This window comes from Paramagnetospirillum marisnigri, from assembly GCF_001650715.1.
GTDB lineage: Bacteria > Pseudomonadota > Alphaproteobacteria > Rhodospirillales > Magnetospirillaceae > Phaeospirillum > Phaeospirillum marisnigri.
On record NZ_LWQT01000098.1, the window covers coordinates 171,519 to 216,483 of the forward strand.

Consider the following 44,965-nt stretch of genomic DNA (forward strand, 5'->3'; position numbering starts at 1 on the left):
TGGGCCATATCGGCGGCGACGACTTCTTCGTCGGCCTCAAGGGCGCCAGCGAGGCCGAGGCGGCCACCGCCATTGGCGACCTGATCCGCCAGTTCACCTCGGACGCCGAAAGCTTCTATGACGCCGAAGCCCGCCAGCGGCGCTGCATCACCGCCCAGGACCGCGAGGGCCATGTGAAGTCGTTTCCGCTGCTGTCGGCCAGCGCGGTGTTGCTGGTGCTGCCGCCCGGCAATCGCGAGGTCAGCGCCGACGACATCTCGTCTGCCATCGCATCGCGCAAGAAGGAAGCCAAATCCGCTCCCGACAAATTGGCGGTGGTGGTGCTGGCTTCGGACGCCTCTGTCACTTCAAAATAACCGAACATTAACACCGCCGAGCCGGGTCGAGCGCTATTGTGCACTGCGGCATATGGCCGAGAGAGCGCAGGAAGGGCTTCGCAATGCTAATCCGCGGCATTTTCGCTTTGGCGGCTGGTGCCCTGGCGCTGGCGGGACTGAAAACCGGAGCGCTGGCCGCCGACGCGCCCGCGCCACCGCTTCGCTTCGCCCTGATCGCCACCGAGGCCAGCAGCGAGGTTCAGGCCAAGTGGACGCCGGTGCTCGACGCGCTGGCCTGCCATCTCGGCCGGAGCGTGGTCGCCGAGGTTTCCGCCGACTATGCCGGGGCCATCTGGGCTCTGCGCAACGGCCGCGCCCAACTGGCCTGGCTGGGCAACAAGGCGGCTCTGGAAGCGGTGGACCACGCGGGCGCCGAGGTCTTCGCCCAGCATGTCTATCCATCCGGCCTCGGCGGCTATTACAGCACCCTGATCGTGCGGACCTCGTCGTCGCTGGCCAGTGCCGACGATTTGATAGCCCAGGCGACCGGGCTGACCCTGGCCATGGGCGATCCCAATTCCACCTCGGGAACCCTGGTACCCGGCCACTACCTGTTTGCCAGTCGCAGCATCGAGCCCCGCCGGGTATTCAAGCGGGTCATCCAGGGCAGCCACGAGGACAATGTCCATTCGCTGCTGGAAGGCCGCGCCGATGCCGCCACCGTCGCCAGCGTCCATCTCGACGGACTGCTGCGCCGTCGACCCGAATTGGCCAACGCCTTCCGGGTCATCTGGCGCTCGCCCTTGATTCCCGCCGATCCACTGCTGTGGGGATCCTCCCTTCCCGCCGAGGCCAAGGCCCAGGTCAAGGCATTCTTCCTGGATTACGGCCGCCCCGCCGTCCACAAGTCGGTGGACGTCATGGCCGCCGAGCAGGCCGCGCTGAAACGCCTGGACCTGTCCGGCTTCATCGCTTCGGACAATGGCCAACTGGCCATGGTCAAGGACCTGGAACAGGCCCGCCGCCGCATGGCCGAAGTCAAGCATTCCAGCACAACCGGAAAGGAAGGCGCGCCATGAGCATGATTCTTCGCCGCCTGCCCAGCCTCGGCATCGGAAGTAAGCTGCTGCTGGTGGTCCTGCCCTGCATGCTGCTGGGGGCGGTGATCATGTTCCTGGCCTTCGAGCGCTTCAGCACCCGCGAGCGGCTGTCGGCGCTGGAAGCCCGCCTGGACGCCTTCGCCGTCACCCAGGCGGCATCGCTGACCAAACCGCTGTGGGAATTCGACGAGACCACGGTGCACCGGCTGTTCGCCGCCTATGGCGAGGTTCCCGAACTGATGGTCGCCGCCGTGTTCGACGCCGATGGCCATCTGGTCGCCTCGGCGGGCGGCCGCGATTCCGATGGGCACCAGCAGGTGCTCAAACGGGCGGTTCCGCTGGTGCAGCAGGCCGTTGGCGGCGCCTATTCCATCGGTCGGCTGGAGGTCAGCTTCCATGACGGCCGGATTCGGCGCGAACTGGCGTCTCAGCGCTCGGCCGGGCTGCTGGTGCTGTCCTTGTCCTTCGTGCTGCTGGGGGGGATGACCTTGCTCAGCGTGCGCCGTCTGGTGGCTGAACCATTAAGGCGCCTGCGGGATTCGCTCCGCCACAATGCCAATGTCATGACCCGCGACCCCCTGGTCTGGCAAGGTGGCGACGAGGTCGGCGAAGTGGTGGGCGCCTATAACCGCCTGCTGGACGAAATCAGCCAGCGGACCGAGGACATCCACCGCATGGCCTATCACGACAGCCTGACCGGCCTGCCCAACCGTCGCCTGCTGGAAGACCGCATCGGCCACGCCATCGCCGTGGCCGAGCGTCAGAACCGCTCCATCGCCGTGCTGTTCGCCGATATCGACAACTTCAAGGTGATCAACGACACCCTGGGGCATAAGCAGGGCGACACCCTGCTGCGCATGGCCGCCGAGCGCATGAGCGCCATCATCCGCTCCATGGACACCATCGCCCGCTGGGGCGGCGACGAGTTCGTCATCGTGGTCGAAGGACTGGAATCGGCGGGCGAGGCCGCCAATGTGGCCGAGAAGCTGATCGAGGAGATCGGGGTTCCCATCCATCTCGACAGCAATCTGCTGCGCATTGGCGTCTCCATCGGCATCAGCCTCTATCCCCAGGACGGCACCGACGCCACCACCCTGATCAAGAATGCCGACATGGCCCTGTTCGAGGCCAAGGGACGCGGCCGCAACACCTTCCACTTCTTCGACCAGGCCATGAATTCCCGCGCCATCCGCCGCCTCGACATCGAGATGGCGCTGCGTCACGCCATCTCCGCCGGCCAATTGGAGCTGCATTATCAGCCCAAGATCGCCTCGGCCAACGGTGCCATCACCGGAGTGGAAGCCCTGGTCCGCTGGCGTCGCCCCGGCGAGGGGCTGATCCAGCCCGACGAATTCATTCCCCTGGCCGAGGAAAGCGACCTGATCGTGGCGGTGGGGGAATGGGTGCTGCACCAGGCCTGCGCCCAGATCAAGGCCTGGCGCGCCAAGGGCTTCGGCGACGTTCCCGTGGCCATCAATCTGTCACCGCGTCACTTCCGCCGCGACAAGGACCTGGACGGCATCATCGCCACGGTGGAGGCCGCCGGGATTCCACCCCACCTGATCGAGATCGAGGTCACCGAAACCACATTGATGCACGACCCGGAAAAGGCCATTGCCCTGTTGCAGCGGCTGCGCGACCGGGGCTTCGGCATCGCCATCGACGATTTCGGGTCGGGCTACTCCAACCTGTCCTATCTGCGCCGCCTGCCCATCACCACCTTGAAGATCGACCGCGCCTTCGTGATGGATATCGAGCACAACCAGGACAATATCGAGATCATCCGCGCCATCATCGCCATGGCCAACGCCCTGAGCCTGGGGCTGGTGGCCGAGGGCGTCGAGAACGAGCGCCAGTTCGCCTTCCTGCGCAATTCCGATTGCGCCGTGGTGCAGGGCTACTACTTCTCGCGTCCCCTGCCCCCGGCCGAGCTGGAATCCCTGTTGCAACGCCCCCGTTCGCCCCATCCGGCCCTGGATATCATGGGGCTCACCACACTTCAGGTGGCGGCCAACGCCTGATCCAGGTCACGGATGATGTCGTCGGCGGTTTCGATCCCCACCGACAGGCGGACCACATCCGGCCCCGCCCCGGCGGCCAGACGCTGTTCGTCCGAAAGCTGGCGATGGGTGGTCGAGGCCGGATGCAGGATCAGCGAGCGGGTATCGCCCACATTGGCGAGATGGGAGATCAGCCGCACCGATTCCACCACCTTGATGCCCGCGTCATAGCCGCCCTTGACCCCGAAGGTGAAGACCGACCCCGCCCCCTTCGGCAGGTATTTGGCGGCTAGGTCGCGATAGGGGCTGGATTTCAGCCCGGCATAGGACACCCAGGCCACCTTGGGATGGGCTTCGAGGAATTCGGCCACCTTGGCGGCATTGGCCACATGGCGTTCCATCCTGAGCGCCAGGGTCTCCATGCCGGTGATGGTCAGGAAGGCGTTCATGGGGGCCATGGACGGGCCGAAATCGCGCAGCGCCACCGCCCTGGCCTTGGTGGTGAAGCCGAAATCGCCGAAGGTCTCGTAGAAGGTCAGGCCATGATAGGCCGGTTCCGGCTTGGTCATGGAGGGGAACTTGTCGTTCTGGGCCCAGTCGAACTTGCCCGATTCCACCACCACACCGCCTAAGGAATTGCCGTGTCCGGCCAGGAACTTGGTGGTGGAATGGCAGATGATATCGGCGCCCCATTCGAAGGGGCGGCACAGATAGGGCGTCGCCAGGGTGTTGTCCACCACCAGGGGAATGCCCGCCTCGTGGGCCACGGCGGCCACCGCTTCCAGGTCGACCACGATGCCGCCGGGATTGGCCAGGCTTTCCACGAAGATGGCCTTGCATTTGGGCGTCAGCGCCTTCCGGAAATTGCCCGGGTCCCTGGGGTCGACGAAATGGCAGGTCCAGCCCAGCTTGCGGAAGGACAGGCCGAACTGGGTGAGCGATCCGCCATAGAGGTTGCGCGACGCAAGGAACTCGTCGCCCGGCTCCAGCAGGGTGAAGAAGGTCAGGAACTGCCCGGCATGGCCCGAGGCCGCCGCCACCGCCGCCCGGCCGCCCTCCAGGGTCGCCACCCGTTCCTCCAGCACCGACACGGTGGGATTGGTCAGGCGGGAATAGATATTGCCGAAAGTGTGCAGGTTGAACAGCGACGCCGCCTGCTCGGCATCCTCGAACACATAGGATGAGGTCTGGTAGATAGGGGTGATGCGCGCCCCGGTGGCCGGGTCGGGCGCCGCCCCGGCATGGACCGCCATGGTCTCGAAGCCATAGGTCAGGTTGCGGGGCGGCAGGGCGCGCTCCTTGCGCTCGGCCCGGCGCGGCGCCTCGGGCGCCTGGTTCTGCACCAGCCCGGTATTGACGCCACTCCAGCCCAACTCGCCCCCCAGCCGGCCGTATTCGATCTTGGGGCAGCGGTCCATCACCACTTCCAGACCGGCGGCCTCGGCCTTGGCGGCGGCCTCGTCGTTGCGCACCCCCAACTGCATCCACAGCACCTTGGCACCGACGGCGATGGCCTCGTCGGCCACCGGCCCCACCTGATCGGAGCGGCGGAACACCTCGACCATGTCCACCGGCTCACCGATCTCGGCCAGGCTGGCCTTGACCGCCTCGCCCAGGATTTCCTGCCCGGCGATGGAGGGATTGACCGGAATCACCCGATAGCCCTTGGTCTGCAGATACTTCATGACGAAATAGCTGGGGCGGTTCCAATTGGCGCTGGCCCCCACCAGGGCGATGGTGCGCACGCTGGCGAGAATGCGCCGCAGCTTGGCGTCGCTGTAGGACAGGGGGGCACGGTCGGTCATGGAGGAACCTCGGCTGAATGGGGGTGCGCAGTCTAGCAGGGGGCGCGAGACCACGCATCCCCGGCCAATACAACATGTGCACATTGTTGTTTATCTCGTGACTGCCGCCATGCACGCAATGCAATTGTGAAATATCGGAGACAGGGCGCAGATTGCGGGCTCCCGCCCTCGGAACAATGAGGCCCCGACCGTGTCCGAACTTTATCCGGTTCCCGCCGATTTCGCCGCCCGCGCCCATGTGGACGCCGCCGCCTATGACCGCCTGTATCCGGCCTCGGTGGCCGATCCCCAGGCTTATTGGCGCGAGCAGGCGGCCTTCCTCGACTGGATGCGGCCCTTCACCCAGGTCAGCGATACCCGCTTCGACCCCGAGGACCTGCGCATCCGCTGGTTCGCCGATGGGACCTTGAACGCCTCGGTCAACTGCGTCGACCGCCATTTGCCCGCCAAGGCGGACATTCCCGCCATCCTGTGGGAGGGCGACCGCCCCGGCGACAGCCGCACCGTCACCTGGGGCGAGCTTTCGGACAAGGTCAACCGCCTGGCCAATGTCCTGAGCGGCCTGGGCATTGCCAAGGGCGACGTGGTCACCATCTATCTGCCGGTGATCCCGGAAGCCTTCATCGCCATGATGGCCTGCGTGCGCATCGGCGCGGTGCATTCGGTGGTCTTCTCGGGCTTTTCCGCCGAATCCCTGGCCAGCCGCATCGAGGATGCCGGGGCCAAGCTGCTGATCACCGCCGACGAGGGCTATCGCGGCGGCCGCACGGTGCCGCTGAAACGCAATGCCGACGAGGCGGTGGCCGGGCAGCCCAGCATCCGCCATGTGGTGGTGGTGCGACGCTCGGACGGCGCCGTCCCCTTCACCCCCGGCCGCGACGTCTGGTACCACGAGGCCCTGGCCGCCGCCGCGCCGTGGTGCGAGCCGGTGGAAATGGGGGCCGAGGACCCGCTGTTCATCCTCTATACCTCGGGGTCCACCGGCAAGCCCAAGGGGCTGGTCCATACCACCGGCGGCTATCTGGTGCATGCCGGGACCTCGTGGCGGACCATTTTCGACTGGCATGAGGGCGACATTTTCTGGTGCACCGCCGATGTGGGCTGGGTCACCGCCCATAGCTACAAGATCTACGGCCCGCTGCTGAACGGCGCCACCAGCGTCATGTTCGAGGGCGTGCCCAGTTGGCCGGATTCCTCGCGCTGGTGGTCCATCATCGAACGTCACCGGGTCAACATTTTCTATACCGCCCCCACCGCACTGCGCTCGCTGATGCGCGAAGGCGACGGACCGGTGCGCCGACACGACCTGTCCACCCTGCGGGTGCTGGGATCGGTGGGCGAGCCCATCAATCCCGAAGCCTGGCGCTGGTACCATACGGTGATCGGCGGCGGCCGCTGCCCCATCGTCGACACCTATTGGCAGACCGAGACCGGGGCGGTGCTGCTGACCCCCATTCCCGGCGCCGTAGCCAACAAGCCCGGCCGGGCGGGCAAGCCCTATTTCGGCATCACGCCGCGGGTGGTCGATGCCCAGGGCGGGGTGATCGACGGTCCCGGCGAGGGCAATATGTGCTTCGAGGGCTCGTGGCCCGGCCAGGCCCGCACCATCCTGGGCGACCATGACCGCTTCATCAGCACCTATTTCGCCCCCTTCCCCGGCCTGTTCTTCACCGGCGACGGCGTGCTGCGCGACGAGGACGGCTATTACTGCATCACCGGCCGGGTCGACGACGTCATCAATGTCTCGGGCCACCGGCTGGGCACGGTGGAGCTGGAAAGCGCCATCTCCTCCCATCCGGCGGTGGCGGAATCGGCGGTGGTGGGCTATCCCCACGAGGTCAAGGGCCAGGGCGTCTTCGCCTATGTCACCCTGAAGGACGGCATTCCCGCCACCGAGGATTTGCGCCGGGAAATCAAGGACAGCGTCCGCGCCCGCATCGGCGCCATCGCCAGCCCCGACATCATCCAATGGGCCCCGGCCCTGCCCAAGAACCGGGCGGGCAAGATCCTGCGCCGCATCCTGACCAAGGTGGCCGCCGACGATTTCCAGAATTTTGGCGACACCTCGACCCTGGCCGATCCCGGCGTGGTGGACGACATCGTCCAGCGCCGCAAAGCCGACAAAGGCATTTATCTATAGACTTTGTGTTGTATAACGTATATCAACATGGAAACGCTGTATTAACAGGAGAGCCGATGATGTGGAGTGCCAAGCAGGTTGCCCGGACGGTGATGGCGGGCCTGATCGCCCTGGGTGCGGCGGGCAAGGCCCAGGCCGCCGACAAGGTCGAGGAACTGACCCTGGACTACGCCTATTACAATCCGGTCAGCCTGGTGCTGAAGAACAAGGGTTGGCTTGAGGAAGAGCTGAAGAAGGACGGCATCAAGGTCAAGTGGGTGCTGTCGCTGGGCTCGAACAAGGCGCTGGAATTCCTCAACGCCAAGAGCCTGGATTTCGGCTCGTCGGCCGGTGCCGCCGCCCTGCTCGCCCGCATCAACGGCAATCCGGTGAAGTCGGTCTATGTCTACTCCAAGCCGGAATGGACCGCCCTGGTCGCCGCCAAGGGCAGCCCGATCCAGAAGGTCTCCGACCTGAAGGGCAAGCGCATCGCCGCCACCCGCGGCACCGATCCGCACATCTTCCTGCTGCGCACCCTGGCCGAGAACGGCCTGACCGAGAAGGACCTGAAGGTGGTGCTGCTGCAGCACCAGGACGGCAAGCTGGCCCTGTTGAAGGGCGACGTGGACGCCTGGGCCGGTCTCGACCCGCTGATGGCCCAGGCCGAGGTCGACGACGGCGCCAAGCTGTTCTACCGCAACGCCGAGATCAACACCTGGGGCGTGCTCAACACCCGCGAGGACTTCGCCAGCGCTCATCCCGAGCTGGTGGCCAAGGTGATCGGCGCCTATGAGAAGGCTCGCGCCCACGCCATCGCCAATCCCGACGAGTTGAAGAAGATCATCGCCGAATCGGCCAAGCTGACCGAGGCGGTGGCCGCCCGCCAGCTGGAGCGCACCGACCTGTCCACCGCCGCCATCGGCCCACGCCAGCAAAAGACCATCGAGGCCGCCGGCATCGCCCTGCAGAAGGAAGGTGTCATCGCCGCCGACGTGAATGTTCCCTCGGTGGCCGCCGCCCTGGTAGACTCCTCCTTCGTGACCAAGCTGGGCGTGAAGTAAGGACATCTTCGTGAGTGATCTTCAGGAAAACGCCCCCGTCGCCTCTGGCGGCGGGGGTTTCGCCTCCCTCGGACGCGGTGGACTGGGGCTGATTCTCCCCATTGGCCTCGCCCTGGGCTGGGAAGTGGCGGTGGCGCTGCACTGGGCCGATGGCCGCCTGCTGCCGACGCCGTCCAAGGTCTTCGCCACCCTGTGGGCTTTGGGCGTCGATGGCACCCTGCCCGGCCATCTGTGGGCCACCCTGCACCGGGTGGCGCTGGGCTTCTTGTTCGGCGTGACGGCGGGGACCCTACTGGGCGCGGTGTCGGGCTACTGGACCCTGGCGCGCCGCCTGCTGGACCCTACCTTGCAAGCGCTGCGCAACATCCCCTCCATCGCCTGGGTGCCCATGTTTATCCTGTGGTTCGGCATCTTCGAGACCTCGAAGGTGATCCTGATCGCGGTGGGCGTGTTCTTCCCCATCTATCTCGCCCTGACCAGCGCCATCCTGGGCGTCGACCGCAAGCTGGTGGAGGTGGGACGCATCTTCCGTTTCTCCCACCGCGAGATGATCACCCGCATCCTGCTGCCCGCCACCCTGCCCTCCTATATCGTCTCGCTGCGCGCCGGTCTCGGCCTCGGCTGGATGTTCGTGGTCGCCGCCGAATTCATGGGCGCCGAGGAGGGCCTGGGCTTCCTGCTGGTGGACGGCCAGCAGACCGGGCGGCCCGCCACCATCCTGGCCTCCATCACCGCCTTCGCCATCCTGGGCAAGACCACGGATTGGCTGCTGGCGCTGTTGTCCGCCCGCGCCCTGCGCTGGCAGGACAGCTTCAAGCCCGCGGAGTAGGCCCATGCTCGACCTCGTTTCCCTGTCCAAGCGCTATCCCAACGGCCTGCTGGCCCTGGAAGGCCTCAGCCTGTCGGTGGCGCCGGGCGAGATTCTCGCCATCGTCGGCGGCTCGGGCTGCGGCAAGAGCACCCTGTTGCGCCTGATCTCCGGTCTCGACGCCCCGACTTCGGGCCGCGCCAGCCTGGACGGCACGCCGCTGACCGCGCCGCGTCCAGAAATCGGCATGGTGTTCCAGGAACCCCGGCTGATGCCATGGCTGAGCATCGACGACAATGTGGGCTTCGGCATCCGCCACCTGCCCGCCTCCGAGCAGAAGAGCCGCATCAATGAGGCCCTGGCACGGGTGGGCCTTGCTTCCCATGCCGGTCATTGGCCACGCGAGCTGTCGGGGGGACAAGCCCAGCGGGTCGCCCTGGCCCGCGCCCTGGTGGGACGGCCGCAGGTTTTGCTGCTTGACGAGCCCTTCAGTGCCCTGGATGCCCTGACCCGTGCCGATCTCCAGGACCATCTGCTGGAGTTGTGGCATTACGACCGCCCCACCATGATCCTGGTGACCCACGACATCGAGGAGGCGCTGGTGCTGGCCGACCGCATCGTGGTGATGCAGCCCAATCCCGGCCGAATCCGGGTCGAGGTGACGCCCCATCTGGCGCGGCCGCGCGACCGCCTCGACCACGAATTCCAGGAATGGAAGTACAAGTTGCTGGCGGAACTGGACCATGCGTCACGGCCGCCGGGGGGCGAGGAACTCTCCCCCGCCGCCGCCATTTAACGTCTGCCCGAGTCGAGTTGAATCCCCCTTTACATCGTCATGCCCGGACGTGACCCGGGCATCCACGGACCCCCGGGTCAAGCCCGGGGGTGACGGGAACGGAGAACGGAGACCACCATGAACGCCGATGACCTGCGCGCCCTGCAAGCCCCCATCAAGGACAAGTACAAAGTCGACCCCGCTACGGCGGTAATCACCCTGAAGGCCAAGGGTGAACTGGACGGGGAAGGTATCGCCTGCAAGGTCGATACTGGCCGCGCCCTGGTGGAGGCCGGTCTGCACCCCGCCACCGGCGGCAGCGGCATGCAGGCCTGTTCCGGCGACATGCTGCTGGAAGCGCTGGTGGCCTGTGCCGGGGTGACCCTGAAGGCGGTGGCCACCGCCATCGGCTTCGAGTTGAAGGGCGGCAGCGTCTCGGCCGAGGGCGACCTGGACTTCCGCGGCACCCTGGGGGTGGCCAAGGACGCCCCGGTGGGATTCGGCCAGATCCGCCTGCGCTTCGACCTCGACACCACCGAGCCGCAGGAGCGCATCGACCAGCTGACCAAGCTGACCGAACGCTATTGCGTGGTGTTCCAGACCCTGGCCAAGCCGCCGCAGCTGACCCTGGCCGTCGCCGCCCATGGCTGAGGTGCCACCCCGGCGGCCCGAGACCCTGGCCGCCACCGCCCTAGGGCATGAGGACGCGGCGACGGGAGCCCTGATCCCGCCGCTGCATCCCAGCACCACCTTTCGCCGCGACGCCGATCTGGGCTATGGGCGCGGGCGGGTCTATGCCCGGGCCGACAACCCTACCTTCGACGCCGCCGCCGAGTTGCTGAGCGCCCTGGAGGGCGGCGAGCAGACCCTGCTGTTCGCCTCGGGCATGGCGGCGGCTACCGCCGTCTTCCTGTCCCTGTCCCCCGGCGACCATGTGGTGGTGCCCCGGGTGATGTATTGGGGGCTGCGGTCCTGGCTGCTCGGCTTCGCCAGCCGCTGGGGCCTGGAGGTGGAAGGCGTCGACGCCGAGGACCTGGACGCCGTCCGCGCCGCCCTGAAGCCCAGCCGCACCCGGCTGGTCTGGCTGGAAAGCCCCGCCAATCCCCTGTGGGGGATCAGCGACATCGCCGCCATCGCCGAACTGGCGCACCGGGCGGGGGCAAGGCTGGCGGTGGATTCCACCGTGGCAACGCCGGTGCTGACCCGGCCGCTGGAACTGGGCGCCGATCTGGTGATGCATTCCGCCACCAAATACCTCAACGGCCATTCCGACGTGGTGGCGGGCACCCTGACCACCCGCAGCAAGGACGAGGACTGGGACCGCATCAAGGCGGTGCAGAGCCAGAACGGCGCCATTCTCGGCACTTTCGAAGCCTGGCTGCTGCAACGCGGCCTGCGCACCCTGTTTCCCCGGGTTCAATGGCAGTGCCGTAGCACCCTCGACCTCGCCCAGCGGCTCGCCGCCCATCCCCGGGTCGCCGAGGTGCTCTATCCCGGCCTGCCCGACTTCCCCGGCCACGCCCTGGCGGCCCGCCAGATGACCGGCGGCTTCGGCGGCATGCTGTCCATCCGGGTCAAGGGCGGCGAGGCCGCCGCCGTGGCCGTGGCCGCCAGGGTCGGGCTGTGGAAGCCCGCTACCTCGCTGGGCGGGGTGGAAAGCCTGATCGAACACCGCGCCAGCATCGAGGGGCCGACCTCGCCGGTTCCCACCGATCTGCTGCGTCTGTCGGTGGGGCTGGAAGCCGTCGACGACCTATGGGCCGACCTGGATCAAGCACTGGACTCAAGCCGCTAAAAAACTCCCGTCACGCTCTGGCGGCCGCGGGGCTTGCACTTCCCATATCCTCAAGATCGAGAGCCATGCGGACCAGTGCCGACAGGCTTTCCGCCGCCATCTTGTCCATGACCCGGGCGCGGTGGATTTCCACGGTCCGGACGCTGATTGCCAACTGCGCCGCCGCGGCCTTGTTGGACAGGCCCAACACCACCAGATCCATGACCTCGCGCTCTCGCGGGGTCAACTGCTCGGCCCGCGCCTTGACACCTTCGCGGCGACGGCGGTCGAGATAGGCCTTGGCCCCCTTGTCCAGGGCAAGCGAGACGGCGTTCAGCAGGACCGTATCCTCGAACGGCTTTTCGATGAAATCGGCGGCGCCCTCCTTCAGGGCCTGCACCGCCATGGCCACATGGGCATGGCCGGTGATGACCACCAGGGGAATCGACAGGCCTTGCTGATTGAAATAGCGCAACAAATCCAGGCCGCTCATCCCCGGCATGCGCACATCGGCGACGACGCATCCCGGCCGGGACAGATCGGTCGTGGCCAGGAAGCTCTCGGCATCAGCATGGGCCCGGCTGACCATACCCGCCGAGTCCAGCAGCATGACCAATGAGTCCCGAACACCCTGGTCATCGTCGATGACATGAATTACAGCCCCATCCATCCCCATACCCGCCTGAAACTAATCCTCTGCCCGGGGCAAGGTGAAACGGAACACGCAACCGCCACGCCCGCGCTCGGCCAACCACAGCCGACCTCCGTGCGCCTCTATGATAGTACGACTTATGGACAGGCCCAAGCCCATGCCAGAGGTCTTGGTCGTATTAAATGGTTGGTATAGGCGGGCCGCAAGTTCATCGCTCATTCCAGGGCCGCTATCCGACACCGAGACCTCCACCGCCCCGTCCTCGCCGCCGCGAAGGGTAATGACGATCTGACGGCGTCGGCCCGCCCTCTCCGCCAAGGCATCGACGGCGTTGCTGATCAGGTTGACCAGCACCTGCTGAATCTGGATCGCATCCACCATCACCATCGTGCCGACAAGGTGGTTCACCACCTCCATCCGCACCGCCAGGCGGTCGCAATCGATCCGGGTCAGTTCGATGGCCTCGGCCACCAGATCGGTGATGGCGTGGGGGTGGCGGTCAAGTTCGCCGCGCCCGATGAAATCGCGCAGGCTTTGGATGATCTTGCCCGCCCGCTCGGCCTGGGCGGCGACGCCATCAAGGGCTTGGCGGACTTTCTGGGGGTCGCAGTCAGGCTGGGTCATCAGGCGTTGCGTCGCGCGGGTATAGTTCATGACCGCCGCCAGGGGTTGGTTGATCTCATGCGCCATGGCCGCCGCCATCTCCCCCGCCGTCGACAGGCGGGCATAGCTGGCCTGCCGGTCGAGGTGATCGCGCAAGGTCGCCTCTGCCCGACGGCGCCCCGTCACCGCCGCTCCCAGGAACAAGGTCGACACGGTCAAGGACAGCATGCGGAACTGGTAGGCGGTGATGGCCTGGACATTGGACACCACGGCGACAAAGGCGAAGGCGATCCCGATCTGCATCACCATGTTGATCAGCACCGCCCCCGTCAGGCCGAAGCGCGAGGCAACCCAGATGGCCGGCAGGAACAGCAGGAAAAATAGCTGCAGCCCCCCTTCCGACATCCGCTGGATGTTGAGCACGAGAATCGCGCCAACGAGCAGCGTCTGTACGGCAATTTCCAGCAACATCGCCCGGGGAGGCAGCCGGATGCCATCGCGCAGCACCAGGATGGCGCTGGTCACCACCATGACGCCGACCATGTCGCCAATCCAGGATGCCGCCATGACCGGCATAAGCTTCGCGACGGTGATTTCGCCCAGCGCCAGAAGCTCTTCCAATTGCAGCAGCGAATGAACCAGGGCGGCTAAGGCCGCCACCATCACCACGGTGAACAGGTCGCGGAATGTGGACAGATCGGTTCTGATTCTGCGGCGCAGGAACTGGGCCGCCCCGCCCCAAACCACCATCATGACGGCTGTTTCCAGCAGCAATTCCCATAAAGGGATTGTGGTGGGACAGAACAGGTGGGTGCCGACGACTTCGCCGATCAGCACCATCGGCGCAAACCGCCACCCCCCCATCAGCAGGGCGGCGAAACCGATGCCGGTGGACGGGTCCCACGGCACCATGCCGTGGGGTTCCATGGTCTGGAAATGCTCGACATATTCCAGGGCGAGATACATGACGAGCAGGACCAGGGCGCTCCGCAGGGTCGGCGGCGATCTCATCCGCGTTTCTGCGACAGCAGTTGCGCCAGTTCCACGGCGGTCCGCACCCCCATCTTTTCGAAGACGTGGGAGCGGTGCACCTCCACCGTGCGCATGGTGATGCCCAGGTCATCGGCGATCACCTTGTTGAGCTTGCCCGCCAGGACCAGATCCATCACCTGACGTTCGCGCAAGGTGAGCGCCGCCAGCCTGGAGGCCAGCGATGCGGCGTCGGCTTCGCTTTCGCGTTGCTTGGCGACCCAGGTCAAGGCGTCGATCACCCGATCCACCAGATCATTGTCGTTGAACGGCTTCTCGACGAAGTCGCGCGCCCCCTTCTTCAGGGCCCCCACCGCCATGGGCACATCGCCATGGCCGGTCAGGAAGATCACCTGCAGGCGCGAGCCGCGCTCCAGCAGATGCTCGAACAGCTCCAGCCCGGTCATGCCCTCCATGCGGATGTCCAGCACCATGCAGCCGCGCCGGTCCTCGGTCCAATCCGCCAGGAAGGCTTCGGCGGAGTCGAAGGTTTCCGCCTGGATTCCCCGCGACTGGAACAGCCAGCCCAGCGCGTCGCGGATGGCCTCGTCGTCATCGACGATATAAACCGCGCCCTCGGTCATGACAGCTTCTCCGGCAATGTGAACTGGAAGATGGCTCCGCCATCGGGATTGGGCTCGAACCACAGGCGCCCGCGATGGGATTCGATGATGGAGCGACAGATGTTCAGTCCCATGCCCATGCCTTCCGACTTGGTGGTGAAGAATGGGGTGAACAGGCTTTCCGCCACCTCGGGGGCGATACCGCCCCCCTGATCGGCAACCCTGACCACGGCCAGGCCATCGGCGCTTTCCACCGTCACGTCCAATATCCGTTCGGCTGCCGGTGTCTGTCCCATGGCTTCCATGGCATTGCGCGCCAGATTGAGCACCACCTGCTCGATCAGAATACGGTCCGCCTCCACCTGGGGGTCACGCGGATCCAGCTCCAGATCGACCCGGATGGCCCGCTTGCGGGCCTCGGCCTCGAGAAAGCCCATGGCTCCCTCCACCACCCGGTTCAGCGCGCAGGGCGCCACCAGGGGGTCGCTCTTGCGCACGAAATCATGGATGCGCCGGATGATGTGGCCGGCACGCTGGGCCTGGACCCCCAGCTTGGTCAGCGGCGCCGTCAGTTCCTCGACCTTGGCGTCGCCCGCCGCCAACCGGTTGAGGCAGCCGGTGGCGTAGCTGGCGATGGCCGATAGCGGCTGGTTCAACTCGTGGGCCAGGGTCGAGGCCATCTCGCCCATGGTGATCAGGCGCGAGGTCCGTTGCAGTTTCTCCTGGTGCTGGCGGGCGAGCTCCTCGGCCTTCTTGCGCTCGGTTACATCCAGCACCGAGGCCATCCAGCCGGTATGGCGACCATCGGACTCGATCAGCGGCGCCTCGTAGACCAGGGCGTGGAAGCGCTCGCCATTCTTGCGCCGGAACACGATCTCGAACCCGTCCGGCGGCGCGTCGCCCCGCAATACCGCTCGATGCAGGGCATAGGTCTTTTCCATGTCCTCGGGGAGCCAGTAGGGCATGGGCGGCATCGAGCCCACCAGTTCGTCGGCGCTCCAGCCCACCATGTGACAGAAGGCGGGATTGACATAGGTGATGCGGCCGTCCAGGTCGCGTGCCCGCATGCCCACCGCGACCCGACCCGGAAATTCCCACTTCATTCCAACCCCCTCTTGACCGGCGTTTGTATTTCGGTATTATCGTACCGAATTATTCATTTAACAAGGTACCGCCCGCCCAGGGGAGTCGTCAAGTGTCGGCGCCCCCTACACCTTCGGAACGGCACCTAGAGATCGGGAGGTTCGCGAGTTCCATGAGCACCACTATCCGCGATATCACGAGTGCCGACATCGAGCGGGTGATCGAGCTTGATCGTCGCCTGACGGGGGCACCCCGCCGCAATTACCACGAGAAGCGTATGGCCGCCGCCACGGCGGAGCCCACCAGCTTCGTTTCCATCGCCGCCGCCGACGGCCCGGTGCTGAAGGGCTATGTCCTGGCCCATATCCTGGACGGCGAATTCGGCGGCACCGGCCCGGTGGGCGTGGTCGAGACCATTGGTGTCGACCCCGACCAGCGCGGCAACGGCCTGGGGCGCAAGCTGATGGCGGCGGTCGAGGCCGCCATGAAGCAGCGCGGCATCCGCGAACTGGTCACCCAGGCCGACTGGACCGAACACGGCATCACCCGCTTCTTCCAGTCCGCCGGGTTCGAACTGGCCCCCCGTATCGTCCTGGAGCGCGGCACGGACGACGTCTCGGATTTCGAGGCCCCGCTGGCCCAGCAGGTGCGCGACAGCGACGAGGTCGACCTGTCCGACCCCTCGGGCGACGACTTCTCCGCATTGTCGCGTGACCGGGTGCCGGTGCGCTCGCTGACCGAGGCCGACTATCCCTATATCGTGTCCATCGACCGCAAGGTCATGCGCCGCGACCGCTCGGGCTACTACAAGCGCAAGATTTCCGAGGTCACCAAGGAATCCGGCGTCCGCGTCTCCCTGGTGGCCGAGCTGGACGGCATGTTCGCGGGCTTCGTCATGGCCCGGACCGAATACGGCGAATTCGGCCGCGCCCAGGCCACCGCCATCCTGGACACCATCGGCGTCGACCCGGCCTATTCCGGCCATAATGTCGGCCGCGCCCTGTTGAGCCAATTGCTGACCAACCTGTCGTCCCTGGGCGTCGAGAAGGTCCAGACGCAGGTCAGCTGGAACAGCTTCGACCTGCTGCGCTTCATGGCGCGGTGTGGCTTCGTCCCCTCGCAGCGCCTGTCGTTCTGGCGCCGCCTGGACTAAGGGCCCCTCCGCAGGTCGTCTCCCCCCCCCTTTCACCGACCCGCGCCAAGGGGCCGGAAGCCGACATGGCTTCCGGCCCCTCTTTCATGATTAATGCATCTTTTCGATCTAGCCCTTGAGGCCTACATTGAGTTCATGGCCTGGGGTTCATCCGCCAGTCACCTGACTGGCGCCCCACCATGGAGGGGTATACCATGAAGATGTTCGCTGCCGTTCTTGCCGCCGGAATGCTGGCCCTGGCGTCCACCGCCGCCTTCGCCGGCGCCGACGACACCAAGTGGGTCGCCAAGTGCATCAGCGACAATTCCGATGCCAAGGTGTCGGTCGAGATCGTCGCCAAGTACTGCACCTGCATGAACAACAAGATGGACGACAACGAAACCAAGACCATTACCCAGTGGGAAAAGACCCACCCGGCCGAGATGAAGGCCTGTGAAAAGGAAGCGGGCTGGAAGTAACAGCCTCGCCGTCCGGATTGGACAGCCCGGGGGGACGCGCCACAGGGGGCGGTCCCCCCGCTTCATGTCCGGACCATATGGAACTCCATCCCGCCATATCTTTTTGGTATGATCAGGCATGGATATCCGACAACTGCGCTATTTCCTCGGCATCGTCGAACACGGATCGCTGACCCGGGCCGCCGAGGCGTTGCGGGTGGCGCAACCGGCGTTGAGCCTGCACCTCAAACGCCTGGAAGAGGAAATCGGCTGCCCGCTGGTCCATCGCACCGCCCGGGGCGTGGTCCCCACCGAAAGCGGCCAGCGTCTGGCGCTGCGCGCCGCCATGCTGGTGGATCAGGTCTCGGGCCTGCGCGATGAGATCCGGGGATTGGAGGCCGCGCCCTCCGGCCCAACGGTGATCGGCATTCCCACCTCGCTCGGCCCCATGCTGACGGCCCCCTTGGTGATGGATGTGCGCCGCCGCTATCCGGCCATCCGGCTGCGGGTGGTGGAAGGCTTGTCGGGCCACATGCTGGAATGGGTGTCGTCGGGCAAGGTGGACATGGCGCTGGTGTTCGGGGCCGAGCCGCCCCCCGGACTCGCCACCCGCTTCGTCGCCCGCGAGCGGCTGGGGCTGGTGGCCCCAAAGGGCGACGAAACCGCCGCCGGGCGCGACCGCATCGAGCTGGCGGCCGCCCTGGAACTGCCCCTGATCCTTCCCGGCCATCCCCACGGCCTCCGGGTCGAGGTGGAGCGCGCCGCCGCCTCGATGGGAACCTCTGCGCATGTGGTGGTGGAGGTGGACGCCCTGGAACAGATCAAGGCGCTGGTGGCCAAGGGCGCCGGTTATACCGTGCTGTCAGAACGCTATGCCCGCAGCGGCCCGGAAGCCTCGGGGCTGGTCTGCATCCCCATCGTGGCGCCCGAGATCGAGCGGACCATCTCGCTGGCCCATTCCGCCGACCGGCCGCTGTCCATCGCCGCCAGGGCGGTGCACGCCATCGCCCTGGAACAGTTGGGACGGCTGACCCATGATGGCCGCTGGATGTGATACAGAATTCAACAATCCCGGTATCGCACAGATATGCATTGGTGCGCCGGGAATGCGCATTCCGCTTCCGATTCGGTCCGCACCGATGGTAGGGTCTAGCCCTTCCGCCGAGACCGGGGGCGATACCACCCGGACCGCGGAACTGGTCCAAGGATGAGAGGGTAGGAGCTTTCCATGTCCGCTGCCGTCAAGGCGAAGCCGCAGTCACGTCTTCTGTTGTCCGGTAACGACGCCATCGCCCGGGGTGTCTGGGAGGCTGGCGCCAAGGTCGCCGCCGCCTATCCCGGCACGCCGTCCACCGAAATCCTGGAAAGCCTGTCCCAGTATCCCGATCTCTATGCCGAATGGTCGGTCAACGAGAAGGTGGCCCTGGAAGTGGCCATCGGCGGCTCCATGTCGGGAGCCCGCTCGTTCTGCGCCATGAAGCATGTGGGCCTCAACGTCGCCTCCGACGCCTTCATGACCATCACGGTCGCGGGCGTGGTCGGCGGCCTGGTCATCGCCGTGGCCGACGATGTCGGCATGAGTTCGTCCCAGAATGAACAGGACTCCCGCTTCTGGGGCCGCTTCGGCCATGTGCCGCTGCTGGAGCCCGCCGACTCGCAGGAAGCCTACGAGATGGCCAAATACGCCTTCGAACTGTCGGAGGCCTATAACACCCCCGTCATCCTGCGCCTGACCACCCGCGTCTGCCATGTCAAGGCGGTGGTGCAGGTGGGCGAGCGCGCCGCCCACGACATCACCGGCTTCAAGTCCGACGCCCGGCGCTGGGTCATGACCCCGGCCAATGCCAAGGGTCGCCTGCCCGACCAGATCGCCCGCGAGGGCAAGCTGCAGGCCCTGGCGGAAGTCTCCCCGCTCAACGTGCTGGAGCCCGGCTCCGACCGTCGGGTCGGCTTCGTCACCTCGGGTCCCGCCTATATGCATGTGCGGGAAAGCTTCCCCGACGCGCCGGTGCTGAAGCTGGGCTTTTCCTATCCGGTGCCCATGGCCCTGGTGGAGAAGCTGGCGGCCCAGGTCGACCACCTGGTGGTGGCCGAGGAAACCGAGCCGCTGCTGGAACACGACATCAAGGCCGCCGGGCTGCTGACGATCCACGGCAAGGACCTGCTGCCCCGCCTGGGCGAGCTGACCCCCAACGTGCTGATCCCAGCCATCAAGACCTTCCTGGGCGAGCCCATTCCGCCGACCTCGACCTATCCGAAATTCGACCCCTTCCCCCGGCCGCCGACCATGTGCGCCGCCTGTCCCCATATGGGCGTCTACTACTCGCTGGCCCGCATGCGCAAGAAGGTGCAGATTTCCGGCGATATCGGCTGCTACACCCTGGGCGCCGGGCATCCGTGGAACGCGCTGGACACTACCATTTCCATGGGCGCCTCCATGGGCATCGCGCTCGGCATGGACAAGGCGCGCTCGGAAGAGACCAAGGACAAGGCGGTGGTGGCCGTCATCGGCGATTCCACCTTCCTGCACATGGGCATGCAGGGCATGCTCGACATCGTCTATAACCGCGGCAATGTCACCACCCTGATCCTGGACAACCGCACCACCGGCATGACCGGCGGCCAGAACCACGCCGGAACCGGCAAGGGCCTCAAGGGCGACGACGCGCCGCGCGTCGATTTCGTCAAGCTGGTGGAAGCCCTGGGCGTCGCGCCCGAGCGCATCCGCAAGATCGACCCCTATCAGCTGCCGGTGGTGTTCAAGACCATCAAGCAGGAGATCGAGACCCCCGGCCCGTCGGTGATCATCACCGACCGGCCCTGCGTCCTGTCCGAGTTCTATCACAAGATCGAGCCCTACCGGGTGGTGGACGAGGACTGCACCGGCTGCGGCAACTGCATCAATGTGGGCTGTCCCGCCATCACCGTGAAGCGCTCGGAAAGCAAGCTGCGACCCGACGGCAAGACCAACGAGCTGAAATTCACCACCATCGACACCGCCATGTGCACCGGTTGCCACATGTGCGTCGAATCCTGCGGACCCAAGGCCATCGTACTGGCCAAGCCCGTCGCGGTGGCCGAGTGAAGACTGAATTGAGCGAGCGGAGCGAGCGCGGCGCCATTGCGGCGCCCGGAGCGAAGCGGAGGAGCCAAGGGTGCGCGAGCACCCGCCCGGCGATTGAGGGACAAACGAAATGAACGATGTCATCACCAACATCCTGGTCTGCGGTACCGGTGGCCAAGGCGTCATGACCGCCGCCGAGATCCTGGCCCAGACCGCCATCACCAAGGGCTTCGACTGCAAGAAGTCGGAAGTGGCAGGCATGGCCCAGCGTGGCGGCGTCGTCACCAGCCATGTCCGCTTCGGCAAGCGCGTCTGGTCGCCGGTCATCACGCCGGGCACCGCCGATATCCTGGTGGCGTTCGAGGTGGCGGAAGGCTCGCGCTGGGCCGACATGCTGCGGCCCGGCGGCATCGCCATGGTCAATACCATCCGGCTGGTGCCGCCGGTGGTGTCCATGGGACTGTTCAAGTATCCCGACGATCCGGTGGCCCAGATGCGGGCGGCGGGCGTGACGGTCTACGACTTCGATGCCGGCGCCATCGCCCGCGAATTGGGCGACCTCAAGCTGGTCAACACCATCATGCTGGGCGCCATCGCCGACTTCCTGCCCTTCCCCGCCACCGAGCTGGAGGAACAGATCGTCGGCCGCTTCCGCGAAAGGAAGCCCGCCATGGTCGAGGTCAACCAAAAGGCCTTCGAGGCCGGGCGCGCCGCCGCCCGTGCCCGCGCCAGCGCCGACCAGCAACTGGCGGCCAATTCATAAGGTCTTCACCCCTTTGGCTTTCTCGCCGGTTCTGCTAGATTTCAATGAACCGGCGAGATCGCCAGCCCGTGGGAGAGCCCCAATGCCGTCTACCGCTGCCATCGACCTTGGTGCCCTGAAGATTCTGATCATCGACGATCAGGAATTCGTGCGCACCATCGTCAAGAAGATGCTGCAGCAGGTGGGAGTCGGCCTGATCGTCGAGGCCCATGACGGCAATTCCGGCCTGGAAGCGGCCGAGCGCGACCTTCCCGACGTGGTCATTTGCGACGTGCAGATGCGTCCGGTGGACGGTTTCGGCTTCGTCAAGGCACTGCGGGCCAAGCCGTTCGGCACCGCCATGCCGGTGATCATGCTGACCGCCCATACCGATGCCACCACGGTGGAGCGGGCCAAGGAACTGAACGTCAACGCCTTCCTGGCCAAGCCGGTGCTGCCGCCCGCCCTGAAGGAAAAGATCATCGCCGTGGTCGGCAAGGGCAAGACCGGCTGATCAGCGCTGCGGCACGCCCCAGCGCCGGGCGGGCATCTTCAATCCGGACACCCAGCCTTCCACTTTCTGACGCAGCTTCGGCAAATTGCGCACATCGTTGAGGCGGCGGCGCAGGAAGGCCCAACTGTCCTCGCATCCCTCGGACGGATCGTCCAGCCAGTACAGCAAGGTGGCGGAATAGACCGCCCCCAGGCTCATGCGCTTGGTATACCACGAAAAATCGTGCGAGGAATCCCCCACCGCCCGCCAGATGGCGTCGACGCTGGCCCAGGTCAGCCGCCCCGCCACAGCGATATTGGAGGGCAGAGACAGCAGCGAGGCCGCCCGGCGCATGGCCTCGCGGTGCTCGCTCCAGGGTTCCAGGCGCAGCCGCACCGCCCGATACACCTTCTCACCCAGGCCGAGGCCCTCCAAGCCCGAGGCCGCCATGGCCTCCGCCATGCGGCGATCGGCCAGATCGGTCAGATGAGCCACCGCATCCACGGCGCCACAGGGAAACAGCCGGGCGGGCAGGGTCGGATCGAGGTCAAGGTCCCGCGCCGCCGCCGCCAGCGAGGCCTCCGACCAGCCGTCGAAAGCGGCGTGGGGCAACATGGCCTCGACCATGGCATCCTTCAGGCGCACCATCTCCATTCCTACTCTCCTCCGTCGAAATCCGGATCGCTGAGCGCCTTGCGGGTTTCCTCGACAAAGCCGAAGGTCCCCAGATCGGGCATGCGCATGGGGTAGAGAACCCCATCCAGATGATCGCATTCATGCTGAAGCACCCGGGCATGAAACCCTTCGGCCTCCCTTTCCAACGGCTGCCCCTGCCGGTCGAGGCCCCAATAGCGCAACCGGGTGAAGCGGGGCACCGCCCCGGTCATCCCAGGCAGCGACAAACAGCCTTCGTAGTCGGTTTGCACCGTGTCGTCGAGCGGTTCCAGTTCGGGATTGATCAGAACAGTCAGCGGCACGGCCGCGCCGCCATTGCGAAGGGCGGGCACGAAAAACACCACGATCCGCAGCGATGCGAAAACTTGCGGCGCCGCCAGTCCGACCCCGCCCGCATCGGCCATGGTTTCAATCATGTCGTCGATAAGACGCTGGATTTCCGGTGACAGCGGTTCTTCCACCGGGGCCGCCTTGCCTTGCAGCACCGGGCTGCCCATGCGGGCAATCTTCAAAATGGACATTCGACCTCTTTGCCCTTCCCAACCGCACCGCCCTGTGCTATCAACCCACCTCCCGAACGGCAGGTCTGCCGTGCGAAGGGGGTCTTTTCAGCGTAGAGGAGCGGTGGCGCAACGTGCAAGTTCTCGTTCGTGACAACAATGTCGATCAGGCCCTGAAGGCGCTCAAGAAGAAGATGCAGCGTGAGGGGGTTTTCCGCGAGATGAAGCTTCGCCGTAATTACGAGAAGCCGTCCGAGCGCCGTGCCCGTGAGAAGGCCGAGGCGGTGCGTCGCGCCCGCAAGCTCGAGCGCAAGCGCCTCGAGCGCGAAGGCTTCTAAGCACAGGCTCCTTCGGCCGGCAGCATCGCGTCGGCCGTCCCTGCCCTGCTCGCCCTTACGCCTGGCGTCATGACTTCGGTCATGGCGCTTTTTGGCTTTGCATCTGGACCGCCCCCCTTGTCGGTTGCCAGTCCCGGACTGCAACAAGACTGAGACATCTTATTCACCAAAGCTTCAAGCGGACTCATCCGCCGACCCCGCCATAATCCGCCGCCGATTGGCTTGGCTCATGAACGCCTGTGCCGGACCTCCGGCAGGCGGCAACGGTGGTGCGTGGATATGACGGAATTTGCCGAAGCGGCTTACGCGACACCTCTCTGGCGCAAGGTTGATTGGTCTTCCTGGCGCAATGGAGTCTGGGCGCGCCGGGCCGCCAGCAGATGGCGGGCGCTGGCGGCGGAGCCGCTGGCATGGTGGCAGACCGGTGACGTGCCCTGGTTCCGCGACATCAGCATTCAGGCCCGCTTCTCCCTCTTGATCGGCGTGGTGCTAGCCGCCGGGGTGCTGGTTGGAACCGCCTATGGCCTCGGCGAGCGCAGCATCTCCCGCGCCCTCAATGATCAGATGGAATACCAGTCGCTGCTGGAACTTTCGTCCGGCATCCGGGCGGGCGCGCTGACCATGCAGACCGATGCGAACGGCCTGACCGCCGAGCGCAAGGCCCGTTTCGCCGAGGAATTCGATACCCAGTACTACCTTGTCACCGCCGCCCTGGCCGCCATCAAGGCCTCGCCCGTGGCCGCCGAGCACCACGACGAGATCGCCGCCCTGGACCACGCCCTGGCCGAGGTGAACGCCCAGTTCGGCAAGGTTGTGGCGCTGACCACCACCTTGGGCCTGACGGAGAGCGACGGATTGCGGGGCAAGCTGCGCGCCTCGGTCAAGGCCATCGAGGATGAATTGGCGCTCTGGCCCAATACCGACGACCTCAAGGCCCGCATGCTGCGCCTGCGCGAGGCCGAAAAGAACTTCATGATCTATCAGGATGCCTCGTATCTGGGAAAAAGCCGGGGTCTGGCCAGCCAGTTCGAATTCGCCATCGACGCCGCCGCCATCGCCAACTCCACCAAGGACGACTTCCGCGCCATGGCGACAGCCTATAGCGCGGACATGGCCGCCTATGGCGCCGCCCATCTGGAGCAGGAGACCGAGATCGCCAAATTGCGCAGCCTGTTCGAGGCCCTGCAGCCGCGCATCCAGGATTTCTCCACCATGGCCCATGTGGGCGTGGCCGAGGCCAATGAGCGTCAGGGCCAAACCCGGTCCCAGGTCGGTCTGGTCATCGCCGTGATCGGCAGCCTTGCCCTGCTGGCCGTGATCCTGGTGGGGCTGATTTCGGCCCGATCCATCGGGCGGCCGGTGCTGCTGATGGAAGAAGCCATGAGCCGCCTGGCCGATGGCGACAATCTGGCGGATATTCCCGGGGTCCATCGCGCCGACGAGGTCGGCATCATGGCCAAGGCGGTGCGGGTGTTCCGTGACAACGCCCTGGCCATGGAAGAATTGCGGGTGCGCCAGGAAGCCGAGCAGGCCGCCAAGGAATTGCGGGGGCAAAAGCTCGACGCCCTGATCGCCGCTTTCGATTCCGACGTCTCCGCCGTGATCGGGACCGTGGCGGGCTCGGCCGCCGATGCCGAGACCTCGGCCCGCGAGATGGACAGCTTCGCCAGCCAGACCGTGGAGCAGATGGAGGCTGTGGACCACTCGTCCGGTGCCGCCACCGCCAGTGTCCAGGCCATGGCCGCTGCCGCCGAACAGCTGGCCTATTCCATCGACGAGATTTCCGCCCGGGTCAACGAGGCCTCGAAGGTGGCGGTGGAGGCGTCCAAGACCGCCAGCCGCACCGACGACATCGTCCGATCGCTGTTCGAGGCGTCCAAGCGCATCGGCGCGGTTGTGACCTTCATCCAGACCATCGCCTCGCAGACCCGCCTGCTGGCGCTGAACGCCACCATCGAAGCCGCTCGGGCAGGCGAGCACGGCCATGGTTTCGCCGTGGTGGCGGGCGAAGTCAAGCAACTGGCGGACAAGACCAGCAGCGCCACCAATGAAATCGCCGGCCAGATCGCCGCGGTCCAGGCGGCAGGCGAGTCGGCGGTGGGCGCCATCCGCGAGATCGCCGCCTCGGTGGAAAAAGTCAACGAAATCTCTGGCACCATCGCCGCCGCCGTCGAGGAACAGGGCGCCGCCACCCGCGAGATTTCCCGCGCCGCCCAGGATGCCGCCCAGGGAACCACCATGGTGGCCTCGTCCATCAACTGGGTGGTCAAGGAGGCGGCGCAGATGCGCAGCTCGGCCAGCACCATGCTGGAAGGCTCGGTGCGCATGACGGGGCAGTCGGAAATCCTGCGCGCCATGGTCGATAACTTCCTGCTGGGAGTCCAGGACGGCGCCCCCAGCTTGAAATGGGGCGAAGCCTGGCTGACCGGCCATCCGGTCATCGACGAGGACCACCGGCTGCTGGTCGAGACCGTCAACGAACTGAGCGAGGCCATGATCGCGGGCAAGGGGCGCGATATCCTGGGTGCCATCCTGGACCGGCTCGCCGACTACACCACCCGTCATTTCGCGCGAGAGGAAGCCATCTGGGAGCAGGGCGGTCTCGACTCACTGGAGGAACATCGCCGCTTCCATCGAGACCTCCTGGCCAAGGTCAAAAGCTTTGCCGAGGATTTCCGCCTCGGCAAGGCCACGCTCAGCATGGACATGATGACCTTCCTGCGCGACTGGCTGATGAAGCATGTGTTCAAGACCGACAAGCAGGCCGTCGCCACCATCGCCCCCGCCACCCGTTGAAAATGTAACACTTCTGGGGATTGTCGCCCCCCCGGAGCTGCGGTATATTTCAGTTCAGTGACGCACACGCACGTGCCGATGGCCCATCCGAGGTTATGCAACGACGATCGCGTCCTTTTTGGAGGAGCCGGCCACCGTGGGCCGGTACCCGAAAGGGAGGTGGACATGTTGGTGACCCGTGTTCTGGGCACTTTCCCCGACGCCGCATCCATGACCAGCACTAGGCCGTAAGCCGCGGTCGCGCAGCCGATTCCGGTTGCCTGCTGCCGTATCGCTTACGCGACATCCCCTCCCATGCGAGGGGATGTGGACGGAGGATTCTCCGTGATCATGGGGAGGAAGAAATGGAAAACTGGGCCCGCCTGATGACCGCCGATCGTGAATTGTCCCAAGCCTTCGATCTGCTGGACCGCGCCCGCGAGATCACCTTGCGCACACCCGCCGCCATCGTTACCCGCGAAGGCCTGGTGGCCGCCGCCCGCGATGCCGTGACCCGGGTCAACGGCCTGCTGAAGCACGATTAGCGCGTGATCCGCCTCGTCATGTCATCCCGAGCGGCAGCGAGGTATCTCATCCTGGAACGGCTATTCCGGCTTGGAACCAGCGGTCCAGAGAGAGATCCCTCCGCCCGATGGTCGTCGGGATGACGGATCATCTCATGCGCCGACCGGTATCATCGTCCCCCGCGACGCCAAGACCGCCGTCCGCAGGCTTAGGAAAACCATAACATTCATCCGGCTTTGAACAGCCTATACTCCCCTTGCGTACAGCCTCAGGGGAGCCGAAGCCATGGCCATTCCCAATAAGGTCTTCAACGTCCTCTTCATTTGCGACGACGACACCGTCCGTGCCCCCATCGCCGCCTCGCTGCTCAATGCCCGGCCGTCCGGAGGCTTTCGCGCCTTCAGCGCCGGCATCGCGCCCAGCACGGCGGTTCCCGCCGCCACCCTGGATGCGCTGCGGGCCGCCGGAGCCCCGGCCGAGGGGCTGACCCCGGTCCCGTTGGACGATTTCCGTCCGGCGGGCGCCCCTCACATGGACTTCGTCTTCACCCTGACGGAACCCCACGAGGCCTGCAGCATCGGCGCCCCCCTGCCCGGCGCGCCGGTGGTGGTCCCCTGGCCGATTCCGCGCCCGGACCTGGATACCGGCTCACTGGCCGAGCGCAGTTCCCGCATCGCCGAGGTGGTGCGCATGATCCGCCGCCGGGTCGACCTGTTCTCGGAACTGCCGCTGGACCGGCTCGATGCCCTGACCCTGCGCCTTCAAGCCGAAGGCGTTCATCAGCGGGCTACCGACGAATCGTGACGCCTGGATGATTCTTTTGTTTCAGTCGGCCGTGGCGAGTGCCCCGCGACAGTCGCGGCGGTATAATCCCGCGTCGCGATACCACGCCCGTTCGTTGATCCGTTCCGTCGCACCGAAAAGTCCCTTTCCATGCCCCCGGCCATCGACAGCAGCACCGACTTCTCCGGTATCCGGGTGGCCCTCCAGGCCATCGTCAACGTCCATTCCGGCCTGTGCTTCGGACACGAGGCCCTGCTGCGCGGTTGGGAAGCCTATGGCGCCGAGTCCATCGAGGATTTGCTGGGGGCCTGCCATGCCGCCGGGCGGCTGGCCGATCTGGAAATCACCGTCCGCACCCGCATCGCCGATCTGGCCCGCTGTTATCCCGCGGTGGCTCAATCCGCCCTGTTCGTCAACCTGGATGCCCGCGCCGTCGGGCAACTGGACCAGGTCATGGAGGCGACTCGGCAGTTGCTGCAACCCCTTTTCCCCCATGTGGTGACCGAGATTTCCGCCCTGCCTCAGGGCGAGGCGCCGACGGTCTATTCCGCCAAGACCATGCGGCGCCAGGGCGGCATGCTGGCCATTGACCGCTTCGGAGCCGCCGCCGCCTCGCTCAGCCTGCTGTCGGGCTGCGATCCGGACTTCATCAAGATCGACCGTTCGCTGATCGCCGGTATCGATACCGAGGCCCGCAAGCGGGTGGTGCTGGCCCAGGTGATCGGCATGGCCCACACCCTGGGTATCGAGGTCATCGCCGTGGGGGTCGAAAGCGGCCGCGATCTCACCGTCTGCCGCGAATTGGGCCTGGACCTGATCCAAGGCTATTTCATCAGCCCGCCCCAGGAAGCCCCCGACCGCCTGGGGGGAAGCTATGAGCATGTGGATGCCCTGGCCCGCGAGGACCGCCGCCAACGCCAGATCGACCAGAAATGGGTGATCCAGCAGATGGATCAGGTCCCCGCCATCCTGGTGGACGCGCCGCTGCGCGACATGTTCGACCGCTTCGCCCGTTCGCCGGACAATGCCTATGTGCCGGTGGTGGACGCCACCGGCCGCCCGCTGGGCATCGTGCGCGAAAGCGACATGAAGAATTACGCCTATTCCGCCTATGGCAAGGATCTGATCGCCAACAAGGCCCTGGGCCGCCGCCTGCGCGAATTCGTGGTGCGCTGCCCCATCGCCGACATCACCACGCCGCTCGACCGCATGCTGTCCATTTTCGCCGCCGCCGAGAAGGCCGACGGCATCCTGCTGTCCGAGCACATGGTCTATCGCGGCTTCCTGACCGCCCGCTCGCTGATCCGCGCCATGCACGAAAAGACCCTGGCGCGGGCCCGTGATGAAAACCCCCTGAGCAAACTGCCCGGCAACGTGGTCATCACCGAATACGTCAACGACTGCATCGCCGATGGCGAGGGCGCGGTGTTGGCCTATATCGACTTCGACAACTTCAAGCCATTCAACGACACCTACGGCTTCCGCCAGGGCGACCGCGCCATCTTGCTGTTCGCCGAGTTGTGCCGCAAGGCGGCCGACCCCCAGACCTGGTTCCTGGGCCATATCGGCGGCGACGACTTCTTCGTCGGCCTCAAGGGCGCCAGCGAGGCCGAGGCGGCCACCGCCATTGGCGACCTGATCCGCCAGTTCACCTCGGACGCCGAAAGCTTCTATGACGCCGAAGCCCGCCAGCGGCGCTGCATCACCGCCCAGGACCGCGAGGGCCATGTGAAGTCGTTTCCGCTGCTGTCGGCCAGCGCGGTGTTGCTGGTGCTGCCGCCCGGCAATCGCGAGGTCAGCGCCGACGACATCTCGTCTGCCATCGCATCGCGCAAGAAGGAAGCCAAATCCGCTCCCGACAAATTGGCGGTGGTGGTGCTGGCTTCGGACGCCTCTGTCACTTCAAAATAACCGAACATTAACACCGCCGAGCCGGGTCGAGCGCTATTGTGCACTGCGGCATATGGCCGAGAGAGCGCAGGAAGGGCTTCGCAATGCTAATCCGCGGCATTTTCGCTTTGGCGGCTGGTGCCCTGGCGCTGGCGGGACTGAAAACCGGAGCGCTGGCCGCCGACGCGCCCGCGCCACCGCTTCGCTTCGCCCTGATCGCCACCGAGGCCAGCAGCGAGGTTCAGGCCAAGTGGACGCCGGTGCTCGACGCGCTGGCCTGCCATCTCGGCCGGAGCGTGGTCGCCGAGGTTTCCGCCGACTATGCCGGGGCCATCTGGGCTCTGCGCAACGGCCGCGCCCAACTGGCCTGGCTGGGCAACAAGGCGGCTCTGGAAGCGGTGGACCACGCGGGCGCCGAGGTCTTCGCCCAGCATGTCTATCCATCCGGCCTCGGCGGCTATTACAGCACCCTGATCGTGCGGACCTCGTCGTCGCTGGCCAGTGCCGACGATTTGATAGCCCAGGCGACCGGGCTGACCCTGGCCATGGGCGATCCCAATTCCACCTCGGGAACCCTGGTACCCGGCCACTACCTGTTTGCCAGTCGCAGCATCGAGCCCCGCCGGGTATTCAAGCGGGTCATCCAGGGCAGCCACGAGGACAATGTCCATTCGCTGCTGGAAGGCCGCGCCGATGCCGCCACCGTCGCCAGCGTCCATCTCGACGGACTGCTGCGCCGTCGACCCGAATTGGCCAACGCCTTCCGGGTCATCTGGCGCTCGCCCTTGATTCCCGCCGATCCACTGCTGTGGGGATCCTCCCTTCCCGCCGAGGCCAAGGCCCAGGTCAAGGCATTCTTCCTGGATTACGGCCGCCCCGCCGTCCACAAGTCGGTGGACGTCATGGCCGCCGAGCAGGCCGCGCTGAAACGCCTGGACCTGTCCGGCTTCATCGCTTCGGACAATGGCCAACTGGCCATGGTCAAGGACCTGGAACAGGCCCGCCGCCGCATGGCCGAAGTCAAGCATTCCAGCACAACCGGAAAGGAAGGCGCGCCATGAGCATGATTCTTCGCCGCCTGCCCAGCCTCGGCATCGGAAGTAAGCTGCTGCTGGTGGTCCTGCCCTGCATGCTGCTGGGGGCGGTGATCATGTTCCTGGCCTTCGAGCGCTTCAGCACCCGCGAGCGGCTGTCGGCGCTGGAAGCCCGCCTGGACGCCTTCGCCGTCACCCAGGCGGCATCGCTGACCAAACCGCTGTGGGAATTCGACGAGACCACGGTGCACCGGCTGTTCGCCGCCTATGGCGAGGTTCCCGAACTGATGGTCGCCGCCGTGTTCGACGCCGATGGCCATCTGGTCGCCTCGGCGGGCGGCCGCGATTCCGATGGGCACCAGCAGGTGCTCAAACGGGCGGTTCCGCTGGTGCAGCAGGCCGTTGGCGGCGCCTATTCCATCGGTCGGCTGGAGGTCAGCTTCCATGACGGCCGGATTCGGCGCGAACTGGCGTCTCAGCGCTCGGCCGGGCTGCTGGTGCTGTCCTTGTCCTTCGTGCTGCTGGGGGGGATGACCTTGCTCAGCGTGCGCCGTCTGGTGGCTGAACCATTAAGGCGCCTGCGGGATTCGCTCCGCCACAATGCCAATGTCATGACCCGCGACCCCCTGGTCTGGCAAGGTGGCGACGAGGTCGGCGAAGTGGTGGGCGCCTATAACCGCCTGCTGGACGAAATCAGCCAGCGGACCGAGGACATCCACCGCATGGCCTATCACGACAGCCTGACCGGCCTGCCCAACCGTCGCCTGCTGGAAGACCGCATCGGCCACGCCATCGCCGTGGCCGAGCGTCAGAACCGCTCCATCGCCGTGCTGTTCGCCGATATCGACAACTTCAAGGTGATCAACGACACCCTGGGGCATAAGCAGGGCGACACCCTGCTGCGCATGGCCGCCGAGCGCATGAGCGCCATCATCCGCTCCATGGACACCATCGCCCGCTGGGGCGGCGACGAGTTCGTCATCGTGGTCGAAGGACTGGAATCGGCGGGCGAGGCCGCCAATGTGGCCGAGAAGCTGATCGAGGAGATCGGGGTTCCCATCCATCTCGACAGCAATCTGCTGCGCATTGGCGTCTCCATCGGCATCAGCCTCTATCCCCAGGACGGCACCGACGCCACCACCCTGATCAAGAATGCCGACATGGCCCTGTTCGAGGCCAAGGGACGCGGCCGCAACACCTTCCACTTCTTCGACCAGGCCATGAATTCCCGCGCCATCCGCCGCCTCGACATCGAGATGGCGCTGCGTCACGCCATCTCCGCCGGCCAATTGGAGCTGCATTATCAGCCCAAGATCGCCTCGGCCAACGGTGCCATCACCGGAGTGGAAGCCCTGGTCCGCTGGCGTCGCCCCGGCGAGGGGCTGATCCAGCCCGACGAATTCATTCCCCTGGCCGAGGAAAGCGACCTGATCGTGGCGGTGGGGGAATGGGTGCTGCACCAGGCCTGCGCCCAGATCAAGGCCTGGCGCGCCAAGGGCTTCGGCGACGTTCCCGTGGCCATCAATCTGTCACCGCGTCACTTCCGCCGCGACAAGGACCTGGACGGCATCATCGCCACGGTGGAGGCCGCCGGGATTCCACCCCACCTGATCGAGATCGAGGTCACCGAAACCACATTGATGCACGACCCGGAAAAGGCCATTGCCCTGTTGCAGCGGCTGCGCGACCGGGGCTTCGGCATCGCCATCGACGATTTCGGGTCGGGCTACTCCAACCTGTCCTATCTGCGCCGCCTGCCCATCACCACCTTGAAGATCGACCGCGCCTTCGTGATGGATATCGAGCACAACCAGGACAATATCGAGATCATCCGCGCCATCATCGCCATGGCCAACGCCCTGAGCCTGGGGCTGGTGGCCGAGGGCGTCGAGAACGAGCGCCAGTTCGCCTTCCTGCGCAATTCCGATTGCGCCGTGGTGCAGGGCTACTACTTCTCGCGTCCCCTGCCCCCGGCCGAGCTGGAATCCCTGTTGCAACGCCCCCGTTCGCCCCATCCGGCCCTGGATATCATGGGGCTCACCACACTTCAGGTGGCGGCCAACGCCTGATCCAGGTCACGGATGATGTCGTCGGCGGTTTCGATCCCCACCGACAGGCGGACCACATCCGGCCCCGCCCCGGCGGCCAGACGCTGTTCGTCCGAAAGCTGGCGATGGGTGGTCGAGGCCGGATGCAGGATCAGCGAGCGGGTATCGCCCACATTGGCGAGATGGGAGATCAGCCGCACCGATTCCACCACCTTGATGCCCGCGTCATAGCCGCCCTTGACCCCGAAGGTGAAGACCGACCCCGCCCCCTTCGGCAGGTATTTGGCGGCTAGGTCGCGATAGGGGCTGGATTTCAGCCCGGCATAGGACACCCAGGCCACCTTGGGATGGGCTTCGAGGAATTCGGCCACCTTGGCGGCATTGGCCACATGGCGTTCCATCCTGAGCGCCAGGGTCTCCATGCCGGTGATGGTCAGGAAGGCGTTCATGGGGGCCATGGACGGGCCGAAATCGCGCAGCGCCACCGCCCTGGCCTTGGTGGTGAAGCCGAAATCGCCGAAGGTCTCGTAGAAGGTCAGGCCATGATAGGCCGGTTCCGGCTTGGTCATGGAGGGGAACTTGTCGTTCTGGGCCCAGTCGAACTTGCCCGATTCCACCACCACACCGCCTAAGGAATTGCCGTGTCCGGCCAGGAACTTGGTGGTGGAATGGCAGATGATATCGGCGCCCCATTCGAAGGGGCGGCACAGATAGGGCGTCGCCAGGGTGTTGTCCACCACCAGGGGAATGCCCGCCTCGTGGGCCACGGCGGCCACCGCTTCCAGGTCGACCACGATGCCGCCGGGATTGGCCAGGCTTTCCACGAAGATGGCCTTGCATTTGGGCGTCAGCGCCTTCCGGAAATTGCCCGGGTCCCTGGGGTCGACGAAATGGCAGGTCCAGCCCAGCTTGCGGAAGGACAGGCCGAACTGGGTGAGCGATCCGCCATAGAGGTTGCGCGACGCAAGGAACTCGTCGCCCGGCTCCAGCAGGGTGAAGAAGGTCAGGAACTGCCCGGCATGGCCCGAGGCCGCCGCCACCGCCGCCCGGCCGCCCTCCAGGGTCGCCACCCGTTCCTCCAGCACCGACACGGTGGGATTGGTCAGGCGGGAATAGATATTGCCGAAAGTGTGCAGGTTGAACAGCGACGCCGCCTGCTCGGCATCCTCGAACACATAGGATGAGGTCTGGTAGATAGGGGTGATGCGCGCCCCGGTGGCCGGGTCGGGCGCCGCCCCGGCATGGACCGCCATGGTCTCGAAGCCATAGGTCAGGTTGCGGGGCGGCAGGGCGCGCTCCTTGCGCTCGGCCCGGCGCGGCGCCTCGGGCGCCTGGTTCTGCACCAGCCCGGTATTGACGCCACTCCAGCCCAACTCGCCCCCCAGCCGGCCGTATTCGATCTTGGGGCAGCGGTCCATCACCACTTCCAGACCGGCGGCCTCGGCCTTGGCGGCGGCCTCGTCGTTGCGCACCCCCAACTGCATCCACAGCACCTTGGCACCGACGGCGATGGCCTCGTCGGCCACCGGCCCCACCTGATCGGAGCGGCGGAACACCTCGACCATGTCCACCGGCTCACCGATCTCGGCCAGGCTGGCCTTGACCGCCTCGCCCAGGATTTCCTGCCCGGCGATGGAGGGATTGACCGGAATCACCCGATAGCCCTTGGTCTGCAGATACTTCATGACGAAATAGCTGGGGCGGTTCCAATTGGCGCTGGCCCCCACCAGGGCGATGGTGCGCACGCTGGCGAGAATGCGCCGCAGCTTGGCGTCGCTGTAGGACAGGGGGGCACGGTCGGTCATGGAGGAACCTCGGCTGAATGGGGGTGCGCAGTCTAGCAGGGGGCGCGAGACCACGCATCCCCGGCCAATACAACATGTGCACATTGTTGTTTATCTCGTGACTGCCGCCATGCACGCAATGCAATTGTGAAATATCGGAGACAGGGCGCAGATTGCGGGCTCCCGCCCTCGGAACAATGAGGCCCCGACCGTGTCCGAACTTTATCCGGTTCCCGCCGATTTCGCCGCCCGCGCCCATGTGGACGCCGCCGCCTATGACCGCCTGTATCCGGCCTCGGTGGCCGATCCCCAGGCTTATTGGCGCGAGCAGGCGGCCTTCCTCGACTGGATGCGGCCCTTCACCCAGGTCAGCGATACCCGCTTCGACCCCGAGGACCTGCGCATCCGCTGGTTCGCCGATGGGACCTTGAACGCCTCGGTCAACTGCGTCGACCGCCATTTGCCCGCCAAGGCGGACATTCCCGCCATCCTGTGGGAGGGCGACCGCCCCGGCGACAGCCGCACCGTCACCTGGGGCGAGCTTTCGGACAAGGTCAACCGCCTGGCCAATGTCCTGAGCGGCCTGGGCATTGCCAAGGGCGACGTGGTCACCATCTATCTGCCGGTGATCCCGGAAGCCTTCATCGCCATGATGGCCTGCGTGCGCATCGGCGCGGTGCATTCGGTGGTCTTCTCGGGCTTTTCCGCCGAATCCCTGGCCAGCCGCATCGAGGATGCCGGGGCCAAGCTGCTGATCACCGCCGACGAGGGCTATCGCGGCGGCCGCACGGTGCCGCTGAAACGCAATGCCGACGAGGCGGTGGCCGGGCAGCCCAGCATCCGCCATGTGGTGGTGGTGCGACGCTCGGACGGCGCCGTCCCCTTCACCCCCGGCCGCGACGTCTGGTACCACGAGGCCCTGGCCGCCGCCGCGCCGTGGTGCGAGCCGGTGGAAATGGGGGCCGAGGACCCGCTGTTCATCCTCTATACCTCGGGGTCCACCGGCAAGCCCAAGGGGCTGGTCCATACCACCGGCGGCTATCTGGTGCATGCCGGGACCTCGTGGCGGACCATTTTCGACTGGCATGAGGGCGACATTTTCTGGTGCACCGCCGATGTGGGCTGGGTCACCGCCCATAGCTACAAGATCTACGGCCCGCTGCTGAACGGCGCCACCAGCGTCATGTTCGAGGGCGTGCCCAGTTGGCCGGATTCCTCGCGCTGGTGGTCCATCATCGAACGTCACCGGGTCAACATTTTCTATACCGCCCCCACCGCACTGCGCTCGCTGATGCGCGAAGGCGACGGACCGGTGCGCCGACACGACCTGTCCACCCTGCGGGTGCTGGGATCGGTGGGCGAGCCCATCAATCCCGAAGCCTGGCGCTGGTACCATACGGTGATCGGCGGCGGCCGCTGCCCCATCGTCGACACCTATTGGCAGACCGAGACCGGGGCGGTGCTGCTGACCCCCATTCCCGGCGCCGTAGCCAACAAGCCCGGCCGGGCGGGCAAGCCCTATTTCGGCATCACGCCGCGGGTGGTCGATGCCCAGGGCGGGGTGATCGACGGTCCCGGCGAGGGCAATATGTGCTTCGAGGGCTCGTGGCCCGGCCAGGCCCGCACCATCCTGGGCGACCATGACCGCTTCATCAGCACCTATTTCGCCCCCTTCCCCGGCCTGTTCTTCACCGGCGACGGCGTGCTGCGCGACGAGGACGGCTATTACTGCATCACCGGCCGGGTCGACGACGTCATCAATGTCTCGGGCCACCGGCTGGGCACGGTGGAGCTGGAAAGCGCCATCTCCTCCCATCCGGCGGTGGCGGAATCGGCGGTGGTGGGCTATCCCCACGAGGTCAAGGGCCAGGGCGTCTTCGCCTATGTCACCCTGAAGGACGGCATTCCCGCCACCGAGGATTTGCGCCGGGAAATCAAGGACAGCGTCCGCGCCCGCATCGGCGCCATCGCCAGCCCCGACATCATCCAATGGGCCCCGGCCCTGCCCAAGAACCGGGCGGGCAAGATCCTGCGCCGCATCCTGACCAAGGTGGCCGCCGACGATTTCCAGAATTTTGGCGACACCTCGACCCTGGCCGATCCCGGCGTGGTGGACGACATCGTCCAGCGCCGCAAAGCCGACAAAGGCATTTATCTATAGACTTTGTGTTGTATAACGTATATCAACATGGAAACGCTGTATTAACAGGAGAGCCGATGATGTGGAGTGCCAAGCAGGTTGCCCGGACGGTGATGGCGGGCCTGATCGCCCTGGGTGCGGCGGGCAAGGCCCAGGCCGCCGACAAGGTCGAGGAACTGACCCTGGACTACGCCTATTACAATCCGGTCAGCCTGGTGCTGAAGAACAAGGGTTGGCTTGAGGAAGAGCTGAAGAAGGACGGCATCAAGGTCAAGTGGGTGCTGTCGCTGGGCTCGAACAAGGCGCTGGAATTCCTCAACGCCAAGAGCCTGGATTTCGGCTCGTCGGCCGGTGCCGCCGCCCTGCTCGCCCGCATCAACGGCAATCCGGTGAAGTCGGTCTATGTCTACTCCAAGCCGGAATGGACCGCCCTGGTCGCCGCCAAGGGCAGCCCGATCCAGAAGGTCTCCGACCTGAAGGGCAAGCGCATCGCCGCCACCCGCGGCACCGATCCGCACATCTTCCTGCTGCGCACCCTGGCCGAGAACGGCCTGACCGAGAAGGACCTGAAGGTGGTGCTGCTGCAGCACCAGGACGGCAAGCTGGCCCTGTTGAAGGGCGACGTGGACGCCTGGGCCGGTCTCGACCCGCTGATGGCCCAGGCCGAGGTCGACGACGGCGCCAAGCTGTTCTACCGCAACGCCGAGATCAACACCTGGGGCGTGCTCAACACCCGCGAGGACTTCGCCAGCGCTCATCCCGAGCTGGTGGCCAAGGTGATCGGCGCCTATGAGAAGGCTCGCGCCCACGCCATCGCCAATCCCGACGAGTTGAAGAAGATCATCGCCGAATCGGCCAAGCTGACCGAGGCGGTGGCCGCCCGCCAGCTGGAGCGCACCGACCTGTCCACCGCCGCCATCGGCCCACGCCAGCAAAAGACCATCGAGGCCGCCGGCATCGCCCTGCAGAAGGAAGGTGTCATCGCCGCCGACGTGAATGTTCCCTCGGTGGCCGCCGCCCTGGTAGACTCCTCCTTCGTGACCAAGCTGGGCGTGAAGTAAGGACATCTTCGTGAGTGATCTTCAGGAAAACGCCCCCGTCGCCTCTGGCGGCGGGGGTTTCGCCTCCCTCGGACGCGGTGGACTGGGGCTGATTCTCCCCATTGGCCTCGCCCTGGGCTGGGAAGTGGCGGTGGCGCTGCACTGGGCCGATGGCCGCCTGCTGCCGACGCCGTCCAAGGTCTTCGCCACCCTGTGGGCTTTGGGCGTCGATGGCACCCTGCCCGGCCATCTGTGGGCCACCCTGCACCGGGTGGCGCTGGGCTTCTTGTTCGGCGTGACGGCGGGGACCCTACTGGGCGCGGTGTCGGGCTACTGGACCCTGGCGCGCCGCCTGCTGGACCCTACCTTGCAAGCGCTGCGCAACATCCCCTCCATCGCCTGGGTGCCCATGTTTATCCTGTGGTTCGGCATCTTCGAGACCTCGAAGGTGATCCTGATCGCGGTGGGCGTGTTCTTCCCCATCTATCTCGCCCTGACCAGCGCCATCCTGGGCGTCGACCGCAAGCTGGTGGAGGTGGGACGCATCTTCCGTTTCTCCCACCGCGAGATGATCACCCGCATCCTGCTGCCCGCCACCCTGCCCTCCTATATCGTCTCGCTGCGCGCCGGTCTCGGCCTCGGCTGGATGTTCGTGGTCGCCGCCGAATTCATGGGCGCCGAGGAGGGCCTGGGCTTCCTGCTGGTGGACGGCCAGCAGACCGGGCGGCCCGCCACCATCCTGGCCTCCATCACCGCCTTCGCCATCCTGGGCAAGACCACGGATTGGCTGCTGGCGCTGTTGTCCGCCCGCGCCCTGCGCTGGCAGGACAGCTTCAAGCCCGCGGAGTAGGCCCATGCTCGACCTCGTTTCCCTGTCCAAGCGCTATCCCAACGGCCTGCTGGCCCTGGAAGGCCTCAGCCTGTCGGTGGCGCCGGGCGAGATTCTCGCCATCGTCGGCGGCTCGGGCTGCGGCAAGAGCACCCTGTTGCGCCTGATCTCCGGTCTCGACGCCCCGACTTCGGGCCGCGCCAGCCTGGACGGCACGCCGCTGACCGCGCCGCGTCCAGAAATCGGCATGGTGTTCCAGGAACCCCGGCTGATGCCATGGCTGAGCATCGACGACAATGTGGGCTTCGGCATCCGCCACCTGCCCGCCTCCGAGCAGAAGAGCCGCATCAATGAGGCCCTGGCACGGGTGGGCCTTGCTTCCCATGCCGGTCATTGGCCACGCGAGCTGTCGGGGGGACAAGCCCAGCGGGTCGCCCTGGCCCGCGCCCTGGTGGGACGGCCGCAGGTTTTGCTGCTTGACGAGCCCTTCAGTGCCCTGGATGCCCTGACCCGTGCCGATCTCCAGGACCATCTGCTGGAGTTGTGGCATTACGACCGCCCCACCATGATCCTGGTGACCCACGACATCGAGGAGGCGCTGGTGCTGGCCGACCGCATCGTGGTGATGCAGCCCAATCCCGGCCGAATCCGGGTCGAGGTGACGCCCCATCTGGCGCGGCCGCGCGACCGCCTCGACCACGAATTCCAGGAATGGAAGTACAAGTTGCTGGCGGAACTGGACCATGCGTCACGGCCGCCGGGGGGCGAGGAACTCTCCCCCGCCGCCGCCATTTAACGTCTGCCCGAGTCGAGTTGAATCCCCCTTTACATCGTCATGCCCGGACGTGACCCGGGCATCCACGGACCCCCGGGTCAAGCCCGGGGGTGACGGGAACGGAGAACGGAGACCACCATGAACGCCGATGACCTGCGCGCCCTGCAAGCCCCCATCAAGGACAAGTACAAAGTCGACCCCGCTACGGCGGTAATCACCCTGAAGGCCAAGGGTGAACTGGACGGGGAAGGTATCGCCTGCAAGGTCGATACTGGCCGCGCCCTGGTGGAGGCCGGTCTGCACCCCGCCACCGGCGGCAGCGGCATGCAGGCCTGTTCCGGCGACATGCTGCTGGAAGCGCTGGTGGCCTGTGCCGGGGTGACCCTGAAGGCGGTGGCCACCGCCATCGGCTTCGAGTTGAAGGGCGGCAGCGTCTCGGCCGAGGGCGACCTGGACTTCCGCGGCACCCTGGGGGTGGCCAAGGACGCCCCGGTGGGATTCGGCCAGATCCGCCTGCGCTTCGACCTCGACACCACCGAGCCGCAGGAGCGCATCGACCAGCTGACCAAGCTGACCGAACGCTATTGCGTGGTGTTCCAGACCCTGGCCAAGCCGCCGCAGCTGACCCTGGCCGTCGCCGCCCATGGCTGAGGTGCCACCCCGGCGGCCCGAGACCCTGGCCGCCACCGCCCTAGGGCATGAGGACGCGGCGACGGGAGCCCTGATCCCGCCGCTGCATCCCAGCACCACCTTTCGCCGCGACGCCGATCTGGGCTATGGGCGCGGGCGGGTCTATGCCCGGGCCGACAACCCTACCTTCGACGCCGCCGCCGAGTTGCTGAGCGCCCTGGAGGGCGGCGAGCAGACCCTGCTGTTCGCCTCGGGCATGGCGGCGGCTACCGCCGTCTTCCTGTCCCTGTCCCCCGGCGACCATGTGGTGGTGCCCCGGGTGATGTATTGGGGGCTGCGGTCCTGGCTGCTCGGCTTCGCCAGCCGCTGGGGCCTGGAGGTGGAAGGCGTCGACGCCGAGGACCTGGACGCCGTCCGCGCCGCCCTGAAGCCCAGCCGCACCCGGCTGGTCTGGCTGGAAAGCCCCGCCAATCCCCTGTGGGGGATCAGCGACATCGCCGCCATCGCCGAACTGGCGCACCGGGCGGGGGCAAGGCTGGCGGTGGATTCCACCGTGGCAACGCCGGTGCTGACCCGGCCGCTGGAACTGGGCGCCGATCTGGTGATGCATTCCGCCACCAAATACCTCAACGGCCATTCCGACGTGGTGGCGGGCACCCTGACCACCCGCAGCAAGGACGAGGACTGGGACCGCATCAAGGCGGTGCAGAGCCAGAACGGCGCCATTCTCGGCACTTTCGAAGCCTGGCTGCTGCAACGCGGCCTGCGCACCCTGTTTCCCCGGGTTCAATGGCAGTGCCGTAGCACCCTCGACCTCGCCCAGCGGCTCGCCGCCCATCCCCGGGTCGCCGAGGTGCTCTATCCCGGCCTGCCCGACTTCCCCGGCCACGCCCTGGCGGCCCGCCAGATGACCGGCGGCTTCGGCGGCATGCTGTCCATCCGGGTCAAGGGCGGCGAGGCCGCCGCCGTGGCCGTGGCCGCCAGGGTCGGGCTGTGGAAGCCCGCTACCTCGCTGGGCGGGGTGGAAAGCCTGATCGAACACCGCGCCAGCATCGAGGGGCCGACCTCGCCGGTTCCCACCGATCTGCTGCGTCTGTCGGTGGGGCTGGAAGCCGTCGACGACCTATGGGCCGACCTGGATCAAGCACTGGACTCAAGCCGCTAAAAAACTCCCGTCACGCTCTGGCGGCCGCGGGGCTTGCACTTCCCATATCCTCAAGATCGAGAGCCATGCGGACCAGTGCCGACAGGCTTTCCGCCGCCATCTTGTCCATGACCCGGGCGCGGTGGATTTCCACGGTCCGGACGCTGATTGCCAACTGCGCCGCCGCGGCCTTGTTGGACAGGCCCAACACCACCAGATCCATGACCTCGCGCTCTCGCGGGGTCAACTGCTCGGCCCGCGCCTTGACACCTTCGCGGCGACGGCGGTCGAGATAGGCCTTGGCCCCCTTGTCCAGGGCAAGCGAGACGGCGTTCAGCAGGACCGTATCCTCGAACGGCTTTTCGATGAAATCGGCGGCGCCCTCCTTCAGGGCCTGCACCGCCATGGCCACATGGGCATGGCCGGTGATGACCACCAGGGGAATCGACAGGCCTTGCTGATTGAAATAGCGCAACAAATCCAGGCCGCTCATCCCCGGCATGCGCACATCGGCGACGACGCATCCCGGCCGGGACAGATCGGTCGTGGCCAGGAAGCTCTCGGCATCAGCATGGGCCCGGCTGACCATACCCGCCGAGTCCAGCAGCATGACCAATGAGTCCCGAACACCCTGGTCATCGTCGATGACATGAATTACAGCCCCATCCATCCCCATACCCGCCTGAAACTAATCCTCTGCCCGGGGCAAGGTGAAACGGAACACGCAACCGCCACGCCCGCGCTCGGCCAACCACAGCCGACCTCCGTGCGCCTCTATGATAGTACGACTTATGGACAGGCCCAAGCCCATGCCAGAGGTCTTGGTCGTATTAAATGGTTGGTATAGGCGGGCCGCAAGTTCATCGCTCATTCCAGGGCCGCTATCCGACACCGAGACCTCCACCGCCCCGTCCTCGCCGCCGCGAAGGGTAATGACGATCTGACGGCGTCGGCCCGCCCTCTCCGCCAAGGCATCGACGGCGTTGCTGATCAGGTTGACCAGCACCTGCTGAATCTGGATCGCATCCACCATCACCATCGTGCCGACAAGGTGGTTCACCACCTCCATCCGCACCGCCAGGCGGTCGCAATCGATCCGGGTCAGTTCGATGGCCTCGGCCACCAGATCGGTGATGGCGTGGGGGTGGCGGTCAAGTTCGCCGCGCCCGATGAAATCGCGCAGGCTTTGGATGATCTTGCCCGCCCGCTCGGCCTGGGCGGCGACGCCATCAAGGGCTTGGCGGACTTTCTGGGGGTCGCAGTCAGGCTGGGTCATCAGGCGTTGCGTCGCGCGGGTATAGTTCATGACCGCCGCCAGGGGTTGGTTGATCTCATGCGCCATGGCCGCCGCCATCTCCCCCGCCGTCGACAGGCGGGCATAGCTGGCCTGCCGGTCGAGGTGATCGCGCAAGGTCGCCTCTGCCCGACGGCGCCCCGTCACCGCCGCTCCCAGGAACAAGGTCGACACGGTCAAGGACAGCATGCGGAACTGGTAGGCGGTGATGGCCTGGACATTGGACACCACGGCGACAAAGGCGAAGGCGATCCCGATCTGCATCACCATGTTGATCAGCACCGCCCCCGTCAGGCCGAAGCGCGAGGCAACCCAGATGGCCGGCAGGAACAGCAGGAAAAATAGCTGCAGCCCCCCTTCCGACATCCGCTGGATGTTGAGCACGAGAATCGCGCCAACGAGCAGCGTCTGTACGGCAATTTCCAGCAACATCGCCCGGGGAGGCAGCCGGATGCCATCGCGCAGCACCAGGATGGCGCTGGTCACCACCATGACGCCGACCATGTCGCCAATCCAGGATGCCGCCATGACCGGCATAAGCTTCGCGACGGTGATTTCGCCCAGCGCCAGAAGCTCTTCCAATTGCAGCAGCGAATGAACCAGGGCGGCTAAGGCCGCCACCATCACCACGGTGAACAGGTCGCGGAATGTGGACAGATCGGTTCTGATTCTGCGGCGCAGGAACTGGGCCGCCCCGCCCCAAACCACCATCATGACGGCTGTTTCCAGCAGCAATTCCCATAAAGGGATTGTGGTGGGACAGAACAGGTGGGTGCCGACGACTTCGCCGATCAGCACCATCGGCGCAAACCGCCACCCCCCCATCAGCAGGGCGGCGAAACCGATGCCGGTGGACGGGTCCCACGGCACCATGCCGTGGGGTTCCATGGTCTGGAAATGCTCGACATATTCCAGGGCGAGATACATGACGAGCAGGACCAGGGCGCTCCGCAGGGTCGGCGGCGATCTCATCCGCGTTTCTGCGACAGCAGTTGCGCCAGTTCCACGGCGGTCCGCACCCCCATCTTTTCGAAGACGTGGGAGCGGTGCACCTCCACCGTGCGCATGGTGATGCCCAGGTCATCGGCGATCACCTTGTTGAGCTTGCCCGCCAGGACCAGATCCATCACCTGACGTTCGCGCAAGGTGAGCGCCGCCAGCCTGGAGGCCAGCGATGCGGCGTCGGCTTCGCTTTCGCGTTGCTTGGCGACCCAGGTCAAGGCGTCGATCACCCGATCCACCAGATCATTGTCGTTGAACGGCTTCTCGACGAAGTCGCGCGCCCCCTTCTTCAGGGCCCCCACCGCCATGGGCACATCGCCATGGCCGGTCAGGAAGATCACCTGCAGGCGCGAGCCGCGCTCCAGCAGATGCTCGAACAGCTCCAGCCCGGTCATGCCCTCCATGCGGATGTCCAGCACCATGCAGCCGCGCCGGTCCTCGGTCCAATCCGCCAGGAAGGCTTCGGCGGAGTCGAAGGTTTCCGCCTGGATTCCCCGCGACTGGAACAGCCAGCCCAGCGCGTCGCGGATGGCCTCGTCGTCATCGACGATATAAACCGCGCCCTCGGTCATGACAGCTTCTCCGGCAATGTGAACTGGAAGATGGCTCCGCCATCGGGATTGGGCTCGAACCACAGGCGCCCGCGATGGGATTCGATGATGGAGCGACAGATGTTCAGTCCCATGCCCATGCCTTCCGACTTGGTGGTGAAGAATGGGGTGAACAGGCTTTCCGCCACCTCGGGGGCGATACCGCCCCCCTGATCGGCAACCCTGACCACGGCCAGGCCATCGGCGCTTTCCACCGTCACGTCCAATATCCGTTCGGCTGCCGGTGTCTGTCCCATGGCTTCCATGGCATTGCGCGCCAGATTGAGCACCACCTGCTCGATCAGAATACGGTCCGCCTCCACCTGGGGGTCACGCGGATCCAGCTCCAGATCGACCCGGATGGCCCGCTTGCGGGCCTCGGCCTCGAGAAAGCCCATGGCTCCCTCCACCACCCGGTTCAGCGCGCAGGGCGCCACCAGGGGGTCGCTCTTGCGCACGAAATCATGGATGCGCCGGATGATGTGGCCGGCACGCTGGGCCTGGACCCCCAGCTTGGTCAGCGGCGCCGTCAGTTCCTCGACCTTGGCGTCGCCCGCCGCCAACCGGTTGAGGCAGCCGGTGGCGTAGCTGGCGATGGCCGATAGCGGCTGGTTCAACTCGTGGGCCAGGGTCGAGGCCATCTCGCCCATGGTGATCAGGCGCGAGGTCCGTTGCAGTTTCTCCTGGTGCTGGCGGGCGAGCTCCTCGGCCTTCTTGCGCTCGGTTACATCCAGCACCGAGGCCATCCAGCCGGTATGGCGACCATCGGACTCGATCAGCGGCGCCTCGTAGACCAGGGCGTGGAAGCGCTCGCCATTCTTGCGCCGGAACACGATCTCGAACCCGTCCGGCGGCGCGTCGCCCCGCAATACCGCTCGATGCAGGGCATAGGTCTTTTCCATGTCCTCGGGGAGCCAGTAGGGCATGGGCGGCATCGAGCCCACCAGTTCGTCGGCGCTCCAGCCCACCATGTGACAGAAGGCGGGATTGACATAGGTGATGCGGCCGTCCAGGTCGCGTGCCCGCATGCCCACCGTCAGCGAGTCCTCCATGGCTTTGCGGAAAGCGTGTTCGACCCGCAGCGCCTGCTCCGCCGCCAATCGCCGCCGGACGTGACGGCGCAACGCCCACAGGCTCCACACCGCCGACAGGGCCAGGGCGAAAATCGCCGCCGCTAGGATATTGCGCACCAGATGGGGATCACTGCGATGGACCGTGGCCGCCAGCACCAGCCCCTGCCCCGGCGGCTCGAAGCGCAATTGATGGCTCAACCCATCGGGAGCCGCCCCAGCCTGGGAGCGCGCCGCCAGCACCGCGCCGTTGCCGTCGAGGATTTCCAGCTGATAGGTCTGGGCGAACCACCACGGCACGTGATGGGCCAACATGCCGTCGAACGAGAATACCGCCACCACCGTCCCGGCGAACTGCCCCCCATGGAAAATGGGCAACTGTGCCTCGAACAAGGTTCCTCGGCCGGGTTGGGGATAGGGCTGGCCATAGACCTGGGCACCTCCGGAAACCTCTTCATTCTGACGGTTTGAGAGTTGTTCCGGGCGTGAATTGCGGTTGATCGGCGTTTCCGGGTCTGTTT

The 44,965-nt window shown here is 66.0% G+C and carries 40 protein-coding genes (1 of these 40 running past the window's edge); 28 read left to right on the plus strand and 12 right to left on the minus strand.

Going from position 1 to position 44,965, the window contains the following annotated elements:
- The 3 genes from A6A04_RS18135 to A6A04_RS18145 form a co-directional block, all read left to right on the plus strand.
- Positions 1-356, plus strand: the 3' portion of a protein-coding gene (locus A6A04_RS18135) for a GGDEF domain-containing protein (protein ID WP_068495443.1). 1,405 nt of this gene lie to the left of the window's left edge; the window shows 356 of its 1,761 coding nt (coding positions 1,406-1,761); the start codon falls outside the window, past its left edge; the stop codon is at positions 354-356.
- A gap of 83 nt (positions 357-439) precedes the next feature.
- The gene (gene phnD / locus A6A04_RS18140; RefSeq protein ID WP_068495444.1) at positions 440-1,396 is read left to right on the plus strand and encodes a phosphate/phosphite/phosphonate ABC transporter substrate-binding protein; all 957 of its coding nucleotides are present in this window, start codon (positions 440-442) and stop codon (positions 1,394-1,396) included.
- On the plus strand, positions 1,393-3,438 hold the full coding sequence (locus tag A6A04_RS18145; RefSeq protein WP_068495446.1) for a putative bifunctional diguanylate cyclase/phosphodiesterase: 2,046 nt from the start codon (positions 1,393-1,395) through the stop codon (positions 3,436-3,438). Before phnD (A6A04_RS18140) ends, A6A04_RS18145 begins: the two co-directional genes overlap by 4 nt.
- On the opposite strand, the gene A6A04_RS18150 is transcribed toward A6A04_RS18145, so the two are convergent.
- The gene (locus A6A04_RS18150; RefSeq protein ID WP_068495448.1) at positions 3,417-5,222 is read right to left on the minus strand and encodes an O-acetylhomoserine aminocarboxypropyltransferase; all 1,806 of its coding nucleotides are present in this window, start codon (positions 5,220-5,222) and stop codon (positions 3,417-3,419) included. The two genes, A6A04_RS18145 and A6A04_RS18150, sit on opposite strands and share 22 nt — an antisense overlap.
- A gap of 190 nt (positions 5,223-5,412) precedes the next feature.
- Here A6A04_RS18150 and acs (A6A04_RS18155) point away from each other — a divergent pair, with 190 nt between their 5' ends.
- The 6 genes from acs (A6A04_RS18155) (at position 5,413) to A6A04_RS18180 (ending at position 11,780) form a co-directional block, all read left to right on the plus strand.
- Entirely contained in the window at positions 5,413-7,362 is a 1,950-nt protein-coding gene (gene acs / locus A6A04_RS18155; protein ID WP_068495450.1) for an acetate--CoA ligase, read from the plus strand.
- Positions 7,363-7,418: 56 nt separating this feature from the next.
- A complete protein-coding gene (locus A6A04_RS18160; RefSeq protein WP_245651283.1) occupies positions 7,419-8,402 on the plus strand; it encodes an aliphatic sulfonate ABC transporter substrate-binding protein in 984 nt (327 codons plus the stop codon).
- Between the two features lie 10 nt (positions 8,403-8,412).
- Positions 8,413-9,231, plus strand: a complete 819-nt coding sequence (locus A6A04_RS18165) for an ABC transporter permease (RefSeq protein WP_068495452.1) — start codon at positions 8,413-8,415, stop codon at positions 9,229-9,231.
- Between the two features lie 4 nt (positions 9,232-9,235).
- Positions 9,236-10,006 (plus strand): ABC transporter ATP-binding protein, encoded by a 771-nt coding sequence (locus tag A6A04_RS18170; protein WP_068495454.1) that lies wholly within the window; start codon positions 9,236-9,238, stop codon positions 10,004-10,006.
- 117 nt (positions 10,007-10,123) lie between these two features.
- A complete protein-coding gene (locus A6A04_RS18175) occupies positions 10,124-10,636 on the plus strand; it encodes an OsmC family protein (RefSeq protein ID WP_068495456.1) in 513 nt (170 codons plus the stop codon).
- A complete protein-coding gene (locus A6A04_RS18180) occupies positions 10,629-11,780 on the plus strand; it encodes a trans-sulfuration enzyme family protein (protein WP_068495458.1) in 1,152 nt (383 codons plus the stop codon). The genes A6A04_RS18175 and A6A04_RS18180 overlap by 8 nt, the downstream gene beginning before the upstream one ends.
- A gap of 10 nt (positions 11,781-11,790) precedes the next feature.
- On the opposite strand, the gene A6A04_RS18185 is transcribed toward A6A04_RS18180, so the two are convergent.
- Genes A6A04_RS18185 through A6A04_RS18200 form a run of 4 tightly spaced genes read right to left on the minus strand, consistent with a single transcriptional unit; the run spans position 11,791 to position 15,709 of the window.
- Complete coding sequence (locus tag A6A04_RS18185) at positions 11,791-12,435, minus strand: response regulator transcription factor (RefSeq protein ID WP_322096825.1); 645 nt, start codon at positions 12,433-12,435, stop codon at positions 11,791-11,793.
- 12 nt (positions 12,436-12,447) lie between these two features.
- Positions 12,448-14,025, minus strand: coding sequence for an ATP-binding protein (locus A6A04_RS18190; RefSeq protein WP_068495461.1), 1,578 nt, complete (start codon positions 14,023-14,025; stop codon positions 12,448-12,450).
- Complete coding sequence (locus A6A04_RS18195; protein WP_068495463.1) at positions 14,022-14,627, minus strand: response regulator transcription factor; 606 nt, start codon at positions 14,625-14,627, stop codon at positions 14,022-14,024. The genes A6A04_RS18190 and A6A04_RS18195 overlap by 4 nt, the downstream gene beginning before the upstream one ends.
- Positions 14,624-15,709 carry a sensor histidine kinase gene (locus A6A04_RS18200; RefSeq protein ID WP_082915044.1) on the minus strand — a complete coding sequence of 362 codons (1,086 nt, stop codon included), beginning with the start codon at positions 15,707-15,709 and terminating at the stop codon, positions 14,624-14,626. The genes A6A04_RS18195 and A6A04_RS18200 overlap by 4 nt, the downstream gene beginning before the upstream one ends.
- A gap of 152 nt (positions 15,710-15,861) precedes the next feature.
- On the opposite strand from A6A04_RS18200, the gene A6A04_RS21975 reads away from it, so the two are divergent.
- The 6 genes from A6A04_RS21975 to A6A04_RS18230 all read left to right on the plus strand — a co-directional run bounded on the left by A6A04_RS21975 (position 15,862) and on the right by A6A04_RS18230 (position 21,599).
- Positions 15,862-16,842, plus strand: a complete 981-nt coding sequence (locus A6A04_RS21975) for a GNAT family N-acetyltransferase (protein ID WP_082915042.1) — start codon at positions 15,862-15,864, stop codon at positions 16,840-16,842.
- Between the two features lie 194 nt (positions 16,843-17,036).
- A complete protein-coding gene (locus A6A04_RS18210; protein WP_068495424.1) occupies positions 17,037-17,300 on the plus strand; it encodes a hypothetical protein in 264 nt (87 codons plus the stop codon).
- 118 nt (positions 17,301-17,418) lie between these two features.
- Complete coding sequence (locus tag A6A04_RS18215; RefSeq protein WP_068495426.1) at positions 17,419-18,333, plus strand: LysR family transcriptional regulator; 915 nt, start codon at positions 17,419-17,421, stop codon at positions 18,331-18,333.
- A gap of 174 nt (positions 18,334-18,507) precedes the next feature.
- A complete protein-coding gene (locus A6A04_RS18220; RefSeq protein WP_068495428.1) occupies positions 18,508-20,364 on the plus strand; it encodes a thiamine pyrophosphate-dependent enzyme in 1,857 nt (618 codons plus the stop codon).
- Positions 20,365-20,473: 109 nt separating this feature from the next.
- Complete coding sequence (locus tag A6A04_RS18225) at positions 20,474-21,106, plus strand: indolepyruvate oxidoreductase subunit beta (RefSeq protein ID WP_068495430.1); 633 nt, start codon at positions 20,474-20,476, stop codon at positions 21,104-21,106.
- 82 nt (positions 21,107-21,188) lie between these two features.
- Complete coding sequence (locus A6A04_RS18230; protein ID WP_068495432.1) at positions 21,189-21,599, plus strand: response regulator; 411 nt, start codon at positions 21,189-21,191, stop codon at positions 21,597-21,599.
- Here the strand turns inward: A6A04_RS18230 and A6A04_RS18235 are convergent, their stop codons facing one another.
- Together A6A04_RS18235 and def are read right to left on the minus strand one after the other, a co-directional pair.
- The gene (locus tag A6A04_RS18235) at positions 21,600-22,232 is read right to left on the minus strand and encodes a COQ9 family protein (RefSeq protein ID WP_068495434.1); all 633 of its coding nucleotides are present in this window, start codon (positions 22,230-22,232) and stop codon (positions 21,600-21,602) included.
- 2 nt (positions 22,233-22,234) lie between these two features.
- Entirely contained in the window at positions 22,235-22,774 is a 540-nt protein-coding gene (gene def, locus A6A04_RS18240; protein ID WP_068495436.1) for a peptide deformylase, read from the minus strand.
- Between the two features lie 113 nt (positions 22,775-22,887).
- Between def and rpsU the strand changes: the two genes are divergently transcribed.
- From rpsU to A6A04_RS18275, 7 genes are all read left to right on the plus strand, one after another.
- Positions 22,888-23,091 (plus strand): 30S ribosomal protein S21, encoded by a 204-nt coding sequence (rpsU, locus tag A6A04_RS18245; RefSeq protein WP_002726599.1) that lies wholly within the window; start codon positions 22,888-22,890, stop codon positions 23,089-23,091.
- A 279-nt stretch (positions 23,092-23,370) separates the two neighbouring features.
- Positions 23,371-25,887: a bacteriohemerythrin gene (locus tag A6A04_RS18250; protein WP_082915043.1), complete on the plus strand. Its 2,517-nt coding sequence runs from the start codon at positions 23,371-23,373 to the stop codon at positions 25,885-25,887.
- 344 nt (positions 25,888-26,231) lie between these two features.
- The gene (locus A6A04_RS18255) at positions 26,232-26,411 is read left to right on the plus strand and encodes a hypothetical protein (RefSeq protein ID WP_068495440.1); all 180 of its coding nucleotides are present in this window, start codon (positions 26,232-26,234) and stop codon (positions 26,409-26,411) included.
- Positions 26,412-26,676: 265 nt separating this feature from the next.
- Positions 26,677-27,195, plus strand: coding sequence for an arsenate reductase/protein-tyrosine-phosphatase family protein (locus A6A04_RS18260; RefSeq protein WP_068495441.1), 519 nt, complete (start codon positions 26,677-26,679; stop codon positions 27,193-27,195).
- A 129-nt stretch (positions 27,196-27,324) separates the two neighbouring features.
- Entirely contained in the window at positions 27,325-29,085 is a 1,761-nt protein-coding gene (locus A6A04_RS18265; RefSeq protein ID WP_068495443.1) for a GGDEF domain-containing protein, read from the plus strand.
- 83 nt (positions 29,086-29,168) lie between these two features.
- A complete protein-coding gene (gene phnD / locus A6A04_RS18270; RefSeq protein WP_068495444.1) occupies positions 29,169-30,125 on the plus strand; it encodes a phosphate/phosphite/phosphonate ABC transporter substrate-binding protein in 957 nt (318 codons plus the stop codon).
- On the plus strand, positions 30,122-32,167 hold the full coding sequence (locus A6A04_RS18275) for a putative bifunctional diguanylate cyclase/phosphodiesterase (RefSeq protein WP_068495446.1): 2,046 nt from the start codon (positions 30,122-30,124) through the stop codon (positions 32,165-32,167). Before phnD (A6A04_RS18270) ends, A6A04_RS18275 begins: the two co-directional genes overlap by 4 nt.
- On the opposite strand, the gene A6A04_RS18280 is transcribed toward A6A04_RS18275, so the two are convergent.
- Positions 32,146-33,951 carry an O-acetylhomoserine aminocarboxypropyltransferase gene (locus A6A04_RS18280; protein WP_068495448.1) on the minus strand — a complete coding sequence of 602 codons (1,806 nt, stop codon included), beginning with the start codon at positions 33,949-33,951 and terminating at the stop codon, positions 32,146-32,148. The genes A6A04_RS18275 and A6A04_RS18280 overlap by 22 nt on opposite strands.
- 190 nt (positions 33,952-34,141) lie before the next feature.
- On the opposite strand from A6A04_RS18280, the gene acs (A6A04_RS18285) reads away from it, so the two are divergent.
- The 6 genes from acs (A6A04_RS18285) to A6A04_RS18310 all read left to right on the plus strand — a co-directional run bounded on the left by acs (A6A04_RS18285) (position 34,142) and on the right by A6A04_RS18310 (position 40,509).
- The gene (acs, locus tag A6A04_RS18285) at positions 34,142-36,091 is read left to right on the plus strand and encodes an acetate--CoA ligase (RefSeq protein WP_068495450.1); all 1,950 of its coding nucleotides are present in this window, start codon (positions 34,142-34,144) and stop codon (positions 36,089-36,091) included.
- Between the two features lie 56 nt (positions 36,092-36,147).
- A complete protein-coding gene (locus tag A6A04_RS18290) occupies positions 36,148-37,131 on the plus strand; it encodes an aliphatic sulfonate ABC transporter substrate-binding protein (RefSeq protein WP_245651283.1) in 984 nt (327 codons plus the stop codon).
- A 10-nt stretch (positions 37,132-37,141) separates the two neighbouring features.
- Positions 37,142-37,960, plus strand: coding sequence for an ABC transporter permease (locus A6A04_RS18295; protein ID WP_068495452.1), 819 nt, complete (start codon positions 37,142-37,144; stop codon positions 37,958-37,960).
- A 4-nt stretch (positions 37,961-37,964) separates the two neighbouring features.
- A complete protein-coding gene (locus A6A04_RS18300) occupies positions 37,965-38,735 on the plus strand; it encodes an ABC transporter ATP-binding protein (RefSeq protein WP_068495454.1) in 771 nt (256 codons plus the stop codon).
- Between the two features lie 117 nt (positions 38,736-38,852).
- Positions 38,853-39,365: an OsmC family protein gene (locus A6A04_RS18305; protein ID WP_068495456.1), complete on the plus strand. Its 513-nt coding sequence runs from the start codon at positions 38,853-38,855 to the stop codon at positions 39,363-39,365.
- Entirely contained in the window at positions 39,358-40,509 is a 1,152-nt protein-coding gene (locus A6A04_RS18310; protein ID WP_068495458.1) for a trans-sulfuration enzyme family protein, read from the plus strand. Before A6A04_RS18305 ends, A6A04_RS18310 begins: the two co-directional genes overlap by 8 nt.
- A gap of 10 nt (positions 40,510-40,519) precedes the next feature.
- Here the strand turns inward: A6A04_RS18310 and A6A04_RS18315 are convergent, their stop codons facing one another.
- From A6A04_RS18315 to A6A04_RS18330, 4 genes are all read right to left on the minus strand, one after another.
- Entirely contained in the window at positions 40,520-41,164 is a 645-nt protein-coding gene (locus tag A6A04_RS18315; protein WP_322096825.1) for a response regulator transcription factor, read from the minus strand.
- A gap of 12 nt (positions 41,165-41,176) precedes the next feature.
- Positions 41,177-42,754, minus strand: coding sequence for an ATP-binding protein (locus tag A6A04_RS18320; protein WP_068495461.1), 1,578 nt, complete (start codon positions 42,752-42,754; stop codon positions 41,177-41,179).
- The gene (locus tag A6A04_RS18325) at positions 42,751-43,356 is read right to left on the minus strand and encodes a response regulator transcription factor (RefSeq protein ID WP_068495463.1); all 606 of its coding nucleotides are present in this window, start codon (positions 43,354-43,356) and stop codon (positions 42,751-42,753) included. Before A6A04_RS18325 ends, A6A04_RS18320 begins: the two co-directional genes overlap by 4 nt.
- Positions 43,353-44,965: sensor histidine kinase (locus tag A6A04_RS18330; RefSeq protein WP_156612682.1), on the minus strand; the 1,613-nt coding region annotated here is incomplete at its 5' end. The genes A6A04_RS18330 and A6A04_RS18325, both read right to left, overlap by 4 nt.

Bases quoted from the DNA above. Each gene is read 5' to 3' on its own strand.
- A6A04_RS18255 (WP_068495440.1), top strand. From the start codon at position 26,232: ATGGAAAACTGGGCCCGCCTGATGACCGCCGATCGTGAATTGTCCCAA.
- A6A04_RS18325 (WP_068495463.1), bottom strand. From the start codon at position 43,356: ATGACCGAGGGCGCGGTTTATATCGTCGATGACGACGAGGCCATCCGC.
- A6A04_RS18210 (WP_068495424.1), top strand. From the start codon at position 17,037: ATGAAGATGTTCGCTGCCGTTCTTGCCGCCGGAATGCTGGCCCTGGCG.
- A6A04_RS18260 (WP_068495441.1), top strand. From the start codon at position 26,677: ATGGCCATTCCCAATAAGGTCTTCAACGTCCTCTTCATTTGCGACGAC.
- A6A04_RS18280 (WP_068495448.1), bottom strand. From the start codon at position 33,951: ATGACCGACCGTGCCCCCCTGTCCTACAGCGACGCCAAGCTGCGGCGC.
- A6A04_RS18145 (WP_068495446.1), top strand. From the start codon at position 1,393: ATGAGCATGATTCTTCGCCGCCTGCCCAGCCTCGGCATCGGAAGTAAG.
- A6A04_RS18265 (WP_068495443.1), top strand. From the start codon at position 27,325: ATGCCCCCGGCCATCGACAGCAGCACCGACTTCTCCGGTATCCGGGTG.
- A6A04_RS18175 (WP_068495456.1), top strand. From the start codon at position 10,124: ATGAACGCCGATGACCTGCGCGCCCTGCAAGCCCCCATCAAGGACAAG.
- A6A04_RS18320 (WP_068495461.1), bottom strand. From the start codon at position 42,754: ATGAGATCGCCGCCGACCCTGCGGAGCGCCCTGGTCCTGCTCGTCATG.
- A6A04_RS18185 (WP_322096825.1), bottom strand. From the start codon at position 12,435: ATGGGGATGGATGGGGCTGTAATTCATGTCATCGACGATGACCAGGGT.
- A6A04_RS18250 (WP_082915043.1), top strand. From the start codon at position 23,371: ATGACGGAATTTGCCGAAGCGGCTTACGCGACACCTCTCTGGCGCAAG.
- A6A04_RS18160 (WP_245651283.1), top strand. From the start codon at position 7,419: ATGATGTGGAGTGCCAAGCAGGTTGCCCGGACGGTGATGGCGGGCCTG.
- A6A04_RS18300 (WP_068495454.1), top strand. From the start codon at position 37,965: ATGCTCGACCTCGTTTCCCTGTCCAAGCGCTATCCCAACGGCCTGCTG.
- A6A04_RS18225 (WP_068495430.1), top strand. From the start codon at position 20,474: ATGAACGATGTCATCACCAACATCCTGGTCTGCGGTACCGGTGGCCAA.
- A6A04_RS18220 (WP_068495428.1), top strand. From the start codon at position 18,508: ATGTCCGCTGCCGTCAAGGCGAAGCCGCAGTCACGTCTTCTGTTGTCC.
- A6A04_RS18230 (WP_068495432.1), top strand. From the start codon at position 21,189: ATGCCGTCTACCGCTGCCATCGACCTTGGTGCCCTGAAGATTCTGATC.
- phnD (WP_068495444.1), top strand. From the start codon at position 440: ATGCTAATCCGCGGCATTTTCGCTTTGGCGGCTGGTGCCCTGGCGCTG.
- A6A04_RS18170 (WP_068495454.1), top strand. From the start codon at position 9,236: ATGCTCGACCTCGTTTCCCTGTCCAAGCGCTATCCCAACGGCCTGCTG.
- A6A04_RS18150 (WP_068495448.1), bottom strand. From the start codon at position 5,222: ATGACCGACCGTGCCCCCCTGTCCTACAGCGACGCCAAGCTGCGGCGC.
- A6A04_RS18310 (WP_068495458.1), top strand. From the start codon at position 39,358: ATGGCTGAGGTGCCACCCCGGCGGCCCGAGACCCTGGCCGCCACCGCC.
- def (WP_068495436.1), bottom strand. From the start codon at position 22,774: ATGTCCATTTTGAAGATTGCCCGCATGGGCAGCCCGGTGCTGCAAGGC.
- A6A04_RS18290 (WP_245651283.1), top strand. From the start codon at position 36,148: ATGATGTGGAGTGCCAAGCAGGTTGCCCGGACGGTGATGGCGGGCCTG.
- A6A04_RS18275 (WP_068495446.1), top strand. From the start codon at position 30,122: ATGAGCATGATTCTTCGCCGCCTGCCCAGCCTCGGCATCGGAAGTAAG.
- A6A04_RS21975 (WP_082915042.1), top strand. From the start codon at position 15,862: ATGAGCACCACTATCCGCGATATCACGAGTGCCGACATCGAGCGGGTG.
- phnD (WP_068495444.1), top strand. From the start codon at position 29,169: ATGCTAATCCGCGGCATTTTCGCTTTGGCGGCTGGTGCCCTGGCGCTG.
- A6A04_RS18180 (WP_068495458.1), top strand. From the start codon at position 10,629: ATGGCTGAGGTGCCACCCCGGCGGCCCGAGACCCTGGCCGCCACCGCC.
- A6A04_RS18315 (WP_322096825.1), bottom strand. From the start codon at position 41,164: ATGGGGATGGATGGGGCTGTAATTCATGTCATCGACGATGACCAGGGT.
- A6A04_RS18200 (WP_082915044.1), bottom strand. From the start codon at position 15,709: ATGAAGTGGGAATTTCCGGGTCGGGTCGCGGTGGGCATGCGGGCACGC.
- A6A04_RS18195 (WP_068495463.1), bottom strand. From the start codon at position 14,627: ATGACCGAGGGCGCGGTTTATATCGTCGATGACGACGAGGCCATCCGC.
- A6A04_RS18305 (WP_068495456.1), top strand. From the start codon at position 38,853: ATGAACGCCGATGACCTGCGCGCCCTGCAAGCCCCCATCAAGGACAAG.
- A6A04_RS18190 (WP_068495461.1), bottom strand. From the start codon at position 14,025: ATGAGATCGCCGCCGACCCTGCGGAGCGCCCTGGTCCTGCTCGTCATG.
- A6A04_RS18215 (WP_068495426.1), top strand. From the start codon at position 17,419: ATGGATATCCGACAACTGCGCTATTTCCTCGGCATCGTCGAACACGGA.
- A6A04_RS18235 (WP_068495434.1), bottom strand. From the start codon at position 22,232: ATGGAGATGGTGCGCCTGAAGGATGCCATGGTCGAGGCCATGTTGCCC.